The sequence below is a fragment of the Pukyongiella litopenaei genome, from assembly GCF_003008555.2.
Taxonomy (GTDB): Bacteria; Pseudomonadota; Alphaproteobacteria; order Rhodobacterales; family Rhodobacteraceae; genus Pukyongiella; species Pukyongiella litopenaei.
In genome coordinates this window covers 2,233,958-2,290,356 of the sequence record NZ_CP027665.1, presented here as the reverse complement: position 1 = coordinate 2,290,356, position 56,399 = coordinate 2,233,958, and the positions used below count along the sequence as shown (strand labels likewise).

Below are 56,399 nucleotides of genomic sequence, written 5' to 3'. Positions count from 1 at the left end.
GTGGTGAACAACAGCGTCTTGTCCGGTGAAAACGCCATGTGCCAGACCCGGCGGCCAACAAGGATGTAATCCTCAACCTCGTAGGTTTCGGCATTGACCACCGCCACATGGTTCGACGGCCCAAGTGCGACAAAGACGGTCTTGCCGTCCTCCGTGAACACGAATCCAACCGGCTGCACCCGATCGGGATGCACGCCCTGCACCTCGAATGCGATCTTGCCGATCTCGGTCTGGCCGGCAGTTTCGAACACCGTGATCGTGCCGCCGATTTCGGAACTGACCCACAGCTTACTGCCGTCATGGGTGAAGTCCGCATGGCGGGGGCGGCTGTCAACCAAGGTGTTGGCATAGATTTTCTGGGTTTTGGTGTCGATCCAATGCGCCATGTTGGTGGTTTCCGAGGTGGTGATGACGGTGGCGCCATCGGGTGAAACCGCCATGCCTTCGGGTTCGATCCCCACATTGATCTGGGCGATCACATGCCGGGTTTCGGTATCGACCACCGTGGTCACCGCGTCATCTTCATTGGCGATATAGAGATGCTTGTCATTCGGGTGCAGCACGAATTGTTCGGGGTCCTCGCCCGATGGCAGATCGTGCAGGATCTCGCCCGTTTCCGGGTCCATCACCTGTACCGTATCGCTGTCGGAGGCGCAGATGTAGAGCCGGCTGAAATCCTTGGAAAAGGTGATGCCGCGCGGGCGTTCCCCTGTCGGGATGGTACGCGTGACCTCCAGAGTTTCGACATCGATCACACTGATCGTGTCATCCTTTTCGTTGGTGATCCAGATTTCCCCGGCCTGCGCAACGGGGACGGCGAACAAGGTCAGAGCCGCGGTCAGGGCAGCGATCGGGTGTTTCATATCAGTCCTCAAACCGGGTGCAGGTGCTTTCCGGGGCATCGATCCCCAGCGTGTCCATTTCGTTATGCTGATGCAGAAACCCGTCCAACGGGGCCTGCGCGACCAGCGCGCGGGACGTCACCAGAGGGATCGGTTGGCGCAACTGGCCGTTCCAGGCGCGGAAACTCAGCGGGCGACCCTTGAACCCGGCCAGTTCGAACGCATCGGACAGCAGGAAGGCGCGCAGCGTTGCCGGATCGTCCGACCCGGTACGGGTGACCGCCTCGCCCAAAGCGCGCACTGCGGCCCAGGCGGCGTAATCGACGGATCGCATGTCCCGGCCCGCGGCATCAGAGAACCGGCCCTGCAACTGGGCTGCGCCCCATTGTTCGACCACCCGCGACCAGGCTACGGGCACGATACCGTCGGACCCGGCGACCGGGCGGGGAAGCCAGGTGTTATAAGGAATGTACCGGGCGTAGTCATCGCGCTCGTCCACCACCAACAGCACGTCATGATCGCCCAGATCCTGAGTGAACAGGGGCACTTCCTGAGCCGCGTTGCGGCGCATGTCGGCATCGAAGCTCCAGGTTTGTTCGACGCCGATTTCCATGCCGAACTTCACCGCCGCGCGCCGCAGCGCATCGGCAAAGGCAACATCGGCATCATGCGGGCCCGAGATCATCGCCAGCGCGGTCCAGCGCCGGTATTGCAGGAACTGCAACAGCGCATCAGCCCGCATCGCCGCCGAGGGGATCGTGTGAAACAGGTTGCCGCGGCAGTCGCCCTCACGCAACGAAGTGTCAGGTGCAGAGGCATTAAACAGGATTGCACCCTGCGCTTCGGGCAGATCGGCGATGGCCAGCAGATCCGCCGCAGGGGCATCGATGACAAGAAACCGTGTTTGCTCCAACATCCGCGCAGCAGCCGCCACCACATCCTCGCCCGGTGCCACGCGGACCGTGTCCAGTTCATAGCCGTGGCCGAGAAACTGCCCCGTGGTCCGGTTGTCGTCAATTCCGAGCGCAGCTCCCGCCGCTCCCAGATCATGCGGCACCGGATCGAGATTTGAAAGCACCGGCGGGCGTTCCATTTGCCGTTCAAGATAGCCGACGGGCAGCGACAACTCGGCCAGCGCGGGCCCCGAAAGCACCAGAAATCCAAGACAAATCATCCAGCGCATGGCCATGTCTCTCTCCTCTGTCACCGGAAGCTACACGATGGTTTCAGGTTTCGGACATTCGACTAAAGTATCGGTAGGCGGCGAAAGCGGACTCCGACCTGAATGCCGAGATTGAACCAAGGTCGAATAGGCCCCGCCGCGCTGCCGTTGTATTCAGGGACAGCACCTGAAACTGGAGGAGCAAAGGATGCTGAGAACATTTGCCACGACAGCCGGCCTGATTGTGGCAGCGGCTGTGGCCCATGCGCATGGCGATGTCGCGCCACAACCCGTCAATACCGATGCCTTGCCCGATGTCGGGGAAGAATGGCTGACCGAAAACCCCTATCGGGACATGGACGAAGCGGTCTGGAAAGCTGCCATCGAAATCGGCGACTCCGGCTATAACCAGAACTGCGCCCGCTGCCACGGTCTGGGCGTGGTGTCCGGCGGGCTCGCCCCGGACCTGCGCCAACTCGAAGCCGAGGAATATGGCGACGAATGGTATGTCGAACGATTCCGCCAGGGGATGACCCAGAACGGGATCACCAAGATGCCGGCCTTTGGCGAATTGCTGGGGCAGAAAGCCGCATGGGCAATCCGCACCTATATCGAAACTCGTCCTGATGACGGCGCGCTGGACGATCACGATGTGCGGTTGAAGGAAATCCGCGACCAGCTTGCCAACTGGCAAAGCGCCGCCCCCGGCAAGGACGATGTGCAGGCGGTGCTGGAAGAACTCAGCACGATCGCCACGCAGATCGAAACCGGTTCGGGCGCACCAGTCGCCGACAGTATCGCGTTGCGCGCGGCCGAGATGATCGCGGGCGAAACGCCAAAATTTGCCGCCGCTGCGGAAACACTTACGGTCGGGTTGTCAGCTGCACGCTAAGTCTTTTGGGGGGAATATGATTGCACGGTATCTGGTCGCGGGCGTTCTGGCTGCGGGCATTGCCTGGACTGGCCAGCCCGCGCTCGCCCGGTGCGAGGATCATGTTCCCCAGCCGAAACCGCAAAATACATCGCGCGACATCGTGGGTGCGAGTATCGATACGATCGTCGAACGCGGCTATATCGAATTTGCAGCGTTCGAAAATCTCCCACCCTGGTCTTACCAGGAAAACGGCAAACCGGCGGGCGTGGATATCGAGATCGGCCGCCTGATCGCCGATGACCTTGGGGTTGAGCCGCGGTTCAATCTCGTCGCCGCGGGCGAGAACCTGGACGCGGACCTGCGCAACTGGGTCTGGAAGGGGCCGGTGATCGGCGGGCGCGTTGCAAACGTGATGCTGCATGTGCCCTATGACAGCGATTTCGCCTGCAGGGTGGAACAAGTCGTGTTCACCGGCCAGTATCACGTCGAACGGGTTGGCATTGCCTACCACAAAGCACTTTACTCCGACGGCGCACCGGTTCCGGCCTACTTCCGCTTTGACCCGGTGGCGGTCGAGAACGACACGATTGCCGACTTCTACCTGACCAACCTGCTGGGGCCCGAGGCGCAGGACAAAATCCACCGCTACCGGACCATTGCCGACGCGATGGCAGCACTGGCCGCGGGCGAAACCGCCGCGGCGATGGGGCCGCTGGCGCAGTTGGAAGCCGGCCTGAATGACGATCTTGCGGTTCATGCCCCGCCGATGCCAGGCCTTGCAGTCGGCAATTGGACCTTGGGCGTGGCGGTTCATTTCGCCTATCGTCCGCTGGCCTATAGCGTCGAGGACGCGATCTATCGCGGGATCAGCGACGGCCGGATCGCCGACATTTTCGCCCGCCACGGGCTGAGCTTCTCCCCTCCGGCCATGCGCTAGATCTGCGCCACCGCCCCGCTGTCATCCACGCAAATCACCTGCTCCACATCCGGCAGCCGGCGCAGGATCTCCCGCGCCTCGGCCAGAGGGACAAGGCACAGCGCGGTGGACAGCCCGTCGGCCAGCGTCGCGTTCCGGGCCTGCACGCTGATCGTTGACGAATGAGCGCGGTCCGCGCCGCCCAAGGGATCGAGAATATGGGCTCGGCCATCGGGCAGGATCATCGCCGCCGGGCTTGACGTGGCGATGGCCGTGTCGCGCAATTCGCGGATGGCGACCAGCCCGTGCGTCGGATCTTCGATGCCGATGCGCCACGGGCCGCCCGTGGCGGAAAACTCGCCGATATTAACCAGCACTTTCACCAGCCCTTGGGCCCGCAGCAACGCGGCGACCCGGTCGGTGGCGTAACCTTGCGCGATGCCGTTCAGGGTCAGCGCCTGCCCCGGCCCCAGCCGGATACGATCCGCGCCGATGGCGACCCGGTTCCAGCCGATCTGCCGTCGTGCTGCCGCCACGTCTCCCGAGCGTGCCAGCGCGGCCCAAAGCGGCTGCACGGTGGGATCGAACCGCCCGCCGGTCGCGCGGTGCAGCCGGCCCACCGCGCCCAGCAACTCCACCATCTCCGGCGGCGGGCGGTCAAGATAACCGGCCCGGTTCAGCCGCGACAGGTCGGAACCGGGATCGTAAAGGCTAAACAGCTTTTCCATACGGCGCAACTCGGCAGTGACCATCGAAACCAGCCGGTCGAACCGTTCCGCATTGACATCCAACGTTATTCCGACCTCGGCCCCGAGAGCACGGCCCCGCCACCGGCGCGGCGCGGCGCGCGCACCCGACGCGGACCCGGACAGGGCAGCCGCCGCCGAAATGGCAAGGAACCGTCGGCGCGCGATCATTTCGCTGCCACCCCGTTGCGCGCCTGCCGCGCCGCCAAAACCAGCGGTACGCACTGCTTGATGTCCTGATGGATTGTCACGCAGTCAAGGCACTGGAAACATTCTGAATACTCTATCTTTCCGCGCTTACCGATCGCACCGTATTTGCAGCGCACCCGGCACAGCTGGCATGGGTCGCCGCATTCCGCGCGCCGCGCGATCCAGTCCCGCCCGCGCAACAGCCCACCAATAGCCATGAAGGCGCCAAGCGGGCAGACATAGCGGCAGAACCCCTTGAACAGGAACAGGCCAAGCCCGAGCCAGAATCCGGCATAAAGCACATAGTACCATTCCCGCAGGAAATATACGGTGACCGCGGTTTTGAACGGCTCGATCTCAGCCGCTGTGTCGACGTGGTCGGGAGCGACGAAGACGGTGACGACCAGCCCGGCGAGCAGGACGTATTTTATCGCTTTTAGCCGCCGGTCCCAGCGGGCCGGCGGGTCGATCCGGGGCAGACGCATCCGCGCGCCCAGGTGGTGCATGAACTCCTGCATCGCCCCAAACGGGCACAGCCAGCCGCAGAAGAACCCGCGCCCCCAAAGCACGAAGCCGATGATCGTCGCTACCCAGATCAGTAGCGAAAACGGATCGTAGATCAGATAGGCAAGGCTGCCGCCCTCGACCGCGCTGCGCAGTGTGGCCAGAACGGTGACGATGGATAGCTGCCCCTGTCCCCACCAGCCGACAAAGACGATGACAAATCCGAGGATCCCGAGCCGCAGCGGTGTGAACCGCTCCAGCACGGCCAACCGGTTCATCCCGACAAACAACACCGCACCCAGCACGGCCAGGAACACGACCAGCACGACAAGGTCGAACAGCCGGTTGCGGATCGCCTCCAGCCAGGGCGGCGTCGGCTCGGCGCTGCCGTCGCGCAGGAAGAATCGTTCGTCTGTCGCGTGCGTGACCTCGAACATGACACTGCCAATCTCTGGCTGGAACATGCCGTGTTCGCGCACCGCCTGCACCTGCAACGTCCATTCGCGCGCCGGGTCGAACCCAAGCCTCCGGTCGGTGCGCAGGATCATCGCCGTGCCGTCAGGCACACCGTCGGCCAATTCCACGATCAGGTCGGCATCGCGCAAGGCGACAGGCAGCCCGTCCTGTTCAAGATAGATACGGTCGGGCGCGGTGTTGCGCACGAATTCGTCGGACACCAGCCCGTGCCGGCCCGTATCGATCAACAGGAACGGTTCGACCTCGGGCGAAAGCTCCAGGAACCGCTGCAATTCCGCGAATGTACCGTTGGACAGCACCGCCCGAGCAATCGACGGCGGCCCGATATCCACGGCCCAAAGCCCGAGATAGGTCTCCTCCGGCTTTTCCCCGGCTTCAGGGTCGTCATCGGCCCAGATCGTTTCGGCAAACGCTGCATCGGCTTCTGCATTGGTGACTGTCCTGCGAGCCACCAGATGCTCGGCCAAAAGGTCGTCCCATGTCAGATCAATCACAAGTTCCGGGTCGGGCCGCGCCGCGGTGTCCGCTGCCAGGCCCCGCATCTTCTCGCGCGCCACCGCCAGTGTCGCGGCAAGGATCGATTCATGTGCGATCCGGACGCTGGCCGTCGCCTTGGTCACACCGTCGAGATAGACCAGCGACGATTCACCTCGGCCATCGCCATATGGGGTTCCGACGACAATGGATGACGAAATCGACAACCCCGCATATTGTTCGAAGAAGGCGTGGAACGGCGCTTCGCCAAGACCCGAGACAAAGATCGGCTCGTTATGTTCGATCAGCCGCACATCGATGAACCTCCCTTCGGAGTCGAGCATGACGAACAGGTTGATCGGTACGCCGGAAAATCCGGGCAAGGGGGCCAACTCCCCGGTTTCGAACACATAACCCGCCTCGGCCCCGCCGGAATTCAGTAGTGTCCATACGCCCCTGTCGTTCAGCGGGTCGCCCAGCGAATAGGGTGGCACGACGAGTTCGGACATTTGTGCACGGGCCAGCGGCTCCGTCCAGGCGGGAAACGCCTGAAGCAATACCAGCGCCAAGATGGCGACACACGTCCTGTACGCGCTCATGGCCGAAAGCTAGATGCCGCGAGCGAGAAGCGAAATACGACGTTGGTCGAATGCTCGGGCCTACGCGTGCTTCAGCAACTCGGCCAACGAATTCCTCCCAAGTTCGGCGGTGAGGCGGGCGAAATGCGGGGTGCTGTCAGACAGATTCGAACCAGTCTCCACAAGGACAGGATGACTGTCCCTTAAGCCGCGCAGAGGTGCCGGATCGGTGTCCGTGGCTGTTTCCCGGCGAGGTGGAGGGCCACGCGCATGACAGGCGCAATACTGACGCCGGCGGAAATCGAGGACCGCTTCGAGGAGGCCACGCTGACGCTGAAGCAGATGCCGAGCCCGCCGGGCAGCGGTCCCTTTGGGCACGGGTCGAACTGGCCGGCCTATGTGCAGGAGGCGAAGCAGGCCTACCCAACCCCGCGCAAGCCGGCCATATTGGCGGGTCGGGATACGGGCGCGGTCGTGAAACCGGCTGGGAAACATGAAACGGCACCCAAGCATCTCCGGCGACTAGATCCACGCGGCAATGGTATCCCGGGTGTTTTCAGAGAGTTCGAACTGAATCCGTCGCTGGGTTTTGCTCTGGATCGCGGAGACCCTTTCGCGAGCGAGATCGCGCAAGTTGTTTGCCAGCTCGAGCCGTGCGCGGATCGCCCAGACCTGTTTCGGCAACAGCGGTCGTTTCTGTCCGATGATCCGGCCATTGTTCCGGGTTCTGCGCTTCGGGGTGACGGCGGGTGGTTGGACTCTTGGCATAGTCTGCCCTCCAATCCACCCGCCAGGCCCAGACATCAGCACCGCGCTGACATCTGAATTTCAATGATGGTTTTAATGGCCGTTATCCGAAGGCATGACTATCGGGAGACGCCGCGATAGACGCCGATAGCCGCTTTCGAAAAAACCGGAAATGTGGCTCAACGAGAGAGTGGTTGCCCGCTTCTGACTGCTGGCATCTGTATTGAATCAGGTCGCAGTAGTCACATCCGGGGTTCAAGACCTTTGCAGAAACCACGGGTGGTCATTGAGTGCCACCGGTCATCCCTGCGTCAAGCTGCTTCATCAGGTCTTCCTGTACGCTCAAGATGTCCCACGAACCGGCGGTCTGGCTGGGCGGGTATTCCTTCATCGTTGCAAGGAACTGGTAGACGATCGACGAAATTGGCCCGATCACGAACGGATGATCGAGAACCCAGTTGTCGTACTCGGTCGCATTGTGCTGTGCCAGCTCGAAGGGATCGCGGCGCAGGTTGAACAGCAATGGCATCCGCAACCGGGTGAATGGCTCGCGCCACACCCCGAATCCCTGACCGCGATTCTCGGCAAAAACCACCTTCCATTGATCGTAACGAACGGCGACGATCTCGGATTCATCATTGGAATAGAAGAATTCCTGGCGCGGACTTTCGTCGTCAGATCCCCGCAGATAACCGTTCAGGTCGTATCCATCAATGTGGTTGTGATAGTGGCGGCCGTTCAGTTCGACGCCCTTCAGAAGCTGCCCCTTGATGTCCTCGGCACCGCCAATCGCGGCAAATGTCGGCAGCCAGTCCTCGTGGGCGACTATACCGTTGCGCAACTCGCCCCCGGGCCAGTTTCCAGGCCAGCGCACAAAGGCCGGGACGCGGTAGGCCCCTTCCCAGTTCGAGTTCTTTTCGCTGCGGAACGGGGTGATCGCCGCATCGGGCCAGGTGTTGAAATGCGGGCCGTTGTCGGTCGAGTACATGACGACCGTGTTTTCGGCGATGCCCAATTCGTCCAGCAGGTCCAGCAACTGGCCGACATGCATGTCATGTTCGACCATGCCGTCCTGATATTCGTCCCCGGTCGGCCCGGAAAGGCCGACATGTTCATCACGGATGTGGGTCTTGAAATGCATGCGTGTCGCGTTCCACCAGACGAAAAAGGGCTCATCGGCCTCATGTGAGCGTTTGATGAACTCACTGGCCGCGGCCACGGTTTCGTCGTCGATGGTTTCCATGCGCTTGCGCGTCAGGGGACCAGTATCCTCGATCATGCCGTCGGCCGTGGTATGCAGCACCCCACGCGGTCCGTATTGTTCGGCAAAGGTCTTGCCATTGGGCAGCAGCACATCGCCGGGATAATCGCGATGCTCGGGTTCTTCCTCGGCGTTCAGGTGGTAGAGGTTGCCGAAGAATTCATCAAACCCGTGGTTGGTGGGCAGGTGTTCGTCCCGGTCGCCCTGATGGTTCTTGCCAAACTGGCCGGTCGCGTAGCCCAGTGATTTCATTACGGTGGCCATGGTGACGTCGGTTTCCGGCCAGCCCAGAGCGTTCCCCGGTGCGCCAACCTTGGTCATCCCGCTGCGGATCGGCACCGCCCCCCCGATAAAGGCGGCCCGACCCGCGGTGCAGCTCTGCTGGCCGTAATAGTCGGTGAATGTCAGCCCCTCTTGCGCCAACCGGTCGATATTGAGCGTCCTGTAGCCCATCATCCCACGGTTCCAGTGGCTGATGTTCCACAGGCCGATATCGTCCCCCCAGATCACCAGGATGTTGGGTTTTTGCTCCTCTGACGCGGCACCGCTGCCAGCGGCAAGGGCGCATGAAACCGCAACAAAACGGATCAGTCGCACAAGGGGTTTTGCAATCATTATCAATCTCCAGTTTTCAGCATCGCCGCCAATGGCCCACGAGGCACAGGCGATAAAAATAAATCAGAACAGATACATAAGCTGCGCCCGGAACATCTTTCCGTCCGAACCATTGGCATTGCCCGAGATCACCTCTCCATAGGTCACTTTCAGAGATGTCGAGGGGCTGAACGTCACGTTGCCCGATACGCCGACAGCCAGCGACCGCTGCCTGTTGTTGTCGTCGATGCCATCGCTCTCGGTTTCTCCGCCATAGGTGTAGAGCGCATCGAGCGATCCCCAGAATGCCTTGCCGAAATTGCGGGTCACATGGGCCTCGATCGAAAGAACCGGCCTTTGCGACAAGGTCTGCGTCGCACCCGGTGCATCCGTGTTGTCGCCGTAGATCGCCACCTTGGGCATGATTTCAAAGGTGGTCAGCTGCGGATCCAGAAAGGAGTTTCCCAGATAATATGCAATCGGCAATGCCAGTTCCAATGCCCAACGGTTGCCACCCATGTTCAGGCTGCGTGCACTGTCGTAATGACCCGTGGGGGCCGTGACCCGGCCGATGAAATTGACGGCAAGACCAGGGTCGTAGCGCATGTAGGCCTCTCGGTCCAGGACGGGAGCGCCGTGGATGCCATATGCAAATCCAAGTTTGATGTCGCCTAATCCGGAATCCGATCCGGAAGATCCGCCCGCGCCCAGCCCCAGGGACCCCGAGACGTTGCCATAGGGTACGATCATCAGCCACGCCGCCTGATGGCCATTCAGACCAAGGGTCTGGCTGTATTGCGTCACCCCCAGGTTCAGGTCCAGGTCGGCACCGCGAAAAACGGTTCCGTCCGAAGGGGCCAGATTGCCGCGTGTGCCGATATAGAACTGGGACACCGACCGGGTGTCCTCGGGGACCAGCTGATATGCGCGGGGGCCGTCTCCCATCTGCGCCTGTACCGAGGGCGCCAAGACGATGAAGAGGACCGCGGTGACTGAGTGGCAAAGGAGTCTGACCAAACGCGTCAGCGATGATGACAAAGGTCGGCATTCCTTTGCTGCTTCGACGGTGCGTTTTCCGACGGGTGCAGCTGTTTGATACATGTCGATCCGTAACCTGCGCAATTCTTGCCTCCACTCGGCATCCGGGTTTTCCTACGGTGACACCGCTGCGAGGGTTGGCCGGCCCTATCGACCAAACTGCACTGCTTGGTGCGGAGCCCTGCCCGGTGTCAGAATTTGAACTCGAGCTTCGGCCTACACGAGGGACACAAGGTAAAATGGTTCAAATGGATCAATCTCCACGGAGTTTCTCCGAGATCATGGCTCCGCTTGATGACCTCGGGTGGCTGGCATCCTGTTCCGCCCCCTTGCAGCGTTGGGTTTCCGACAATGGCAGGTGGGTTGATGTATCAGCTGGCAAGGCGCTGTTTCGCGAGGGCGACCATACGGTGGGCATGTACGGGGTCGGATCGGGCGCAATCGATATCGAGTTTGCGCCCGACGGGATCGACGGATTGACCACCGTTCGGGTGCAACCCGGCGGATGGCTGGGTCAAAGCACCTTGTTGCCGACGATGACACGCCCGTTCAATCTGGTCGCGGCCGTCGACAGCAGGGTGTATTTTCTGTCGCGCAACACGCTTCGAAATTTTCTGGCCGGTCAACCCGAGTTCTGGCCGGAGTTCTACGCATTGGCATTGCGGCAAGTTCTCACCATGATGACCTACCTCGGAGAAGCTCAATGGCTCACTCCGGAGGCGCGCGTCGCACGACAATTGTTGCGATTGTCCGTCACCGAGAACGTCATCGAGATACGCCAAGGCGAACTCGTAATTCTGACGGGCATGTCGCGCAGCAATGTTCGGCGCGCGCTGAGAAACCTGGCAGAAGCGAAAGCCGTCAACACGCGGTACCGAAGCATCGAAATCGTTGATCGGGTGTTGCTGGAAAGGACGTCAAATCAGTTCGGGTAGGCTTTGAGCTACTCCCTAAAGTTTGGACAGTTTTGCATGTAGACTAAGCTACTCTCTGTTCCTGCTGATCGGGTTGGGTTTCGTCTTTTCTCAGTCAACAGACCACGGCTGGGGTTTGCCGCCAAGTGCGGAATGAGGGCGTTTTCGGGTGTAGAACTTGATCCATTTGCCGCCGCTGAACCGCCCCGGGTTTCCGAGAGGCTTTTTTGTTCAAGACCTACGCGGCTTTTTCAAGGGTGTTCATCTGTTCGTAGAATGTATCCTCCACTTCCTGTGGCGGCCGGTGCCCGATGGCGCTGTGTAGCCGCTCGTTGTTATACCGGCTGACCCATTGCAGGGTCTCCCATTCGACCTGGGCCATGGATTTCCAGGGGCCGAGGAAGTTGATCACCTCGGTCTTGAACAGGCCGATGACGCTCTCGGCCAGCGCGTTGTCATAGCTGTCGCCCACGCTGCCCACCGAAGTGTCGATACCGGCATCGGCCAGGCGCTCGGTGTAGCGGATGGACAGATACTGGCTGCCGCGATCGGAGTGATGGATCAACCCGCCGCCTGTTGGGCATCGCTGGCAGATGGCCTGGTTCAGGGCATCCAGCACGAAGCCTGTCGTCATCGAGGTCGAGACGCGCCAGCCCACGATCTTGCGGGCGAAGACATCGATGATGAAGGCCACATAGACCATCCCCGCCCATGTCGACACATAGGTGAAGTCCGACACCCAGAGCTGATCGGGCATGGCAGCCACGAACTGCCGGTTGACCTTGTCATCAGGGCAAGGCTGCGCTGGATCGGGGATGGTTGTCTTCTTCTGGCCCCGCACAACCCCTTGCAATCCATGAAGACGCATGAGCCTTTCCACGGTGCAACGCGCGATGTCGTGCTCATCGCGCCGAAGCTGGTGCCAGATCTTGCGGGCACCATAACGGCCCCGGCTCTTGCCGTGGACTGCCTTGATTTTCTCAATATCCACAGCATCCTGCCTGGTGCGGTCCGAGGCAAGCTGGGGATTGCGCGCGATGGCGGCATGGCGATGGAAGGTTGCTGGGGCAATCTGCAGGACACGGCAGATCGGCTCGACCCCAAAGACCCCGCGATGCTTCTCGATGAAGGCGATCATTTGCGGAACAGGCGGTCGAGCTCCGCCTGGGCAAAATAAGCCGACGCCTTCTTCAGGATCTCGTTGGCCGTGCGCAGTTCCTTCACCTCGCGCTCCAGCGCCTTGAGGCGGGCCTTCTGCTCGCTGGTCAGCCCGTCGCGCTCGCCTGCATCGCGTGCCGCCTGGATGCACCAGGCGCGCAGTGTGTCGTGCGAGCAGCCAAGCTTCGGGGCGATCGCCCGATACGCCGCGTTGTCACTGGTGTAATCGGGCCGCCGTTCGCGGAATAGCCGGACGCCGCGCTCGCGGAACTCAGCCGTATATGCCGGCGTGCGCTTCTTCTTCGATTCCATAAGGATCATCCTCTGAGAGTTCTACTCTCTCGGAAACCCGGGGCGGTTCAAGGCGGCTAAGGCCTTCCTAAACAAGGCTATCAAGCGCGTTCGGTTGCACCGACCGGTCACGATCTGCACTGACAAGGCGCACACATATCGACGCGTCATCCATGAGATCAATTATCGATATGATCCGCATTTTGACAGCATCCGGCACATCGACCAAAAGTGGCGGAACAATCTGATCGAAAGCGACCACGCAGCGCTGAAGCGGCTCCTTGGGTATCGTCAAAGCTTTCGTTCATTACGAACCGCAAAAGCGACCTTGAGCGGTCTGGAGACAATCCGAACCATCAAGCGCGGCCACATCCATCACATGCAACCAGGCGTCCAAGGCGAGATTGCATTCATCCGTCAGCTGTTCGAGGCCGCCGCATGATCAACTGTCCCGCCCTGACATCCACACCACCTCAGCTAACTAATGCAACAGTCCCCGCCTGACCGATTAGGCGGGGCGGGCCGTCAAGGCGGGAGGGCCGCGTCGTCACAGCGGGGTCGACACCAGTTGCCCCGCAAAACCCAGCGTTACCCAAAGCCTGTCATCATGCACGCAAAGATTGGTCGGATCGGAGCCGGACGGACAGTCGATCATCTCGATCAACGTGCCGTCCAGCGCCAGCACGGCAATCCGGTCGCCGACACTGCCGGCGGCATAAAAGCGGTCGCCGTGCAGCACCATGCCATCGGGGTTGAAACCGTCGTCCAGCTGCGCCCAGACCTGCGGCGCGTCCAATGCGGCGCCCGCGTTCCAGCGGAATTTCACGAAGCGATGCGCGCGCGTGATCGCTACGATCAGCGATCCATCGGGATGAAAGCAAAGACCGTTGGGAAAGCCGGTCATCGACCGCAGCCGCGTGACCGACCCGTCCGGCGCGGCAAGCAACAGCTGACCGCCGAGGTAATCGGCATCCTCGGCCTCCCAGTTCTGCGGATCGGTGAAGGCCAGCGCGCCTTCCGGCGTCACCACCAGATCGTTGGGGCGTGACGGTTTTCCACCGGGAAGGGCGCCGGTATGGGTGGTCAGCGCGCCCGCCATCGTCAGGCGCATCAAGCAGCCGTCGATCTGGGGCTTCGCATGTTTCAGCCGCCCGTGCCCCTCAGGTGCCAGCCCGCCGTTGTTGCAGATATAGAGCGCGCCATCGGGGCCAAGCCGCATCCCGTTCGGCGCCCCCGGCACGTTGTCGGCCAGAACGCGCAGCGCGCCATCGCCGTAGGCGCAGACCCTAGCATGCAGCAGATCGACAAAGGCGATGGACCCATCGGGCAGCGCCACGGGGCCTTCGGGAAATCCCAGCCCCTCGACATGGGTTTCGAAAACGCGGGCCATGACAGTTTCCTTTCAGGTCGGGTTTCAGATGGCAGGCAGGCCAAGCCGCGCGCGGCCGACGGCCAGACCGGCGGCGGCGGTATCGCGCGGCGCAAAGTGACAGGCAACGCGGCGGCCGCCGTTGAGGTCGCGCAATTCAGGGGGGCTGTTGCGGCAGATATCCTGCACCAGGGGGCAACGCGGATGAAAGCGGCAGCCCCTGGGGGCATCGGCGGGATTGGGCGGATCGCCGGACAGCCTGCTGTGCACCCCGGCGCGCTCGCGCCGGGCCTTCAGGGTCGGCGCCGCCGCAAGCAGCGCCTGTGCATAGGGGTGCAACGGTCCGGCCAGCAGATCGGCGGCCGGCGCCTGCTCCACCACCTGGCCGAGGTACATCACCACGATCCGGTCCGAGACATGGCCGATCACGTCGAGATCATGCGAGATGATCAGCAATCCGATGCCGCGCCTGCGCTGGATCTCCAGCATCAGGTTGACGATCTGCGCCTGGATCGAGGGATCGAGCGCCGATGTCGGCTCGTCCGCGACGATCAGGTCGGGTTCCACCGCCAGCGCGCGCGCGATCGCGATGCGCTGCAACTGCCCCCCGAGAACTGGCGCGGGCGGCGGGCGAGGTCGATCTGGCCCAGCCCCACATCCGCCAGCAGCGCACGCGTCCGCGCCGCCACCCCTTCGGACGGGGTGATGACATGGGCAGCGAACGGCTCTGCCATGATCCGGCCGATGGTCATGCGGGAATTGAGCGAAGCCAGCGGATCCTGAAACACCGCCTGCATCCGCCGCCGGATCGGGCGCAGCGCCGCCGTGCCCGCTGCGGACACATCCGCGCCATCAAAGGTGATCCGGCCCGCGGTCGGGTCGATCAGGCGCAGCGCCAGCCGGGCCAGCGTGGATTTGCCACAGCCGGATTCGCCGACAATCCCCACGGTCTCGCCAGCCGAAATCGCCAGGTCCACGCCATCGACCGCCCTGACGACGTGACCGTGCTTGCCAGCGCGGAAATGCTTGGCCACGCCAGAGAGGGTCAGCAGGCTCATGGCGCGGTCTCCGTCAGCGGGTGATGGCAGGCGACCTCGACCGCGCCCGCGGCGCGCAGCGGCGGCACCACCTTGCGACAGATATTGCTGGCGAAGGGACATCGGGGATGAAACCGGCAGCCCGGCGGCATGTCGTTCAGGGCGGGCGTGCCCCCCGGCACGACGGGCAATTCGCTGCGCGGTGCCGCCTCCGAGATCATCGCGGTCTGCAGCAGCACCGAGGTATAGGGATGCGCGGGCCGATCCATGAGCAGGTCGGCGGGCCCGATCTCGGCCACGCGGCCGGCATACATCACCATGATACGGTCGGCGATTTCCGCCACGACACCCATGTCATGGGTGATCAGCAGCGTCGTCAGGTCGAATTCGGTCCGCAGATCGCGCATCAGGTCCAGCACCTGCGCCTTGATCGTGACATCGAGCGCCGTCGTCGGCTCGTCCGCGATCAGCAGGCGCGGGCGGCAGGCCAGCGCCATCGCAAAGACCGCGCGCTGGCGCATCCCGCCGCTGATCTGATGCGGATAGGACCGGGCGACGCGCGTCGGGTCCGGGATGCGCACCCGTTCCAGCAGTTCGATCGCCCGGGCCATCGCGGCGGACCCGCCGGCAAGCCGGTGCACGCGCAGGCTCTCGGCGATCTGGGCGCCTACCCGGTGCATCGGGTTCAGCGCCCCCAGTGGATCCTGATAGACGATGCCGATATCGCGCCCGCGCAGCCTGCGCATATGCGCGTCGGACCGGCCGACCATCTGCTGCCCTTCAAAGGTGATGGACCCGGTCACCGCCGCCGCCTGTGGCGCCAGCCCGACGATGGACATGCCCGTCAGCGACTTGCCCGAGCCGCTTTCGCCGATGACGACAAAGGTTTCGCCCCGGGCCACGTCGAAGGACAACCCGTCCACCGCCACCAGTTCGCCGTGGTCGAAGGAGATCACCAAGTCGCGCAGTTGCAGCATCACGCCCCCCTGTGCGCATCGAGCGCGTCACCCAGCAGCGAAAAGACCGTGGCCGCCAGCATCACGATCCCACCGGGAAACACCAGATACCACCAGGCCGCGCCGAAATAGGGCCGTGAATCGCGGATCAGCAGCCCCCATTCCGGCGTCGGCGAAGTGGCCCCCAGCCCGAGAAAGGACAGCGCCGTCACCGCCACCAGCGCATAGCCGATATCGGTGGTGGCGCGCACGTTCACCGCGCTCATCACGAAGGGCACGATATGGCGCAGCATGATCGTCGGCGTGGACAGGCCAAGCGCGCGTGCCGCCTCCACATGCGGCTCATGCCGCAGGCGCAGCACCTCGCCGCGCACCAGCCGCGCGAAGCCCGGCCACCACATCAGCGCCAGCGCCAGCGTTACGCTGTCCAGCCCGCGCCCGATGGCCGTTGAGATCGCCAGCGCCAGAACCAGCGCGGGAAAGCCGAAGAACAGATCGACGATTCGCATCATCAGATTGTCCAGCCAGCGCGCGGCCATCCCCGAGATCACGCCGTAAACCGTGCCGAAGACCGCCGCGGAAATGACAATGGCAAAGGCAACGCCCAGCGAATAGCGGGTGCCGTGGATCACCCGCGAGAATATGTCGCGCCCCGCCTCGTCTGTGCCGAACGGATGGGCGGGCGAAGGCGGCTTCAGCCGGTTGGAGACGTCCAAGATGATCGGATCGTAGGGCGCGATCAGCCCCGGCACCAGCGCAAAGACCAACAGCACCAACGCCAGCACCAGCGCGACGCGCGCCAGCAGATCGGACCTGAAGATCGTCCTTGCCGCGGCCGTCATGCGGTGACCTTCTCTATGCGCGGGTCGATGATCGGATATAGCACATCTGCAAGCAGGTTCAGCACGACGAAACCGAAGGTGGAGACCAGCGCGAGCGCGATCACCGGCGAATAATCGAAGACCTGAAAGCTCTGGAACGCGTAAAGCCCGATCCCCGGCCAGGAAAAGATCACCTCGACCAGGATGATCCAAGACAGCAGGTATCCGAACTGGATAGTCGTCACCGTCAGGATCGGCGAGAGCGCATTGCGCAGCATATGCCCGAAAAGCACCTGCCCTGGCCCCAACCCCTTGCCGCGCGCGGTGCGCACATAGAGCCGGTCCTGTTCGGCGAGCAGCGCCGCGCGCGACATGCGCGTGCCCACCGCCAGCAGGTTCAGCACCACGGTCAGCACCGGCAAGGCCAGATATTGCAGACTGGAAAGAAAGGCGCTGCCATTGCCCGCCAGCAGGCTGTCGATCAGCAGAAAGCCGGTGACATCGGGCGGCGCGATCTCGCGGATCGGAAAGCGGTCGCCTAGGGGAAACCACTGAAGCTTGTAGTAGAACAGGAATTGCAGCGCCATCCCCAGCCAGAACACCGGGATTCCGGTGCCCAACATGGTCAGAAGCCGCACCGCGTTGTCGATCACCCCGCCGGGCCTGCGAACCGATGCCACCGCCAACGCCATGCTGAGCGTGAGATAGACCGCGAAGCTGACGATCATCAGTTCCAGCGTCGCGGGCAGGAATTGCGCCATGTCCTGCGAAACGGGCCGCTTGGTGCGGATCGACCGGCCCAGATCGCCCTGCACCAGCCCCTTGGCATAGGTCACGAACTGTTCGAACACCGGACGGTCAAGCCCCTGTTCGGAACGGATCTGCGCCACGGCCTCTTCGCTCGCGTTCTGCCCGGCCAGGAAGGCCGCCGGATCCGCAGGGACGACACGGCTCAGCACGAAGGTGATGATCGCCACCAGCACGAGAACCACGAGACCCCAGGCCAGGCGTTTGAAGATGAATCCGGTCATGCAACTCCCCCGGCGTCCGAAGCCGCGCCCGCCGGTGAAACCGGCAGGCGCGGCGCGGGATCGGTCATTTCGCCTCGTGCATTTCCCACAGGCGGATGTTCACATATTCCGCCGGGTCGATGCGGTAGCCGCCGATGCGGTCCGGCTCCACCACCACCGTGGTCGGGCGGGCGGCCCAGATGATGTAATGGCTGTCCACCACGATCTGCACCGCCTCCTTGAGGATCGCGTCACGTTTCGCCGGATCGGATTCCGACGGCATCGACGCGATCAGCTCTTCCAGCCTTTCGTCGTGGAACTTGCCGGCGTTGAAGAACCCGCCCTTGAGGTAATGCGCGGCGAAGAACTTGGTCGCGTCGTTTGGCGACAGGTTGGCATTGCCCAGGACAAAGCAGTTGGACTGGTCGTTCTTGATCGCGGTGATCGCCTCGACAAAGGGCGCCTCCTCGATCTCGACCGTCACGCCGATCTGGCGGCCCGCCGATTGCAGCACGGTCGCCGCGAAACGGAATTCGGCGACGGTGTTGGGGATGACGCATTTCATCGTCGCGCCTTCATGTCCCGAGGCCGCGAGATCGGCCTTGGCAACCTCCAGATCGGTGACGATTTCCGGCATGTTCGCCTCGGGCGAGCCGGGGAACCAGGCCGGCACCGGCCCGCGCGGCACGACGCCCAGCCCCTGATTGAAATCCAGCATCGCGGAATAGTCGAACGCCTTGACCAGCGCCGCGCGGAAATCCGCGTTGTCGGTGGGCGCCAGTTCGGTGTTCAGGTAGATCGCGGGCCAGGCCCAGAGGTTGTTGCCCTCGACCTTGTGAAAGCCGTCCTGCGCCACAATCCGCAGCGCATCGTCCAGGGCGATGAAGTTGGCCATGTCATAGGTGCCGCCTTCGACACCCTGGGCGCGGTTCTGGCTGTCGGCGACGGCGCGCACCAGCACCCTGTCAAAGGCGCCCTCGGGAAATTCGCCCCACCAGTCCGCGTTGCGCGCCAGTTCGACCTGCGTGCCCCGTGTCCAGGACACGAACTTGTAGGGGCCGGTGCCATTGGCGTTCTCGTTGAACCAGTCCTCGTCGTGATTGGCGATATCCTCGTCCGAGGCGACCTCGATCCGCGCAAGGTTTCCCGCCAGATAGACATCGGGGCTTTTGGTGGTGATGGTCAATGTCAGGGGATCGGTCGCCTCGACGCTTTCGATGCTGGAAATCAAGTAGGATTGCCCGCGCTTGAGTTCCAGGATCCGGTCCAGCGAGGCCTTGGCATCGGCGGAATCGAAGGGCGTGCCGTCGTGAAAGGTGACCCCTTCGCGCAGTTTCAGGGTCCAGGTCGTGCCGTCCTGTTGCCATTCCGTCGCCAGCGCGGGCAGGAGCTTCGACGTGTCGTCGAGGTCGAAATCCACCAGCCGGTCAAAGACGTTGCGGGTGATGGTGAATTCCCAGTTGGTGTTTGCCTTGGCCGGATCGATGGTGCTGGGTTCGCTGGTGTCGGCATAGACGAAGGTGGATTGCGCGGCGGCCGGGCCGGACAGCGCCACGCCAAGCGCCGCCGTGCAGATCAGTTGGGTCAGCAGCTTCATTTCATGTCTCCCTTTTGATGGGGCGCCAGTTGAATACGCGCAGGCCCCTTACAGCGCGGTAAAGCGTCGCAGCACATTGCGGGTGATCGCCATGGTGAAATCGTCGCGCCGGGTCAGCCCCATGATCCATTCACAGCTGCCTGCCGTCACGACCTCGCCCGCGCCACGCGGCATGGAGACGAGCATCCCCGAGCCGTGTTGGTAGCGCAGGCGGGCCTCGGCCTCGGGCTCCGGCGCCAGGTCCATCAGACCCTTCAGGTCACTGTCGCGGATGTAGTAATTTTGGCCCTGGACCTCGTGTTCATATTCATAGAGCGAGGCCGGCGTCATCGCGAGGATGCTGATGTTGTCCGGCACGCCCGGTTCATCGACCGCATAGGGCAGGCCCTGGTGAAAGGTGTAATTCAGCCCGTCGACTTCGTAGCCGAAGATGCCCGCCTCTTCGCCAAAGACATCGGCATAGCGCAGGCCGGTGCCGTCAAAGACCCAGTGATCGGGGCGATAGACGGTGAAGCCGCGGCTGCCGCGCGGCGAAAAGCCGCCCCAGCTGGCATAGACGCCATGCGCGCCATTGACCCCCACGGTCGAGGCACCGGGCCATGCCACGGCCTCGCTTTCCCAAGAGGCTGTCAGCAGATGCGCGCGGTCGGTGTCGCGCAGGGGATCCTCGGCCGGTGCCTTGAACTTCCAGCAATGCTGCTGCAACCCGTCCTCTTCCAGGCGGATCTGCCACAGGAAGTTGCCACCGAAACGGGCAAAACCGTTGCCCTTCTCGACAAAGGATTCGACGTTCTTGCGCATCTCCCACGACCAGTATTCATCATGCCCGCAGGTGACGAGACAGGTATAATCCGCCAGCAGTTCGGGGCGCTGGTGCAGGTCGGTCTGGGTGATGATGTCGAGCGTGAAACCCTCGGATTCTGCCCAGACCGCGAAATGCCGGTCGAACTGCGCCCAGCCGGCGGCGGCGTAATACTGGCCCCAGCCGCCGGAATAGCCGTATTCCTTGGACGGATAGCGCGGCGCGTCGTTCATGTCTGGCTTGGGCGCCTGGGTGATCCGCGCGGCCCCCGGCGGCAGCCAGACCATGCCGCGCGTCCAGGGGCGTTCCAGCGACAGGATGGGAGAGCCTTCATTGCCTTCCGGCCCCCAGGTGCCGAAATAATGGTTGGCACCGCCCCAGTCGTTGTAGGCGGTCCAGGTGCCAGTCGCCAGCATCAGCAGAAGCTTGCCCTGCCGGGTCGCGGCCGTCGGGCGCACCACGAAGAAATGATGCTGTACGAAGCGGCTGCCGTCGGGGCGGATACAGCTGGACACCACACGGTAGAACCCCGAGCGCAGATCGTCGGGCAGCGTCCAGCGGTGCAGCACCGGCCAACCGCAGCCAGTCATGTAGGCCTTTTCCGGCATCGGCGTGAAACGGCCCGGCAGGTCATGCGCCTCGTGCACCATCTCGGGGGCATGGCCGTCACGATAGATTTGCAAGCTAAAGCTGTCGGCGTTGCACGAGCCGTGAAAGGAAACCTCCTGCCCGGGATCGAAGGACATGCCGCGGGTGTAGATATAGACCTCCGGCAGGGCCGGATCCTCGCGCGGGGCCTCGTATCGGAAATCCGCCAGGAAATGATCGTCCGCGTGATAGGCGCGCACGCTGCGCGGGCGGATCGCATGCGGCCCCATTTCGGGGAAACGGAAGGGTTTGTCGGCCATGATCCCTACCCCTTGCGTGCCATCAGTTCCTTGGCCACTTCCGCGACACCCGCCACGTCAAGCCGGTAATGGGCATAGAGCGCGGCGGGCGGGCCGACCTCGACATATCTGTCCGGCACCCCATGCTTGCGAAAGGCGATGCGCGGCAGGTCGAGCAGCACTTCGGCCACGGCAGAACCCAGGCCGCCGGTCACGTTGTGCTCCTCCACCGTCAGGATCGCGCCAGTCTCGGCGGCGGCCTTCACCTCGGCCGCGTCGATCGTGTCGATGCTGAACATGTCCACCACCCGCACCGAGACGCCCTCTTTGGCCAGCTTTTCGGCGGCATCGAGCGATGCGCGCACCTGCGAGCCGCAGGCGATGATGGTCAGGTCCGTGCCCTCGCGCAGACGGATCGCGCGGCCGAATTCGATCTCGGGCACGTCGTCATAGACAACCGGATCGCGGCCCCGGCCAAGGCGGATATACATTGCCTTGGGATGTTCGACCGAGGCGCGCAGGATCGCGCGCAGGTGGTTGGCGTCGGTGGCGCAGACCACGGTGAGTTCGGCCATGCAGCGCAGCATCGCCAGGTCTTCCAGCGCGTGATGCGAAGTGCCGTAGAACCCCATCGACATGCCCGAATGGCTGCCCAGCACCCGCACCTTCATGTTCGGATAGGCGCAATCGGTGCGGATCTGTTCCGCGGCCAGGATGGCCGAGAAACTGGCAAAGGTGGCGACATAGGGGATCATCCCGCAGGACGCCATCCCCGCCGCCGCCGTGATCATATTCCGCTCCGCGATGGAGAAATTGACAAAGCGGTCGGGGTGCCGGTCGTGGAAATCATTGGTGCGGTTGGCCGAGGCCAGATCGGCGGTGCCGACGACAATGCGCGGATCGCTGTCGGCGATATCTGCCAGTTCCTCGCCCAGCACGAAGGCGGGCATCCCGGCCTTGGGGGTGCCGCGCACCGAGCGGCTGTTGCGCAGTAAGGTCTTGCCGGTGGTGGTGCCTCGGAAAATCTCGCTCTCGTCCTGCATATCGGTGGTCATTCCACGGCCTCCGGCTCATAGGGTTTCAATCCGGCGTCAAGCTCCGCCATCACGTCGTCGTAATCCTCGCCCACGAGGTTTCCGACATGCCAGTCGAGCGACATTTCCATCCGGGCGACGCCACGCCCCTTGACGGTATCGGCGATGATCACCTGTGGCTTGCCCCGGTCGGCCCGTTCCAGCGCGTCAAATGCATCGCGGATGGCCTGCAGGTCGTGCCCGTCGATGCGCTGGACTTCCCAGCCGAAGGCGGCAAAGCGCTCTTCAAGCGGCTCGATGCTCATCACCTCTTCGGTGTGGCCGTCGATGGACAGGCCGTTGCGGTCGACGATGGCGACAAGGTTGCGCAGCCCGAAATGGCCGGCCGAATTGACCGCCTCCCAGATCTGGCCCTCGCTCAATTCGCCGTCGCCCAGCATCACGTAGGTGCGGAAATCCAGCCCCTGCATCCGCCCCGCCAGCGCCATTCCGACGCCGACCGACAGCCCGTGTCCCAGGGAGCCGGAAGAGAAATCCAGCCCGCGCACCTTCTTCATGTCCGGGTGGTCACCGAATTTGGAACCAAGGCGCGTGTAGGTGTCCAGTTCGGAAGGGTCGAAATAGCCCAGATCCGCCATCACCGGGTAAAGCCCGATGGCAGCATGGCCCTTGGACATCACGAAACGGTCACGCGCGGGCCAGTCCGGATTGCCCGGCTCGATCCGCATCTGGTCATAGTAGAGCGTGGCGAGGAGCTCGGCACAGGAGAAGGTCGAGGAATAGTGCCCTGCCCCGGCGATCCGCGACAGGCGCACGGTCTCTTTGCGGATGAATTTCGCTCTGTCCTCCAGTGCCGGCAGGCCCATGTTGCTTGCAGGTCTGTTCATTTTCCCTGTGCTCCTTCCAGGATGCCCGAGGCTTCGACAGCCTGAATATGTTTGCGCAATTTCCTTCCCCCCTCCATCAGGTCCATGCGGATCGCCTCACGCAGGGCAAAGGCACTGCGCGCGCGCAACGCCTCCAGCACGTTCTCGTGCTGGTGACGCCCTCCATAGGTGGGTTTGGCCTCGGGATAGAGTTCGGAAAGGATCGGCCCGATGCGGATCCACAGCCCTTCCAGCACCTCGATAAGCGTGGGCATCCCGGACTTGTAGTAAAGACCGAAATGGAAATCGAAGTTGGCCTGAAGGGCTGTCTGCCAGTCGCCCGAGGCTTCCGATTCCACCAGAAGCTGGTGCAGGGCCTCCAGCTTTGCAACGTCCTCATCGGTGATGAAGGGCAGCGCACGCTCGGAGGCCATGGGTTCGAGTTGCAGGCGGATATCGCGGATGTCCTCGTATTCGGCCGAGCCGATGCGCCGCACGCGGATGTAGAACCGGGGCTTAATCTCGATCGCGCCCTGGTGGGCAAGCTGGAACAGCGCCTCGCGCACGGGCGTTTCGGATGTTCCCATCTCACGCGAGAGATCGCGCACCTTCAGGCGTTGATGGGGGCGCAGCTCGGCCCGCATCAGCGCATCGCGCAGCCGACTGTAGACAACCGTCGAAAGGCTTTCGCCCTCCTCCCCGACCCGTCCAACCGGTGTCACAACATCAGGCATTGGCAGCACCCTCCGCGGCCAGGGCCGCAAAGGCACCCTCCGTCGCCACCAGCGCCGCGTCGATCACCGCTTCGGTATGGGCGCAGCTGAGGAACATGTTGTGCCGGTGATGCATGTAGACGCCGCGGCGCAGCGCCTCGATGCAGAACCGCTCTCCGAGCGTGGCCTGCGCGTCGTCGCCCGCGAACTGCACCAGCGGCATCGCGGGCGGGCCGGACTGGATCAGTGCAAAGCCGTGCCGCGCAGCCTGTTCGGCCAGACCATCGCGCAGCCGCCGGCCCGCGCGCGCCATCACGGCCGGGCCGTCGATCCGGCGCAATTCGCGCAAGGTGGCGGCGGCGGCGGCCATTGGCGCGCCGGAATACCAGAAGGAACCGGTGACAAAGACGTTCCGCGCCGCTTCGCGGAAGCGTTCGTTGCCGGTGATCATGGCCAGCGGATGCCCGTTGGCGATCGCCTTGGACCAGGCCGACAGGTCCGGCTGCACGCCGACCAGGTTCCAGCTGCCGCCCAGGTCCAGCCGGAAACCCGCCCGCACATCATCGATGATCAGCGCCGCCCCCGCGGCATCACAGGCCGCGCGCGCGGCCTGGGCGAAGGCCGGGGTCGGCATTTCCATCGCGACGCCCAGATCGTGCCGGAAGGCCGAGACGACAATGGCGGCCAGATCCGCGCCCGCCTGGGCGATAGCGGTCTCAAGGCTGTCGGTGTCATTCCAGTCGAAATGCAGGATATGCGCGCGGTCCTCCGCGGTCACCCCCACCAGCGAGGGCGAGCACCAGGGCACCGCCCCGTGATAGGCGCCGTGCGCGACCAGCACCTTTCGCCGCCCGGTCCCGGCCCGCGCGATGGTGACACAGCCGGTCATCGCGTCCGATCCGTTCTTCTGGAACAGCGCCCATTGCGCGTGATCGATCATCTCGACCACCAGTTCCGCCAGATCGACCACGTGTTCCGTCGGCCCGTCCAGGCACAGCCCCAGGGCCGCCTGGGCCTGCGCCGCCGCCTCGACGACCGGATGCTGATGCCCCAGGATGATCGGCCCCCAGGCACACATGAAATCGATGTATTCGTTGCCATCCACATCGCGTACCGTTGCGCCTTGCCCGCTGTCGAAGAACTGCGGAAACCCGGCTGGAACGGCCGCCGCGCGCTGATGCCCCCACATGCCTCCCGGGATCACCCGTTGCGCCCGCTGGCGCAGTTTCTGGTCACGGGAAATGTTGCTTTGTGTCTCTGCCACGGCCATGGGGGTCCTTGCAGTATATGCTCTTGCGGATCCTCTGATATATCATATCACCGGATAAATCCCGATCCGTCAAGTGGCATCGCGCGAAAATCCGGATGTTATCGCTAAACCAGCCGCGCGGGCACCGTTCTGCCACGACAAACCGGCCTCATTCGATTTCCTGTTGAGATTTTTGATATATCATGGAATAGCTGAAGGCGAACCACGCAAGGCAAACCGGCTGAGACAGAGGACCGCTCTTGAACTTATCGACAGAAATTGCCGACAAAACCGGCGCTGACCAGCGGGGTGCGGCGGTTTCAATCAAATTGCTGACCATGAAATTCGGCTCGGTCACGGCCGTGAATTCGGTTTCGCTGGATATCGCCCAGGGTGAATTCCTTGCCCTTCTCGGCCCCTCGGGCTCCGGCAAATCCACCGTATTGATGGGCGTTGCGGGTTTCGAGTTCCCGACCTCGGGGCAGATTCTCATCGGCGGCAGAGATTTCACCCGTGTCCCGCCGCACCGGCGCAATATCGGCATGGTCTTTCAGCATTACACGCTGTTTCCCCATCTGTCGGTGCTGGACAATGTCGCCTTCCCACTCAAGATGCGCGGCTTCGCGAAACGGCAGCGTCACGAACGCGCCCGCGCCGCCCTGGCCACCGTGCGGCTGGAAGGTTTCGCAGAGCGGATGCCGACGCAGCTTTCGGGCGGCCAGCAACAGCGCGTCGCACTGGCGCGGGCCATCGTTTATGAACCGCAGGTCCTGCTGATGGACGAGCCGCTGTCGGCGCTCGACAAGAACCTGCGCGAGGAAATGCAGCTGGAAATCAAGCGCCTGCACGAGACCCTGGGCATGACAATCATTTTCGTCACCCATGACCAGAGCGAGGCGCTGACCATGGCAGACCGCGTGGCGATCCTGCGCAACGGCGAAATCCAGCAGATCGCGCCCGCGCGCGAATTGTACGAGCGGCCCGCGAACCTGTTTTCGGCCGGTTTCATCGGCGAGATGAACCTGATCCCCGCGACATTGGCCGGCAATACCGTCGCACTGCCGGGAGGCATCCGGCGAAAGCTGCCAGTCGCCGCGATTGCCCAGGGCACCGCGGACGGGCCGGTGACCCTCGCGATCCGGCCGGAGCGGTTCAGCCTGGTGGAAGTCGACAGTGACGCCGGCCTTCAGGCAACGCTGGAAGAGGTCGTCTATGCCGGCGCGGGAACGCTTCTCATCACGCGCCTTGCCGACGGCACCGAGATCCGGGCGCGTGTCGCCTCGGCCAGCCTGCCCGCCCCTTCCAAGGGCGACCGGGTCCATCTCGGCTTTGCCGATGACGCCCTGCTGATCTACCCGGCAAGCCAGACATGAGCGCGATGAACTTCTTCCAGCCGCAGGGGCGAAGCATGTCGAAGGGCGGCGTGCTGATGCTGATGGCGCCGTTCTTCGTGCTGCTCGTCATCGCCTTTCTCTATCCGATCCTCAGCCTGCTGTCGATTTCCCTGCTCGAACCCGAGCCGACGCTGCGCCATTACGAAGATGTCGTGACCAATCCCGTCTATGCGCGCGTCCTGTTCCGCACCCTGCGCATCGCGCTGCTGGTCAGCGTGCTGTCGCTGTTGCTCGCCTTCCCGGTTGCCTGGGTCATGGCCCGGTCGCGCGGTCCGAAACTGGCCTTCATCACGGCCTGCATCCTGCTGCCCTTCTGGTCCTCGGTGCTGGTGCGCACGGCGGCCTGGGCGGTCATCCTGCAACGCACCGGGCTGGTCAACGAGGCGCTGCAATTCCTCGGGATCACGTCGGAACCTGTCCGGCTGCTCTATACTCAGGGCGCGGTGGTGGTGGCGATGGTGCATGTGCTGATGCCCTTCATGGTGCTGCCGATCTATGGCGCGCTGCGCAACATCCCGGTGGATTACATGCGCGCGGCGGGCATCCTGGGCGCCGGCCCGCTGCGCAGCTTCCGCGAGGTGATCCTGCCGCTGGCGATGCCCGGTGTGTTGACCGGCTTCATCCTCGTATTCCTCACGGCGCTGGGGTATTTCATCACGCCCGCGCTGCTCGGCTCGCCGCAGGAGATGATGATCGCGACGCTGATCTCGCAGCAGATCCGCGAAGTGCTCGACTAGCCCTTCGCCGCCGCCCTGGTCGGTGTGCTGACGCTTTTCGTGACGCTGATCGCGCTTCTGTTCGGCAAGCTGATGAAGTTCGACCGCCTGATGGGGGCACAGACATGACCCCGCACCGCCTGCTGATCAATGCCTATGTCTATGGCGTGCTGATCTTTATCCTCGCGCCGATCCTCGTGATCCTGTCGATGGCTTTCAGCACGACCGAATATCTGACCTTCCCACCCCGCGGCTTTACCCTGCGCTGGTTCGGGGAGTTCTTCGGCAATTCCCGCTGGATGGATGCCGCCGGTTTCAGCCTGACCATCGCGGTTGTCACCGCGGTCGTGACGGCGGTGATCGCGACGATGGCCACCTATGCGATGGTGCGCGGCGCCGGCCGGCTGGGGGCGCTCTTTCAGGTGACGCTGATCGGGCCAATCGTGGTGCCGCATATCGCGCTGGCGGTCGCGCTCTATCTGTTCTTCCAGAAGGTGGGCCTGTCCAACACAGTGACCGGCTATGTCATGGCGCATTGCGTCATCGCGATGCCCTTTGCAGTCTTCACCATCGCCGCGGCGCTCAGCAGCATCGACCGGGCGCTGGAGGATGCCGCGATGTCCTGCGGCGCGACAAGGTTCACCGCCTTTCGTCTGGTCACCCTGCCGCTGATCATGCCCAACGTCCTGTCGGGCGGGCTCTTCGCCTTCATCTTGTCGTTCGACGAACCCGTCATCGCCTTCTTTCTGGCCGGGATCCGCGACAAGACGCTGCCGCGCATGATGTTCGACGACATCGAACAGAACCTGACTCCGATCATCCCGGCCATTGCCGTCCTGCTGACGCTGCTGTCGATTGCCGTGCTGATCGGCGCGGGGCTGCTGCGGCGATGGGCGGCGCGCCGGGCAAGGCCGGCCGCCGACTGACCCGAATCACCAACGACTTGCCATTAACCACAACAGGGAGAGAAAACAGATGACAATTCACCAAAGCAGAACCTTTCGCAGCCTTGCGGCCGGCGTTGCGCTGACGCTGGGCGCAGGCGGCGCGGTGCAAGCGGACGAGGTGGTCTACGCCACCACCGGCGGCCAGATGCGCGTACAGCTGGAAGAGCATTTCTACACCCCCTTCGCCGAACAGACCGAACACGAGATCATCCCCTTCGACATCGAGGTTCCCGACCAATGGGCCCGAGCCGAGGCCATGACGCGCAGCGGCAATGTCGAATTTGACATCGTCACCGCCACCGGCCCCGATCTGGTGGACAAGGCGGATATCCTGATGGAAATCCCCTGCGACGAGATGAAGAACGTGCAGGAATACGGCCTGCCCGGCTCTTGCGAGCGATACGGCATCCCGCGCACGACCGGCGGGATGCTGATCGCCTATGACAGCAACCTGTTCCCCGAAGATCCGCCCGCCACATGGGCCGATTTCTGGAACGTCGAGAAATACCCCGGGCCGCGCGGCCTGCCCGACACCGGCGACCGCGACTGGTGGGTGCCCGCGGTGGCCCTGCTGGCCGATGGCGTGGCACCCGAGGATCTGTTCCCCTTCGATCTTGACCGCGCCTATGCCAAGCTGGACGAGATCCGCCCGCATGTCGCGGTATGGTGGAAGACCGGCAGCCAGGTCCAGCAGATCATGCGCGACAAGGAAGTCGTGATGACGATGGCCTATTCGGGGCGCGCCCTGACGGTGGTGAAGGAAGGCGACAGCTTTCGCATGGCATGGGACGGCGCGCTGCGCGACACCGGCTATTTCGCGGTGATGAAGGACGCGCCCAGACCCGAGGCCGCGCTGGCGTTCATCGACTTCTTCTATGGCGCCGCCGATGGTCACCCCGCCTTCATCAGCGCGGTGAACTACGCGACCTCCTCGACCGCCGGCCTGGCCAAACTGCCCGAGGATGAACAGAAGCTCTATGCCACCTATCCCGCCAACTACGCAAAGCTGGTGAAGCCGGATTTCAAGTGGATCGGCGAAAATCGCGACGTGCTGCGCGAACGCTGGATGGCCTGGATCACCGATGGCCGCTTCCGCCCGGAGCGACTGCGCACCCTGCGCACCCGCCTGTCGGCTGCCTACAAAGGCATCCACGCCCTTCTGATGGCCGAAGGCGCGAGAGATCTTCGCTCCGGCCAGCACTTCAAGGACACTGTGTTCTTCGACGAATACGTCGATATCCACCACATCTTCCCGCAGGACTGGTGCAAGAAGCAGAAGATCGAACCGAAGGTCTTTGACACCGTCGTCAACAAGACGCCGCTCAGCTACAAGACCAACCGCATTCTTGGCGGCGTAGCACCATCGATCTACCTGGAACGACTGGAAACAGGCGGAAAGGACAACCCGCCGATCTCCCGCGAAGCGCTTGACGATTATCTGGCGTCCCACGGGCTGGATCCCTCCTTGCTGAGGGCGGATGACTTCGAGGGATTCATGGCGGATCGGGAGACGCGGCTCCTTGCCATGATTTCAAAGGCGACCGGGCATTCGATCGTCAGGGCAGATTCCGTGCCGGAGGAAGGCGAGGACGTTCTCCAGGACGACGAAGGCTTTGACGTGCCGAGCCCGGACGCCGAGGAGGCCGCCTGAATGAAAGCGTTTGAGTTCGACCATCAATTGATCCGTGCTTACGAGCACTTTTCGCGTTCATTCAGCGCAATTCGGGCGCCCGACCTGAAATCCGAGATCGATGCCCAGTACGACGCCGGAAAATTCTGGCCGGATGCCCGCGAATGCACGCCGCGCGTTTCAATCTGCTCGAACGCGGCGAACAAGCCGGTGATGTAGGTCTCGGCCTGCGCTTCGCCCCACGTTTCACGGGTGTATCGGTAAATCTCGTCGAGCCGGACGGACGCCGCCTCCTGAACCCGGATCGCCATGCGCTCAGGTCCGGTTCCGGGCGATCACCTCGGCGGCGGTCAGCGGCATGTAGCTGTCCTCGGGCGCGGCGAAGGCACGGTTGAGTTCGGCCTTCAGCCGATCGAAGGCTTCGCGCTCGACTCGCTCCTTGTCGCGGCGGATCAGATCACGGATGTACTCGCTGACGTTCTCGTAGGCGCCGTCCTCGCCGACATTGGTCGCGACGAACTCGCTGAGCGCGCCGCTGACGCGCACGGTCATGGTGGTGGTCCGAGACATGGCGATCTCCCTAGATCCTGTGTGTTCAAGATAACCAATAACGAACACAAAACAAGGGCCCGCTCGCTGCGCCGCCTATCCGTCGCCGTCTTCCAGAACCAGACGATCCGCCATTGTCAGCAGCAAGACCAGCACAGCATCCGAATGTCGCGCGAGCGACACGAGGTGCTCGCCGCTCGGCCCACGCTCGCCCGCGAACCAGTATTTCACCGTCCGCTCGCTGGCCCCCGTCCATCTCATGGCGGACTTGATCGCCCGGTGGGTCGATCCGAGCTCCGCATGCAATGCCATGGCGACGGCGGCGCGGTAGTCGGCCGGAACGTCCTCTGGGTGCACAAATGTGCCCATCTTCGGCACAACTGTGCCCATCTTCACCCGCAACTTCATATTTTTCTCCGCTAAATGTCTGGAGAGACATGAAAAGCGGCAGTCGGAACTTGGGCATGGGCGAGAAGTAGGAAGCCATCCGCCTCGGGCAGCGCGCGTGGAATTTTCGGGAGGCGGGCGTGGCTCAGACAAGAACACCGATATCCGGAGAGCCGGCCGAGGCGACCGAGCGCATACTGGCGGCGCAATACGTCAGGATGTCCACCGAGCATCAGCAATACTCGACCCAGAACCAGTCAAAGACCATCCGCGAATACGCCGAACGGCGCGGCATCGAGATCATCAAGACCTACTCGGATGATGCGAAAAGCGGTCTGATCATTGGCGGCCGAAGGGCGTTGCAGCAGATGATCTCCGACGTCGAGTCAGGTTCGGCCGAGTACCGCGTGATCCTGGTTTACGACGTCACCCGCTGGGGGCGATTTCAGGACGCTGACGAGTCGGCCTACTACGAGTATCGCTGTCGCAGGGCTGGAATGCAGGTCGCCTATTGCGCCGAGCAGTTCGAGAACGACGGATCGCCGACTTCCACCATCGTGAAAAGCGTCAAGCGGGCCATGGCTGGCGAGTACAGTCGGGAGCTCTCCGTCAAGGTCTTTGCGGGGCAATGCCGTCTGATCGAGCTCGGCTACCGACAAGGCGGCCCGGCCGGTTTCGGGTTGCGCAGAGCGCTGCTGAACGAGCGTGGCGAGGTGAAAGCCGAACTCAAGCGCGGTGAACACAAGAGCCTTCAGACCGACCGAGTGATCCTGGTCCCCGGCCCCGAAGAGGAACAGCGGGTCGTCCGGCGCATGTATGAGATGTTTGTCAGTGAAGGGCGCGCAGAGAGCGAGATCGCGGAGATCCTGAACGCCGAAGGACATCGCACCGATCTCGACCGGCCCTGGACCCGGGCGACGGTCCATCAGGTTCTGACCAACGAAAAATACATCGGGAACAACGTCTTCAACAAGGTGTCGTTCAAGCTGAAGCAGCGTCGTGTCGTGAACCCGCGGGATATGTGGATCCGCGCCGAGGGCGCCTATGAGGCCATTGTCGACAAGGCGCTGTTCCTGCGCGCCCGGGAGATCGTGGATGCGCGCAGCCGCCATTTCTCGGACGAGGAGTTGCTGGATGCCCTGCGGGCGATCCTGAAACGACAGGGCCAGCTGTCCGGGCTGATCATAGACGAACAGAACGATCTGCCCTCGTCCAGCGCCTATCGAAGCCGGTTTGGCAGCCTGCTACGCGCGTATCGCCTCATCGGCTATGAGCCAGAGCGGGACTACCGCTACATCGAGATCAACAAGGCGCTGCGCGCGGCCCACCCCCAGGTCGTTGAAGAAATCATCGAGGGCGTTGCCGCCCAGGGTGGTAGCGTGCTGCAGGACCCCGACACGCAGCTGCTGCGCGTGAATGACGAATTCTCGGTGTCGGTCGTTCTGGCCCGCTGCCAGGCGACGGCAGCTGGCTCCTTGCGCTGGCACATCCGGCTCGACACCGGCCTCGTTCCGGCCATCACGATTGCCGTGCGGATGAACGAAACCAACGACGCGCCGCGCGATTTCTACCTGCTCCCTAGCATCGACATGACAGACGCGCGGCTGAAGATGGCCGAGCAGAACGGCCTGTGGCTCGATGCCTATCGGACTGAAACACTTCACGATTTCTACGTTCTCGCCGGGCGGGCGAAGGTGACGGAGGTGGCATGATGGCCAAAAGCGCGGAAGAAACTCAGCAGACGGGTGTCACCTTGGTCCCGACCGACCGTATTCGGGTTCTCAATCCGCGGGTCCGAAATCCCAGGACGTTTGCGGACATGGTTGAAAACATTGCCAAGATTGGTCTGAAACGTCCGATCACCGTCACCCGCCGCACTGACACAGATCCGCAGGAATATGATCTCGTTTGCGGCCAAGGGCGGCTCGAAGCCTTCATTCAGCTGAAGCAGAAAGCCATCCCGGCCATTGTCATCGACGCCGATGAGTCCGACTGCCTTGTGATGAGCCTCGTCGAGAATTGCGCTCGCCGTCAGCATCGCCCGATCGATCTGATGCGGGAGATCGGCACGCTCCGCGAACGTGGCTACTCTGACCGACAGATTGGCGACAAGATCGGTGTCTCGCCGGACTATGTCGGCATGATCGCAGGCCTCCTGGAGCGCGGCGAAGAGCGGCTGGTCACGGCCGTCGAGACGGGCCTGCTTCCGCTCAACCTCGCCATCGACATATCGAAAACCGATGCCGAGGGCGCACAGCGTGCGCTGATGGACGCCTACACGCAAAAGAAACTGCGCGGGAAGAAGCTCGCGGCGGCCCGGCGCCTGATCGAACAGCGTGAGGCACGCGGGAAAAAGATGCACCCGAAAGCGTACGGACGCGACAGCCGAAACCGGCGACCTCTGACGAGCGAAGCGTTGGTGCGCGCCTACCAAAAGGAAGCGGACCGCCAGAAGCTTCTGATCAAGAAAGCGGAACTGACGCAGGGGCGGCTGCTGTTCATCTGCCAGGCATTCCGGACCCTCCTCGAGGACGATCATTTCGTGACGCTGCTGCGCGCGGAAGGTCTGGAAACCATGCCCAGCTACCTGCAGGACTCCCTCGCCGAGGGGGCAGCGCCATGACCAAGAAGGTTCAGCTCGGCTTCGAGAATGATTGCGTCACGATCCCGGTCGCGGACATCCTGCCGGTCAGGGTGCTGAGCAAGTCCATCAAGTCCAGCCGGAAATACACCCAGATCACAGCGTCGATCCGCGAGATCGGGTTGGTCGAGCCGCTGGTGGTCGCGCGAAACGGGGATACCAGCGGCAGCTGGCTGCTGCTCGACGGACATGTCCGGATCGAAGTCCTGAAGGATCTGGGTCAGGAACAGGTCGAATGCCTCGTGTCGACCGACGACGAGGCATTCACCTACAACAAGCGCATCAGCCGTATCGCGCCCATTCAGGAGCACCGGATGATCCTGAAAGCGATCGAGCGCGGTGTCTCGGAGGAGAAGATCGCGGCGGCGCTGGATCTCAACCCGCGCAGCATCCAGCGCAAGGTCAAGCTGCTCGACGGCATTTGCCCAGAAGCCGTGGCGATCCTGAAGGACAAGGCGTGTACCGCGGCCGTGTTCACCACGCTGCGTAAGATGATCCCCTTGCGCCAGATCGAAGCCGCCGAGCTCATGGTGAACGCCAACAACTACTCCGTGGCCTACATCTCGGCGATCCTCGCCGGAACACCGCAGGCGCAGCTGGTCGAGGCGAACAAGCCCAAACGCATCAACGGCGTCACACCGCAGGCGGTCGCCCGGATGGAAAAGGAGCTTGCCCGACTTCAGGAAGGGATCACACAGATCCAGGACACCTACGGCCAAGACCACCTCCAGCTGACCGTGCTCCGTGGCTACGTCGGCAAGCTCCTCGGGAACGCGCGCATGGTGCGGTATCTGATGCAGACGCGCCCTGAGTTCCTGTCCGAGTTTCAGACCATTGCCGAGATGAAGTCGGTGGTGCCGGCCGAGGCGGAGTAACCAGCCGGTCACTTCAATGGGGACCCGGACCCGATAAGCGCGGGGACCGCGGGAGACGCCGGACTGTGGGCCGGATCGAGCGCGGCGGTGGGGATGGCGGCGAACCCGCTCGGAGCCCACCAGGCCGGCTTGAGTTTTCGCCGGCCGCGCGGCCGCGCTCGTGGCTGCGTTTCATCGGGGCGTGCCGGAGGTCGGGCAACTTCGGCACGCCCACCCGCCACATTCTGCGCGGAATTGCGTCCGATGCGATTGCTTTCTCTCGCTCTCGCCGGGTGCGTTAACCGCTCTGCGCTGGCCGCGACGCCTTTGCGCAGAGCGCCTCAAAACACTGACTTGCCTCTCTTTTTCTTTCACGCCTTCGTCCTCCTGCAACCTCTGTGAGTTGCGAAGAAGGAGACGATTATGAAACCAACCAACTTGAATCAGAAGGAACTGGCGGAACGCTGGACCATTTCGCACCGCACCCTGGAGCGGTGGCGGTGGGCCGGCGAAGGTCCTGCGTACATGAAGATCGGAGGGCGCGTCGTCTAACGCATCGCCGATATCGAGGCCTTCGAACGCGACGTACTGAACGCCACTTCCGATCAGGGCGCTCCGGCCTACTGACACCGGCCTTGTCCTCCCAACCCTCGGTGTCGCTACAAAGCTCTGATTTGCGACGCTTTTCGATTGCGCCACAGACCCGGCTCGGCTAGCCTCGGCTAAAGCCCAGAAAGTGGGCGCGCATAGTTAAGATGCGCACTGCCCGAGCCGGGGAGCGGAATGGAAAACGACAGGTCGGAACTTCGCTGGGGCGTCGAGCAACGCCTTGAGTTCATAGAGTTCCGCCTGTTCTGGGAGGGACATGTGAACCGCAGCGATCTGATGGACCAGTTCGGGGTATCGGTGAACCAGGCGTCCACCGACCTGAACCGCTACATCAGCTTCGCACCGGACAACATGGTCTACGACAAGAGCGCGCGGACCTATGTCCGCGGCTCGGACTTCAAGGCGCAGTTCCTCGAGCCCGATGCGAGCCGCTACCTCGCGCAGCTACGCTCACTCTCTGACGGGATCCTCGACCGGGAGGACTCCTGGATAGCCAATCTCCCGCCCTACGCGTCCGCCCCGACGCCAGTACGTGGCGTCAACCCGGCGACGCTCCGCTCGGTCGTTGGCGCCATACGCCGGTCCGAGGCGATCGAGGTGAAGTACCAGTCACTGTCCAACCCGGAGCCGCGCTGGCGGTGGATCGCGCCCCACGCCATCGCGTTCGACGGCTTCCGCTGGCACACGCGAGCGTTCTGTCTTTCGGACGAGTGCTTCAAAGACTTCCTGTTGTCCCGGATGCTCAAGATCCGAGGTGCACAGGAGAGCGACGCCTCGGCCGCCGACGACAGCGACTGGCATTCCGAGGTCACGTTGGAGGTCGCTCCCCACCCCGATCTTTCTGACACGCAGGCGAAGGTCATCGAGCTCGACTACGGCATGCGAGGCGGCAAAGCCAAGATCAAGGTCCGACGCGCGCTTCTCTACTACGCGCTCAAGCGGCTTGGCCTCGACACAGATCCTGCGGCGAGGGCGCCTCAGGATCAGCAGATCGTCCTAACCAATCGCGAAGAGATAATCTCTAGTGCACGCGAAGACCGTGGTCAGGAGGCTACGGCATGACCAGGCTGGAAGACATCAGAAATGGGGCCTCAGTTGCAGGACTCGTTCCGAACCAAACGGTCGAAGCGATCTCGGTGGAATGGATTGGAGATCAAGCGATCAATGTCGTGTACCGAGCATCGAACGGCTCTGTCGCGGAAACGACGCTCTACCGCGACGACGAGCACCGGCTCGGGATTGAAAGCCGTGGACGGAAATGGTCGTTCGACGCTGATGGTGCTCTGCTCCGCTTGGTGACAGAGGCAAATCGCATCAAGCTGGCTCATTTCTTCGACCCCTACCTGGCGATTCACACCAGCCTTGTGGATCCATTGCCGCACCAAATTTCGGCGGTGTACGGCGAAATGATCCCGCGTCAGCCTCTCAGGTTTCTGCTTGCGGACGATCCCGGCGCGGGAAAAACGATCATGGCCGGCCTTTTGATCAAGGAGTTGATCGCCCGCAGTGATCTGGAGCGCTGCCTGGTGGTGGCGCCGGGCAGTCTTGTTGAGCAATGGCAAGATGAACTTGGCGAGAAATTCGGACTGGAGTTCGACATCCTGACCCGGGACATGATCGAGAGCTCGAGATCAGGGAACCCGTTCAACGACAACAACCGCCTTATCGCACGCCTCGACGTGCTGTCGCGTAACGATGAACTGCAGGAGAAGCTGACAGCGTCTACCGAGTGGGATCTGATAATCGCCGACGAGGCCCACCGCATGTCGGCGACCTATTTCGGCAACGAGGTCAAGTATACCAAGCGCTACCAGCTCGGTCAGCAGTTGAGCCGAGCTTGCCGGCACTTCCTGCTGATGTCGGCAACGCCGCACAACGGCAAAGAAAAAGACTTCCAACTGTTCATGGCCCTGCTGGACGGCGACCGCTTCGAGGGTCGCTTCCGTGACGGCGTGCATGTCGCTGACGTCGAGGACATGATGCGGCGCCTTACGAAGGAGGAGCTTCTCCGCTTCGACGGCCGGCCGCTATTTCCCGAGCGGCGCGCCTATACCGTTAAGTACGAACTCTCTCCTCAAGAGGCCGAACTTTACACGGCTGTCACCGAATATGTTCGGAACGAAATGAACCGCGTGCAGCGCTTCGCTGAGGACGATGGCAAGAAACGGAACAATGTGGGCTTTGCGCTGCAGATCTTGCAGCGCCGTCTCGCATCCAGCCCGGCAGCCATCTACCAGTCCCTGAAGCGGCGTCGCGAGCGGCTGGAGAATGAGCTCTCTGAGGCGAAGCTGGCCACAAGAAGCAACCCATCGTCCTTGAGCAAAACGTCTATCAGCGACGAGATGCTCAGAAACCTCGATGAGTACGGCCAGGACGAAATCGATGATCTTGAGGAACTGATCTCCACCGGGGCCACCACGGCAGAAACCGTGGAGCAACTGGAACTGGAAGTTCAGACCCTCCAAGGACTTGAGAGCATGGCACTCGAAGTCCTTCGCTCAGGCAAGGACACGAAATGGCAGCAACTCGATCGGATTCTCGATGACGATTTGATGCTCGATCCGGACGGCTATCGACGCAAGCTGATCATCTTCACGGAGCCCAAAGACACCCTCGAATACCTACGTGAAAAGGTCGTTGCACGGCTCGGAAGGCCCGATGCGGTGGACGTCATTCACGGTGGCGTATCCCGTGAAGAGAGGCGGAAGGTCGTAGAGCGGTTCATGCAGGATCGCGATCTCCTGGTGTTGATCGCAAACGATGCGGCCGGCGAAGGCGTGAACCTTCAGCGCGGCCATCTCATGGTAAACTATGATCTGCCGTGGAATCCCAACAAGATCGAACAGCGGTTTGGACGCATCCACCGGATCGGGCAGACGGAAGTCTGCCATCTGTGGAATCTCGTGGCGAAAGACACCCGCGAGGGCGAAGTTTATGCTCGGCTTCTGGAAAAGCTGGAGGCCGCCCGCGAAGCTCTCGGCGGCCGTGTGTATGACGTGCTCGGGGAGCTCTTCGAAGAGCGGGCGCTAAAGGACCTTCTCTTCGAGGCAATTCAGTATGGCGAGCAGGACGAGGTTAAGGCGCGCCTCTTTCAGACAGTGGATGGCGCTGTCGACCAAAGCCACCTCCTCCACCTGTTACAGAAACGGCAACTTACCAGCGACACCATGCCGGAGGCGCGGGTTCAGGAGTTGCGGCTCGAGATGGAGCGAGCCGAAGCTCAGCGCCTGCAGCCCCATCACATCCAGAGCTTCTTCGTCGAGGCATTCAAGCGGCTCGGAGGACAGATCAAGCGCCGGGAAGAAGGACGGTGGGAAATCACCCATGTTCCGCTCAGCGTGCGGGAGCGTGACCGCCAAATCGGCTCAGGTGCGCCGCTTCAGAAGAAGTACGAGCGCATCTGCTTCGAAAAGGGCAAGATCAACCAGCAGCCTGTCGCGGCCTTCGTCTACCCCGGGCACCCGGTGCTCGAGGCTGTCATTAGCCTCGTGCGCGAGCAGAACGACCACCTGATGAAACAGGGGGCCGTCCTGGTCGATGACACCGACGATGGCACCGACGTCTCTGCGCTCTTCCTTCTCGAACACAGCGTGCAGGACGGGCGTCCGACCAGCTCGGGTAATGCCAACGTCATCTCGCAGAAGCTGCAGTTCGCGGCGATCGACGAGGCGGGCCGCGTGACCAACGCCGGGATCGCGCCCCACCTTAATCTGCGGCCCGCCACACAGGAAGAGATTGGAGGCGTCGAGGACGTCCTGAACGCCGACTGGCTGCGGGGCGATCTCGAGAAGAAGGTCGTTCAATTTGCCACGGTCGAGCTCGCACAAGGCCATGTCGCTGACGTCCGCGGGCGTCGGCTTCCGGAGATCGACAAGGTCGAGCAGGAGGTGAAGGCCCGCCTCAAGAAAGAGATCAACTACTGGGACTCACGCGCCTTCGAGCTCAAGGAGCAGGAGAAGGCCGGCAAGAAGACCCGGCTCAACTGGCAGAATGCCCAACGCCGTGCGGAGGATCTGGCCGAGCGCCTCAAGCGTCGCCTAGAGCTGATCGACCAGGAGCGGTTCATCTCGGCTCAGCCACCGCGCGTGCGCGGCGGGATGGTCGTGGTGCCCCGCGGCCTCCTGCGCGAGCGGATGCCGGCCGAGATGGCAAATGCGGGATCGGGCTTCTCGGAGGATCCGGTCGCCCGCCGCGAGATCGAGCTGAAGGCGATGGAGGCGGTCATGGCCGTCGAGCGCGAGCTCGGGAACCGACCGGAGGACGTGTCTGCTCAGAAGGTCGGCTACGACATCGCGTCCTACGATCCGAACGTCGACCACATGCGCTTCATCGAGGTGAAGGGCCGGATCGACGGTGCGGACACGGTGATGATCACGCGGCAGGAGGTCATCACCTCGCTCCACGAGCCCGAGAAGTTCATCCTCGCCATCGTCCAGATCGGCGACGGCTACGTGCACGCGCCCCGCTACCTCCGCGGTGCGCTGGACACGCGTGAACCGCCCTTCGACCAGAACGCCATTCAATTCAACATCAACCGGCTGCTCGAGCGCGCCACCGCGCCAGCATAGTCTAGTCAGGGAAGTTTTCGGTTGCTGAGGAAGTTACATACCGTTCGCGAAGTCGCATCAGAACTTGGGCAGGCAGCCAGCCGAGTTGAAGATGCTTATCGAGAAGGCGATGCGCCGTATGAAGTCGACATTACAGGTCGGCTATTGGGAGCTGTGGTTGAGCGTCTGGACGGGCGTTCAATCAAAGGCCTAAAGTGGCGCGCCAAACAGTTCAAGACTGGCCGGGATAGCGCAGCCGAGGAGAAACGGGTTGGCGCCGATTTCATGGGCGTATTGGATATTGATCTTGATGAATACTCAGTGACAAAGGGTTTCTTGGTTCAAGCTAAGCGCGCAGAACCTCGAAAACCAATCGATGACTGGAAACGCCTTGAAGATCAGCTGGAGAAGATGCTGGCGATAAGCCCGGCGTCTTTCCTTTTCGTATACTCAAGGGAGCGCGGCATACGGGCGTTCCCCGCGGTATCAGTACTGGGTCTGAAGTCGCGCGACGTATTTGACCTATACGACAGAAGCTTCGAGAGATTCTTTGAGGAGCACCTGGAATGCTTCATCGGGGATCGGGAGTTATCCGTGCCGACAATGCAAGCAGCTCTCTCTGGTGATGCGCCCTCAGAGCGCGTTCTTTATGTTGGTGCCACCGACAAGCGCGAAACACGATTGGATCAATGGTGACACAGACCTACAAGAAGAAACTCATCGAAGTTGCCATCCCGCTCGAGGCGATCAACGCGGCGTCGGCGCGGGAGAAGTCGATCCGGCATGGGCATCCCTCGACGCTGCATCTGTGGTGGGCGCGGCGGCCGTTGGCGGCGTGTCGGGCGGTGCTGTTCGCGCAGCTGGTGGACGACCCGTCGAGCCATCCGGACAAGTTCCCGACCGAGGAGGCCGTGGAGGCCGAGCGCAAGCGGCTGTTCCAGATCATCGAGGACCTGGTGAAGTGGGAGAACTCGACCAACGAGGAGGTGCTGGAGCGCGCGCGGGCCGAGATCCGCGCCAGCTGCGGCGGCGAGCTGCCCCCGGTCTATGACCCGTTCTCGGGCGGCGGGTCGATCCCGCTGGAGGCGCAGCGGCTGGGCCTGCCCGCCTATGGGTCCGACCTGAACCCCGTGGCGGTGATGATCGGCAAGGCGATGATCGAGATCCCGCCGAAGTTCAAGGACATGGAGCCGATCCATCCGGGGCTGAAAGAACGCAATCACTACCGCAACGCCGAAGGATTGGCGGAGGACGTGAAATACTATGGCGAATGGATGCGTGAGAAGGCGTGGGAGCGCATCGGGCATCTCTACCCACAGGTCGACCTGCCGAGCGCGTATGGGGGCGGCAAGGCGACCGCCATCGCTTGGTTCTGGTCCAGAACGGTACCCAGCCCTGACCCGGCGTTTTCAGATGTGCAGGTTCCGATAGCTTCCAGCTTTTTGCTATCCGCAAAGAAAGGGAAAGAGGTCTGGGTAGAGCCGGCCGTCGACAAAATCTCCAACAGTATTGAGTTCCATATTCGCGATAAAGGAAGCAAGGAAGAGATTGAACGTGCCAAGACTGGGACAAAAGCAGGCCGGGCAGTATTTCGATGTATTTTTTCAGGCACACCTATTAGCGGTGAATACATAGACCAATGCGCCTCTCAAGGGAAGATGGGCGCCATGCCAATGGCTATTGCTGCCGATGCGAAAGGAGGTAGACGCTACATTGCACCAAGCCAAATCGCTCAAACCGATGCCATGTCCAAGGCAATCCATGAAGCAGAAACCCTTGACTTATCCCCAATTGAAGTACCGTGCAGAGGAACCTTTGCAAGTGGAGTTCCCCCGGTTTGGTAGACGGTTATGGGCTTAGAGATTCCAGCCCTTCAGCAGCGGTCCTTTCATAGTTGATCGGTGACTTATACCCCAAAGCCGAATGTCGGCGAGAGGGGTTGTACCAGCCTTCGATGAACTCGAAGCAGGCAACGCGGGCCTCGGCCTTGGTGCGGAACTTCCTGCGTTCGAGCAACTCACATTCGAGGGTGGCGAAGAAGCTCTCGCACATGGCGTTGTCGTAACAATCGCCCACCGATCCCATCGACGGCCTGACACCCATTTCCTTGCAGCGCAGCCCAAAGGCGACCGACGTGTATTGCGACCCCTGATCCGAATGATGGATCACACTCGATGGCTTTCGCTGCGTGACGGCCATGTTCATCGCATCCAGTACCAGTTGCGTTCTCTGCCGTGTGCCCATGGCCCAGCCGACAACACGGCGGCTGAAGGCATCCAGTACGACAGCCAGATACAGAAAGCCCGCCCAGGTCGGCACAAAGGTGATGTCGGCCACCCAAAGCACGTTCGGCGCATCAGCATAGAAGTTGCGATCCACCAGATCGGCGGCAGGGCGCACCCTTGGATTACGTTCGGTGGTCACCACGAACTTGCGTCGGCTGACGCCTCTCAAGCCCTTGGCTAGCATCAGCCGCTCGACACGCTTGCGACCAACGAAGATGCCTTCATCGGCCAGCTCGGCGTGAATGCGGGGCGCCCCATAGGTCTCTTTCGATGCCTTGTGGATCGTCGCGATCCGCTTGCTCAACGCCTCATCGGCAACCTGGCGAACACTCGGCGGGCGGCTGTGATAGGCATAGAACCCGCTGCGGGACACCCCCAGCGTGCGTGACATCATCTGGATCGGGTACTCGGCCTGATTTGCGGTCATGAACTCGAAGACCTGCGCGATGTCACGTCGTTTTGTGCAAACCAGGCCGCGGCCTTTGAGAGGATATCGCGCTCCTGGCGCAACTGCTTCACCTCACGCCGAAGCTGGCGCAGCTCGTCACGTTCTGCACTGGTCAGGCTGCTCGGATCATCACCATCATCGGCAGTTGCCTGCCTGACCCACTCGTGGATCGTGGCAGCGCAGGGTTCATACTCCCGCGCCAAACTTTCAACACTGCGCCCGGTGCGCACAAGCGCAACCATCTGCTCCCTGAATTCCGCAGGGTACGGGTTCCTCGTTCTCGGCATGACAAACACTCTCCTTCATCAGTGAAAAGGTGTCCATCAAACCGGGGGAACTCCAGTCCGAAGCATCGCACATAAGCTGGGCCTTCGGTTTCGACTTCACCGGAGGGACCTGCCAGGGACGCCGGACCTTGTATTTCCAAAGTATAAGCTAGTCCTTTTCGTTCATGGATGCTTTTGGCACCGACACAAAGGATGAAAAAAAGCAACTATGCCGAAATCACGAACCGACTATTGGGCGAAAAAGTTCTCTCAAAACACTGAACGTGATCGAAGAAACCAGGCTGAGCTTGAGGCAAACGGCTGGCGCATTGAAACAATATGGGAGTGTCAGACGAAGGATTCCCAAACCATATCCGACATCCTTCGTGGAATAACTAATATACCAAGGGGAGTTCGCACATGACGGAGAAGCGAGAGGCAGAAACAAAGCCATCGAAATCCTTCTTCGTATCTATGCTTACGCGAGATATCGATCTCCGAGATGCAATACTCGATCTTCTCGACAATTGCATCGACGGTGCAGTTCGTAGCGGGGAAGCAAAGGGTGATCCGGAGCGCCCTTATGATGGGTACTGGGCGAAACTCACTCTGTCGGCTGATTGGTTTTCCTTAGAGGACAACTGCGGAGGCATCCCTATTGGCACAGCAAGACATCGCGCGTTTCGGCTAGGACGCCCACCGGGAAAAGACCATACAGATGCAGATGGCAAGACCGTAGGAGTTTACGGAATTGGCATGAAGCGCGCTATTTTTAAGCTCGGTCGCAACGCAAAGATTAACTCGAACGGCGAAGACCCCTTTCAGGTAGTAATCGACGACCAATGGCTGAGCTCTGACGATTGGCAGCCACTTGAGCTAGCTGAATACGCGCCCGATAGCGATTCGCCTTCAGGTACAACTGTTTCCGTTGGCGAGCTCTATGAAACCGTAAAACGAGACCTGAGCTCAAAGGATTGGATCGAGAAATTCAAAAGGTACATCGCAAATCACTACGCACTTATAATTTCGAAGGGTTTTGAGGTTAGTGTCATCGCCGACGGCATTTCTTCAGAACCCATTCGGTCCGCTGAGTTCGCGCTTGCAGTTACAGGCAACCTCGGCGGGGGCGGGGTTCAGCCGTTTATCTATCGCGGCGAGGTTGATGGAGTATCAGTTCATATTGTAGCGGGCTTGCTTCGAAAGCCCTTGAATGCGAAAGAAATTGAAGAGGCAGAAAACGAACACGCGGAGAGATCCCTCGCGGGCTGGACAATTGCCTGCAATGATCGTGTCGTTGTCTCGCGTGATCGTACGTTCTTGACAGGTTGGGGAACGGGCGGCGTAGCCCAATATCATGGTCAATACTCGGTCATTGCAGGAATAGCGCTACTTTATGCCGACGACGTAGAGAAGTTGCCCCTCACGACGACCAAGCGGGGGCTAGATGGTTCATCGGCTGTTTACGCCCGCACACTCGACATCATGCGAGATGCTACAAAAAAGCTGACTGCTTTCACCAACGCATACAAGACGGATGAAGATCGACGTGAAATTCTGGAAGATGCACCAAAACGGACATTGGCCGAGCTGCGTTCCTTCGACGGTCTAACCAGCGTCCAAAGGGGTACTCTAAAGGGTTTTCAAGTCCTTACGCCTGACCTTCCAAGGCCGGTCAAAAAGAAGCGCAATCCACGCGTGACCTTTGAAGCCTCCCGGGGAGAGATTGGCGCATTGAAAGACTTCTTCGAGGACGACGGCCTTACTGACAACGAAGTCGGTCGCTCAGCTTTTGAATTCGCCTTGGAAACCGCAGGGTACAAGGGCCCATGAGCGCCGGCGCGTCCATTCCTTACCACCTCCGCACAGCCAAGATGGCCGATCGGAGCTTTTTTGTAGAGCTCCTTCGGCGCTTGGAGCGCGTGCGAAGACTCGATGATTACGTCTATGCCTCCATGGGGGGCTACCCCATGGCCGATCATCACCGTGTGCATCGGGTTCTGGGAATAAAGCGCCTTTTCTGTTTTGACGAAGACCCGAAGACGGTAGCACGTCAGAAGTTCAACAAGCCGATTCCAGATTGTAAGTGCGCCGAACTGACTACAGAGGAGTTCGTATCTGATCCAGCATACGCTTATCGAAGGGCGGGGATCTTGGACTGGGAAGGGCAGATTGTCTGGTTGGATTATACGAGGCCCGGTGAGCTTGGTCAGAATGTGGAGGAGTTCGTACGGCTGCTCGCCGCATGCGACCACGGGGATATAATTCGGATTACGTTGAATGCCAACGAACGAGCTATTAAAGGAGGGTCTGATAAATTATCGAAAGCGGAAAAGCTCGCTCGTCGCTTCGCTTGGCTTGAGGGCGAGGTTGGACAATACATTCCCGAGGACGCCAAGCCGGTAGATTTAACTGAGATTGGATTCCCAGCACTTCTGGCGCGGATCATTCGTGCGGCTGCTGCTGACGCTCTCGGCAACGAAACTGTCCGACCGCTTTCGTTGGTAAGGTATGCTGATGGTCAGCAGATGTTCGCGGCATCGATGATTGTTGACAAAGGCGATCCGGAAAGGCCGATCGAACTGGGAAAGCTTCGTGCCTGGTCGCTTCTTTCTTCTACATGGTCTGAAATTCATCCGATCAAGATTGCCGCTCTGACGTCGCGAGAACGCGATTTGGTAGCACGACTCGTGCCGTCTCTACGTCCGGAAAAGCTGGCCAGCGATTTACCTTTTGATCCTTTCGACGGCACGATGAGCCGCGCCCAAATTGCGGAGCACTTCTCGAAGTATCAAGACTTGTTGAGATTCTATCCGGATGTGCTCGTTGTCGACTGAGTCTGTAAATCCAGGCCATGAGCAAGCTTCTAGCTTCGATCAACTTCCTTCTACTACGACAACCTGTTGTTTTCACTTGAATTCCCTCGCCGCGCACGGCGAACACGGAGCAAACCGCCTCCGGAGGTTCGCTCCCTATGCCCGACGACATCACCTTCTCACCGCCTGCCGAGACGCTCACCACGGATGAGCGGCTGACGGAACTGGCCACGATCCTCGCCGGCGCCATCGCGCGCACCAACCCACGGGAAAAGAACGAAAATTCTCCGCTCGACGGAGACAGTTCGCTGGACATCCTCGCCCTCAGACGCCGTCGTCGGAGACAGGTTCGAAACCGAGTTGGAGACGACGCATGAGGAAAAACACAAGGAAATCAGGCGTGAACGCCGCGCCCGCATGCCAGGCGGCAGGCATCGACGTCCTGGCCGAGTTGACCGCGCTGAGAGCGATGACGGTGCCCGAGTTGCAGGAGAAGTGGCAGGCCATTTTCGGGGAGCGCGCGCCGAACGCCAGCCGCGGCAACCTCGAGCTCCGGCTCGGCTACCGTATCCAGGAACTGGCCCATGGCGGGCTGCGCCGCGAGACGCGCCGAACGCTCGATGCGCTCGCCGACGAGGTCACGAGCGGCAAGCTGGGCGGCATGGTCGCGGATCCGCGCAAGCCAGCGCCCGGCACGAAGCTGGTCCGAGAGTGGGGTGGCGAGGAACACATGGTCACGGTGCTGGCGGACGGCTTCGAATGGCAGGGCCGGCGCTTCAAGTCCCTGTCGGTTGCTGTTCGCGCGATCACCGGCGCGCACTGGAATGGCTGGCGCTTCTTCGGGCTCGACCAGACCGGAGGCGCCCGATGACCAGAAAGACTCAGACCGAACCGGCGCTCCGCCTGCGCTGCGCCATCTACACCCGCAAGTCGAGCGAAGAAGGGCTCGACATGGAGTTCAACAGCCTCGACGCGCAGCGCGAGGCCTGCGAGGCCTACATCGTCAGTCAGCGCGCCGAGGGCTGGGCGTGCCTACGCGAGCGCTACGACGACGGCGGGGTCTCGGGCGGCACGCTGGACCGGCCCGCGCTCAAGCAGCTGATCGCCGATGTCGAGGACGGGCTGATCGACGTGGTCGTGGTCTACAAGATCGACCGGCTCAGCCGCGCGCTGATGGACTTCTCGAAGCTGGTCGAGATCTTCGACCGCCATGGCGTGACCTTCGTGTCCGTCACCCAGTCCTTCAACACGACGACATCCATGGGCCGGCTGACGCTTAACATCCTGCTCAGCTTCGCCCAGTTCGAGCGCGAGGTGATCGGCGAGCGCATCCGCGACAAGGTCGCGGCCTCCAAGAAGAAGGGGATGTGGATGGGCGGCTACGTGCCACTCGGCTACGAGGTGGTCGACCGCAAGCTGATCGTGAACGAGGCGGAGGCGGCTCAGGTCCGGACCATGTTCGAGCTCTTCGCGCGGTCCGATTCCACCGCGGCCGTGATCCGAGAGCTGAATGCCCGTGACATCCGCTCCAAGCGGGGCCGGCCCATCGACCGCGGGGCGCTCTACAAGCTGCTGCACAACCGCATCTACCGCGGCGAGATCACCCACAAAGACGAGACCTATCCCGGCATGCACGAACCCATCGTCGATGCGGATTTGTGGGACAGCGCCCATGCCGTTCTGGCCGGAAACCGGAACCAGCGGGCCGGACGCACCCGAAGCACCGAACCGGCGCTGCTGCGCGGGCTGATCTTCACCCAGTCCGGCGCCGCGATGACGCCGCACCACACGAAGAAGGGCAACAGGCGGTACTGCTACTACGTCTCGATGGACGTGATCCAGAAGCGGCCGACGGCCGAGTTGCGCGGGCCCCAGCGGCTGCCTGCGGCCATGGTCGAGGAAGCGGTCATCGGCGAGATCCGGCGGCTCCTGCGCACACCGGAGATCATCGCGCGGACGGCACGCGCGCTGAAGAAGGAGCGGGTCGACCTCGACGAGGGCACCGTGACCGCGGCGCTCACGCAGTTCGACGATCTTTGGAAGGCGCTGATCCCGGCCGAGCAGGCCCGCGTCGTCCAGCTGCTCGTGGCACGCGTGACGGTGGGCGAGGACGGGCTCGACATCGATCTGCGCCATGAAGGTCTCGGCGCGCTGGCGAGCCTGATGACGCCCGAGCGGGAGGACGCCGCCTGATGCCCGAAAACGACACGATCCGCGTCCACATCCCGCTCACGGTCCGCAAACGCGGCGGTCGGCCGCGTATCCTGCCGCCGAAGGACATCGAGAGGTCGGCCCCGCCGGCGGGTCAGGATCCCCGCGTGCTGCGCGCCATCGGCCGGGCATGGGCGTGGCGGAAGCGGATGGAGCGCGGCGAGGTCACCACCATCGCCGATCTCGCCGCCGAGGAGGGACTTTCGGACCGCTATGTCAGCCGGCTCCTTCGCCTTGCATGGCTGGCGCCGCACGTCCTCGAGCGGCTGGTCGTGCGCCGTGAGCCCTGCGCAATCAGCCTCTATGACCTGTGCTTTGTCGCTTCCCTGCCTTGGGAGGAGCAGCCGGGGCGGGTGTTCGACTGACGGTCAGTGAAAGCTGGCCTGAAACGACGTCGGCGTCAGCGAGACATGCGCATCGAGCGGTGGGTATAGCTCGAACGCCCTCGGCTCGCGCGAGAAATTCCACATCCGGAACAGGCACCACTCCGCACGCCGTTCGTCGGCAACGGCCAGTTCGTTGCGCGTGATGTGGAAGGGCGTTCGCTCCCAGCCGTTCGTCGTTTTCACCTCGATCAGGCGTGGCCGGCCGTCCGGCGCATAGCTGGCGATGTCATAGCCCGCACCATCGCCGTCCTCCTCCGAGACCCAGCGGACCTTGCTCGCCAGGTCATCGCGCCCCGCGGCTTTTAGCGTGGCGTGCTCATGGGCCAGGACACGTTCTTCGCCAGTGCGGCCGAGAGCGCGATTGCGCTCATCCCGGCCCGCCACGTCGAACTTCCTGGCGATGTGCAACATCTGGTCCAGCTCCTGCGGCGGAGGCTGGTTTGACAGCGTGGGCGGAGGACCAATCCAGATCTGCGCCGCCTCGCGCATGCCGGTCGCAGGGCGCGTTCCTGGCAACCGGCCCAGCCAGTCCGGATGCAGGTCCAGCCACCGCGCCACCGCGTCGACCAGCGTCATCTGGAAATTGAAGGCGGGCTTGTAGCCGGGGATCCAGTCCTCGCCGAGGCCCTTGAGAACCGCGCTGATGTTCTGGTGCTTGAACTCGACCGATCCCTCAGACCGTTCGTTCAGAAGCGGCAGGAGCGCCCGGCGATGCTCGGCTTTGCTGTAGCGGCGCCCGGCGATGTCGTCGGCCAGCATCGCGAAGTAATCCGCGACGATCAGGTCGTTTTCTTCATCTGTCCAGGGGTCACTCGCCATGCCGCCAGGCTAGAGGCGCGATGTGCGTTTGTCATCAATGGCTTCGCCGAGCCCGTTCCCGATTGATCCGCCACCGCTACGCGCCGTTCTGCCAGCGCACCCATCGGCTACGCCTCCTGCATGTTCGGTCTCCGTTCCGCTCGATAGCGATGGAAACAGGGCGCGCAGTTTTGGCGGGGTTGCGAGTCAGGCCATTGGAAAAGCGAGAGAATTTTCAACCGAACCGAAATCGGCGCGGTTCGCCCGACCAGAGACGACGGGCCATTTAGAGACGGAAATCACCGTGCCCTTGCGTCTCAGCGGTTCGCATCCATCCGGCAAACCCCTTTGAAAACAGGAGAATTTCTGCCTCTGGCAGACGGCCTGAACGGGTTCGCAATGGTGATGGTGGCGGAGAGACAGGGATTCGAACCCTGGAGACGGTTTCCCGCCTACACACTTTCCAGGCGTGCGCCTTCGACCACTCGGCCACCTCTCCGTGGGCGGGATATGTGCCGGAATGGCGGCACTATTGCAAGCCGAATTTCAGGCCGTCGGGGTGTCTTCGGACGCAGGCGGTGTCTCGTCTGTCGATGCCGGTTCGGCGGCGCTGCCCAAGGCCTCGGGGTTGCGCAGCCAGACGTCGCGCTGTGCGAACGGGATCTCGATGCCGGCTTCGACAAAGCGGCGGGCGATCTCGTGGTTCATGTCGGATTTCACCGACAGGACCCAGTTCACGTCCCGCAGGATCGCGCGGATCTCGAAATCCAGCGCATCCGCGCCGAACCCCTGGAACACCACCGACGGGGCCGGGTTCGCCAGCACCATCGGATGGGCGTTGGCGATCTGCTGCAGGATCTTCTCGACCTTCCGGGTGTCGGTCCCGTAGGCCACGCCCACCGGCACAATCACGCGGCCGATCGTCTTGCCATGGGTATAGTTGGTCACCGTCCCGCTGATCAGGTCGGAGTTCGGAACGATCACATCGGAACGGTCAAATGTCTCGATCCGGGTCGAGCGCACCGAGATATCGCGCACATATCCCATCTTGCCGCCGACTTCGATCCAGTCGCCCTTGGAGATCGGGCGCTCGATCAGCAGGATGATGCCCGAGACGAAGTTGGACACAATGGTCTGCAGGCCAAAGCCGATCCCGACCGTCAGCGCACTGGCCACCAGCGCCAGCGACGACAGGTCGATCCCGGCACCGGCAACGGCGATCAGCGCGGCCAGGAAGATACCGACATAGCCGATGCCGGACACGATCGCGTTCTGCGTTCCCGGATCGATCCGCGTCTTGGGCAGCAGGTTCACCCGCAACGTCCCCTGGACCAGGCGCGTCATCCCGTAGCCGATGGCGAAAATCACCAGAACGGTGAGGAAATCGACGGGCGAAATCCGCGTTTCACCGATCTGGAAGCCTTCGAGAAAGCGGGTCCAGAGCTCGGTCAGGTCGGATATCCGCGCGCCCCAGATCAGCGCCAGCACCGGCAGGGACAACAAGGCGAGGACGAACCCTATCAGCACCGTGAACAGGGAATCCTGCGTCGCCTCGCCCTGCCCGGTCACCCAGGCATAAATATCGCCGGCGAACCGTTGCAGCACCAGCACCAGCGACATCAGCGACAATGTCGATATCGCCGGGAACACAAGGGCTTCGGCCGCATTCACATAGCCAAGCGCGGCGACAAGCGGCGACGCGACGGCCAGCAGCACGAGCGCCCTGCGCACCAGGTTGACCAGGCCGGACGCCCCGGCGCCATGGTCGGCCTCGGTTTCGGAACCGTCGGACGGTGCCGGCCGAAGCGTCACGCGCTGCAGGCGCAACAGGATCGCCGATGCGAGCAGAACCAGCGGAAAGACCAGAACGCTGTGTATCTCGGCGGGGATACCCTGGCTCTGCTCGAACATGCGCAGCGCGCTGTGCAGGATCAGGGTCACCGCCAGCATGACCACCAGCAGACGGGCCTCGCGCCGCCTGTTTTCGGGAACAGGCAGGAAATCGAAACGGCTGTGGCTGCCGAACATCTGATCGGCCAGCCAGATGAAATAGAGCAGCTGCGCGCTCCAGATCGGTATCGTCAGGATGAGAGACAGGCCCTTTGTGCCGAAGAGGCCCGTCAAAGCCGCCGCCCCGCAGATCGCGGATACGCCGGCAAGCGGCACGATCATCCGCGTCAGCGACACCACGAATGACCACACCCCGCGCCCGGAGCCGCCATGCGTCCGCAGGTAATTGCCGAACCGGACCGCCCATATGCGCCCGCGCGCGACCAGCAGCAGCCCGACCAGCAACAGTCCCGCAATCCACAGGAAATGCTGTTTCAGATCATCCAGCCCGCCCTCCGAGGCCCGGATGGCCCGGGTTTCGTCCATGATGCCGGACCCGGCCTTGCCCAGTTCGGCAAACGCCTCGGGCCAGAGTGTGGGGTTCAGGGGCGATGCGCTCCGCGCGGTGACCTGCCTGGCCCGCCGCTGGCGCACCAGACGGTCGATTTCGCTCACCAGCCCGTTCGCGCGGTTATAGGCCTCTTCCGCGATGATGCCGGGCACCTTGAGACTGTCCAGCTGCTGCGTCAGCTCGGCGCGCAGGCTCGACACCTCGGTGGGTTCTTCGCCGCTTTCCGGAACCGGCCCCAGCGCTGCGAGCTGGGAATCCAGCGTGGCGATGCGGTCGTTGTTCTGGCTGCGGGCCTTCACGAAGTTTTCGCGGTATTCGACGATCTCGCCGCGCAGCTCGTCCAGCGCCTTGTCCGAGGCCCGCCCCGCGTCGATGACCTCTTCGGACCGGGTCGCCAGCGCCAGCCATTCCTCGTAGAATTCCTTGTCCGCCCGGACATCCTGCGCCGACACGACGCCGGCCAGCAGGACGAACAGCGCGACGCCGACCAGGCGTATCACCACGCGCCACATCGGCTCAGACCTCTTCGAACACACCCGGGATCGAGGCCGGGGCGCGTGTCATCCAGTCGGGCACGGGCAGGTCCTTTTCGCGCAGGAAATCCGGATTGAACAGCTTTGACTGATAGCGTGTGCCATAGTCGCACAGGACCGTGACGATGCGGTGGCCCGGCCCCAGGTCACGGGCCAGCCGGACCGCGCCGGCGACGTTGATCGCCGTCGATCCGCCCAGCACCAGCCCTTCGTCATGCAGCAGGTCAAAGATATAGGGCAGCGCCTCGGCGTCGGGGATCTGATAGGAGAAATCGGGTGTGAACCCCTTGAGATTCTCGGTGATCCGCACCTGGCCGATGCCCTCGGCGATGCTGCCGCCCTCCATCGCCAGTTCCCCGGTAGTGTAATAGGAATAAAGCCCCGCCCCCATCGGGTCGGCCAGCGCGATCTTGACCCCCTTGGGCTGCAGCGCCTCGGCCACGCCCGCCAGCGTTCCGCCCGAACCGACTGCCGACACGAAACCGTCCACCTTGCCGCCGGTCTGTTCCCAGATTTCCGGCCCGGTGGTTTCCACATGTGCCTGCCGGTTGGCCACGTTGTCGAACTGGTTGGCCCAGATCGCGCCATTGGGTTCGCTCTCGTTCAGCTTTGCCGCCAGCCGTTCCGAATAGCGCACGAAGTTGTTGGGGTTGCGATAGGGCGCGGCGGGCACCTGCACCAGTTCGGCCCCGGCGAGCCGCAGCATGTCCTTCTTTTCCTCGGACTGGGTTTCGGGGATCACGATCACCGTCTTGAACCCCATCGACGCGCCGACCAGCGCCAGCCCGATCCCGGTGTTGCCGGCGGTGCCCTCGACGATGGTGCCGCCGGGTTTCAGCGCGCCTTTCGCAACCGCGTCGCGGATGATGTAGAGCGCGGCGCGGTCCTTGACCGACTGGCCGGGGTTCATGAACTCGGCCTTGCCGTAGATGTCGCAGCCGGTTTCCTCGGACACCCGGCGCAGCCGGATCAGCGGAGTGTTTCCGATCGCTTCGGAAAGATCGCGTGCAATATGCATGATGCCCTCGTTGTCCCGTTCAGCCCAGATGTAGCGAAGCGCCCGCCGCTCAACAAGCGTGGCGGTCTATCGGGCCTCGGCGCGAAGACGCTCATGATGCCGCGCCAGCCACAGGGTGATCGTGGTCAGCGGCATGTCGCGCAGTTCCTGCGCGTCGAGCATCTCGAACAGCCGGGCCAGCGGCATCACATCCGAGCGGATATCCTCGCCCTCCTCGGCCAGCCCGCCCTGCCGACCCGAGCCGAGACCGGACAGGTCGGTCAGGCCGACGAACAGGTGCAGGTATTCACCCAGGCTGCCGGTGCTGGGCCAGAGCTGGGCCACCGGCTCCAGCGCGGCGATCTCCAGCCCGGCCTCTTCACGCGCCTCGCGGATCGCGGTGGTCTCGGGTGTTTCACCCGGATCGATCAGCCCGGCCACCGCTTCGCGCACCCAGGGCGCACGATCGCCCGCGAGGTAGAGCGGCGTGCGGAACTGTTCGATCACCAGGACCTCGTCGCGCACCGGATCATAGGGCAGCACCACGGCGGCCTGCCCCACCATCAGCGCCTCGCGGTTCATGACCGGCCCCATCGACCCGTCATGCTGGCGCACCTGCAGGTCGACCTCTTCGACCGAAAAGAACCCGAAATGAACGCGGCGGCGGTCATGGACCACGATGTCGCGGTCCAGGTCCCGCGTGGGATCGGCGGGCCGCGCCTGTGCGTCCAGCCAGCTTCCCGCGCGCGCCCGCATCGGCGGAAACCGCTGGGCCAGCTCGGCGGGCGTGACCCTGCCGAACCACCCCATCGCCTCGTTCGCGGCGCGCAGGGTCAGGGTTGCCCAGTCGCGTTCCCAATCCGGCAGCGACCACGGCCCGTCCGCGCGCCAGCGGCCCGGTTGCGGGAAGAACACCCGCGCCGGGGCGGGCCCGTCGGCGGTCTCCACGGTTTCCCGACGCAGATCATAGTCGAACCCGCCTTCGTAGAACTCCAGCCGTTCGATCCCCTCGGCATCCGGTGCGCGCAGCAACAGCCCCTGCGCCCGGGCGCCGGGGCGCGGCACGATCACCGGAAAGGCCTGCCCGGCGACCCAATGCACCGCGTGATCCGGCAGTTCGGCCGGGGTCAGGTCCAGCGTATCGGCGGGTCGGCCCAGCACCAGTTCCAGCAGGGGGACATGGCAGAGCGTGCCGTAGAAAAACAGGTTGGTCATATGGGCCGCTTTCACTGGCTGGATCGGATCAACGCCATGCCCTGCGGGCATATTCGGTGGCCAGCCCGGCCGCAACCCCGCCGGCGCCGAGAAACAGGATCACCCCCGGCGCCATCACCGCCATCGCATGATCGGCGGCGATCCTGAAAATGTCGGTCAGCGCATCGAACGGGCCGCCATAGCGATGCCGCATCGCCAGCCGCAGCATGTCGTAACAGCCCTGGACGAACAGCGCCCAGAACACCAGCGCCGCCACGCCCGTCAGCCCGTTGCCGACACCCGGCAACAGCCCCCTGCCCGCGCGTTTTCCCATGATCACCCAGCCACAGATCATCCCCAGCGCCACGTTCACCTCGCGGAACCAACTGAAATCGGTGCTATCGGGCATCAGCGGCGCCACCAGCCCCGAGGCGACAAAGGCCACCACCCCGAGACAGAGCGCGGCAACGAGGCGGGCGGCATCAGGCATCAGGGATCGGGCATCAGGGGTCAGGCAGGCCGCTGCACCGTGATCTGGGTCACGTCGATATTGGACTTGTCGAACGCCGCGGCGCAGGAGGTCAGGTAGAAATTCCACATCCTGCGGAACCGGTCATCGAACCCCATCGGCGCGATCTGATCCCATTTATCGTTGAAGGTCTGGTGCCAGCGGCGCAGCGTCAGGTCGTAGGACGATCCGAACTCGATTGACCGCGCCACCTTCAGCCCGGCGCGCTCGACCTGTTCGCGCAGGATCGTCGGTGTCGGCAGCATGCCGCCCGGAAAGATGTATTTCTGGATGAAATCGACGCCGCGCTTGTAGACCTCCCACCGCTTGTCGGCGATGGTGATGATCTGCAGCGTCGCGTTCCGCCCGGGTTTGAGACAGCCGCGCACGGTGTCGAAGTAGACCGGCCAGTATTTCTCGCCCACCGCCTCGAACATCTCGATGCTTGCGATGCCGTCATAGCTGCCGCGTTCGTCGCGGTAATCCTGCAGCTTGAATTCGACCCGGTCCGACAGGCCCGCACGCGCGATCCGGTCGCGGGCGAACTTGAACTGTTCCTCGCTGATGGTCAGCCCGGTGACGCTCAGCCCGCGTTCGCGCGCGGCATATTCGGCAAAGCCGCCCCAGCCACAGCCGATTTCCAGGACATGATCGCCCGGCTGCGCGCCCATCTGGTCGACCAGCGAGGCGTATTTGGCGGTCTGCGCCGTCTCCAGGCTTTCCTGCCCGGTCCGGAACAGGGCGCTGGAATAGGTCATCGTATCGTCCAGCCACACGCGGTAGAAATCGTTGCCGAGGTCGTAATGGTGCGAGATGTTCCGGCGCGCCTGTTTCCTGGTGTTGCTCTGCAGCCAGAACCGCATCCGTTCATAGGCCCGCAGCAGCGCAAGCCCGGGGAAGCCGTCATAGACGGTGTCGTTGTCGCCCATGTGGATCAGGTCCATGAACGCCTGCAGGTCCGGAGTGCTCCACCATCCATCCAGATAGGCATCGCTGAACCCCAGGTCGCCTTCGCGGATCAGCCGCGAAAACACGTCCCCGTGGTGGACATGCAGCTCGGCCACCGGCCCCGGTTCGACCCCTTCGACACGGAACACGCGCCCGTCGTCGAAATGGAACTCCAGCCGCCCGTGCCGCATACCCTGCAGCATCTCCATCACGCGCACGAAGTAGCGTGGCAGGTCGTCTTGCCCCTCGGTACTGGTCAGGATCATCCGCTTCTCCCCGTTGCGGTCGGCGACAGGCTAGGACGAGTTGGCCGTTCAGGCAAGCGGCGGCGCGTCTGGCCGGCGGAAAGCGTGTCGCTACAACACCTTGTCCAGCGCCGCCAGCAGCCGTTCGATTTCGCCGGCGCTGGTGTAATGGGTGAAGCTCAGCCGCAGGACGCCGTTCTCCGGTTCGATGCCCATCGCCCCGAGCGGACGGCCCGCATAGAAATCCCCGCCCCCCGCCATGATGCCGTGATCGGCCAGCGCCGCCGCCACGCCTTCGCCGGGCCGGTTCAGCGCCACCGCCACCGTGGGTGCGCGCATCGCGGCATCGGACGGGCCGATCAGGCGCAGGTCGTTGCGGTCCTTCAGCGCGTCCAGCAGCGGTTGCAGCAGCGCCACCTCATGGGCGCGCATCAGGTCATGCACGAACCCGGCCCGCTCCGCCGCGTCCCCGGCCGGGCCGTCGTGATGGTCGCACAGGAGATCGACATAATCCGCGATACCGGCACAGGCCGCCACCTGCGCATGATCCGGCCCGGCGGGCGTGAACCGCTTGTAGAGGACATCGCCGTTGAAATGATGCGCCTGGTTGGGCAGCAGCGCGCCCAGCGGCCGGCGGATAGCCATCACCCCCTGATGCGGCCCATAGGTCTTGTAGGCCGAGAACAGGTAGATGTCGGGCCCCAGCCGCCCCACATTGGCAAAGCCATGCGGCGCATAGGATACACCGTCGACGCAGACAAAGGCACCGGCGGCATGGGCCATGGCGGTGATCTCGCTCACCGGGTTGATTTCACCCACCACGTTCGAGCAATGGGGGAAACAGACCAGCCGCACGGTTTCGTCCAGCAGCGGCTCGAGATCGGCGGGGTCCAGGTGCCCCGTCACCGGGTCGATCTGCCATTCCCGGATCTCGATGCCGTCGGCGGCCAGCCGCCGCCACGGGCCGGAATTGGCCTCGTGATCCT

Annotated in this window: 52 protein-coding genes, 1 tRNA gene, 2 pseudogenes and 1 other annotated feature (2 of these 56 running past the window's edge); of the genes and pseudogenes, 24 read left to right on the top strand and 31 right to left on the bottom strand. The window is 62.7% G+C overall.

Annotated elements, in window-relative coordinates; all coding sequences use genetic code 11:
• Together C6Y53_RS11410 and C6Y53_RS11405 are read right to left on the bottom strand one after the other, a co-directional pair.
• On the bottom strand, positions 1-863 hold the 5' portion of the coding sequence (locus C6Y53_RS11410; RefSeq protein WP_106472544.1) for a YVTN family beta-propeller repeat protein. It extends 106 nt beyond the left edge of the window; 863 of the gene's 969 nt are visible here — the first part of the coding sequence; the start codon lies at positions 861-863; the stop codon falls past the left edge of the window.
• Between the two features lies 1 nt (position 864).
• Positions 865-2,031, bottom strand: a complete 1,167-nt coding sequence (locus C6Y53_RS11405) for an ABC transporter substrate-binding protein (protein ID WP_342212763.1) — start codon at positions 2,029-2,031, stop codon at positions 865-867.
• 181 nt (positions 2,032-2,212) lie between these two features.
• On the opposite strand from C6Y53_RS11405, the gene pedF reads away from it, so the two are divergent.
• Together pedF and C6Y53_RS11395 are read left to right on the top strand one after the other, a co-directional pair.
• Positions 2,213-2,896: a cytochrome c-550 PedF gene (gene pedF, locus C6Y53_RS11400; RefSeq protein WP_106472543.1), complete on the top strand. Its 684-nt coding sequence runs from the start codon at positions 2,213-2,215 to the stop codon at positions 2,894-2,896.
• 16 nt (positions 2,897-2,912) lie between these two features.
• Positions 2,913-3,815 (top strand): substrate-binding periplasmic protein, encoded by a 903-nt coding sequence (locus C6Y53_RS11395; protein ID WP_106472542.1) that lies wholly within the window; start codon positions 2,913-2,915, stop codon positions 3,813-3,815.
• Here C6Y53_RS11395 and C6Y53_RS11390 read toward each other — a convergent pair.
• Positions 3,812-4,585 (bottom strand): FAD:protein FMN transferase, encoded by a 774-nt coding sequence (locus tag C6Y53_RS11390; protein ID WP_244614814.1) that lies wholly within the window; start codon positions 4,583-4,585, stop codon positions 3,812-3,814. The genes C6Y53_RS11395 and C6Y53_RS11390 overlap by 4 nt on opposite strands.
• A 122-nt stretch (positions 4,586-4,707) precedes the next feature.
• Positions 4,708-6,783: a 4Fe-4S binding protein gene (locus C6Y53_RS11385; protein ID WP_106472540.1), complete on the bottom strand. Its 2,076-nt coding sequence runs from the start codon at positions 6,781-6,783 to the stop codon at positions 4,708-4,710.
• 249 nt (positions 6,784-7,032) lie between these two features.
• On the opposite strand from C6Y53_RS11385, the gene C6Y53_RS21455 reads away from it, so the two are divergent.
• Entirely contained in the window at positions 7,033-7,587 is a 555-nt protein-coding gene (locus C6Y53_RS21455; protein ID WP_211299362.1) for a hypothetical protein, read from the top strand.
• Positions 7,588-7,792: 205 nt separating this feature from the next.
• Here C6Y53_RS21455 and C6Y53_RS11375 read toward each other — a convergent pair whose 3' ends face one another.
• A complete protein-coding gene (locus C6Y53_RS11375) occupies positions 7,793-9,385 on the bottom strand; it encodes an arylsulfatase (protein WP_106472539.1) in 1,593 nt (530 codons plus the stop codon).
• A 63-nt stretch (positions 9,386-9,448) separates the two neighbouring features.
• On the bottom strand, positions 9,449-10,465 hold the full coding sequence (locus tag C6Y53_RS11370) for a transporter (RefSeq protein WP_106472538.1): 1,017 nt from the start codon (positions 10,463-10,465) through the stop codon (positions 9,449-9,451).
• Between the two features lie 176 nt (positions 10,466-10,641).
• Here C6Y53_RS11370 and C6Y53_RS11365 point away from each other — a divergent pair, with 176 nt between their 5' ends.
• A complete protein-coding gene (locus C6Y53_RS11365; protein ID WP_211299361.1) occupies positions 10,642-11,337 on the top strand; it encodes a Crp/Fnr family transcriptional regulator in 696 nt (231 codons plus the stop codon).
• A 217-nt stretch (positions 11,338-11,554) separates the two neighbouring features.
• Here C6Y53_RS11365 and C6Y53_RS11360 read toward each other — a convergent pair.
• Positions 11,555-12,786 (bottom strand): IS3 family transposase gene (locus C6Y53_RS11360; protein WP_106472537.1). Its coding sequence is split into 2 segments (ribosomal slippage): positions 11,555-12,489 and positions 12,489-12,786, totalling 1,233 coding nucleotides; the frame shifts between segments, so codons are not numbered across the junction.
• Positions 12,380-12,496 (bottom strand) — a sequence feature (AL1L pseudoknot). It overlaps the preceding gene by 117 nt.
• Positions 12,787-12,835: 49 nt before the next feature.
• On the opposite strand from C6Y53_RS11360, the pseudogene C6Y53_RS11355 reads away from it, so the two are divergent.
• Positions 12,836-13,207: pseudogene (locus C6Y53_RS11355) on the top strand (DDE-type integrase/transposase/recombinase); the annotation flags it as partial.
• Positions 13,208-13,312: 105 nt separating this feature from the next.
• Here C6Y53_RS11355 and C6Y53_RS11350 read toward each other — a convergent pair.
• The 12 genes and pseudogenes from C6Y53_RS11350 to C6Y53_RS11300 all read right to left on the bottom strand — a co-directional run bounded on the left by C6Y53_RS11350 (position 13,313) and on the right by C6Y53_RS11300 (position 25,121).
• Positions 13,313-14,155: an SMP-30/gluconolactonase/LRE family protein gene (locus C6Y53_RS11350; RefSeq protein WP_106472536.1), complete on the bottom strand. Its 843-nt coding sequence runs from the start codon at positions 14,153-14,155 to the stop codon at positions 13,313-13,315.
• A 24-nt stretch (positions 14,156-14,179) separates the two neighbouring features.
• On the bottom strand, positions 14,180-14,530 hold the full coding sequence (locus C6Y53_RS21405) for an oligopeptide/dipeptide ABC transporter ATP-binding protein (RefSeq protein WP_342212781.1): 351 nt from the start codon (positions 14,528-14,530) through the stop codon (positions 14,180-14,182).
• Between the two features lie 192 nt (positions 14,531-14,722).
• Positions 14,723-15,192, bottom strand: a pseudogene (locus C6Y53_RS21265) (ATP-binding cassette domain-containing protein); the annotation flags it as partial.
• The gene (locus C6Y53_RS11340; RefSeq protein ID WP_106472535.1) at positions 15,189-16,148 is read right to left on the bottom strand and encodes an ABC transporter ATP-binding protein; all 960 of its coding nucleotides are present in this window, start codon (positions 16,146-16,148) and stop codon (positions 15,189-15,191) included. The pseudogene C6Y53_RS21265 and the gene C6Y53_RS11340, both read right to left, overlap by 4 nt.
• On the bottom strand, positions 16,148-16,969 hold the full coding sequence (locus C6Y53_RS11335) for an ABC transporter permease (RefSeq protein ID WP_106472534.1): 822 nt from the start codon (positions 16,967-16,969) through the stop codon (positions 16,148-16,150). Before C6Y53_RS11335 ends, C6Y53_RS11340 begins: the two co-directional genes overlap by 1 nt.
• Positions 16,966-17,979 (bottom strand): ABC transporter permease, encoded by a 1,014-nt coding sequence (locus C6Y53_RS11330; RefSeq protein ID WP_106472533.1) that lies wholly within the window; start codon positions 17,977-17,979, stop codon positions 16,966-16,968. Before C6Y53_RS11330 ends, C6Y53_RS11335 begins: the two co-directional genes overlap by 4 nt.
• 64 nt (positions 17,980-18,043) lie before the next feature.
• Positions 18,044-19,555, bottom strand: a complete 1,512-nt coding sequence (locus C6Y53_RS11325) for an ABC transporter substrate-binding protein (protein WP_106472532.1) — start codon at positions 19,553-19,555, stop codon at positions 18,044-18,046.
• A gap of 48 nt (positions 19,556-19,603) precedes the next feature.
• Positions 19,604-21,265: a N,N-dimethylformamidase beta subunit family domain-containing protein gene (locus C6Y53_RS11320; protein ID WP_106472531.1), complete on the bottom strand. Its 1,662-nt coding sequence runs from the start codon at positions 21,263-21,265 to the stop codon at positions 19,604-19,606.
• A 5-nt stretch (positions 21,266-21,270) separates the two neighbouring features.
• Positions 21,271-22,299 carry a transketolase family protein gene (locus C6Y53_RS11315; RefSeq protein ID WP_106472530.1) on the bottom strand — a complete coding sequence of 343 codons (1,029 nt, stop codon included), beginning with the start codon at positions 22,297-22,299 and terminating at the stop codon, positions 21,271-21,273.
• Positions 22,296-23,165 (bottom strand): transketolase, encoded by an 870-nt coding sequence (locus tag C6Y53_RS11310; RefSeq protein ID WP_211299360.1) that lies wholly within the window; start codon positions 23,163-23,165, stop codon positions 22,296-22,298. Before C6Y53_RS11310 ends, C6Y53_RS11315 begins: the two co-directional genes overlap by 4 nt.
• On the bottom strand, positions 23,162-23,878 hold the full coding sequence (locus tag C6Y53_RS11305; RefSeq protein WP_106472528.1) for a GntR family transcriptional regulator: 717 nt from the start codon (positions 23,876-23,878) through the stop codon (positions 23,162-23,164). Before C6Y53_RS11305 ends, C6Y53_RS11310 begins: the two co-directional genes overlap by 4 nt.
• The gene (locus C6Y53_RS11300; protein ID WP_211299359.1) at positions 23,871-25,121 is read right to left on the bottom strand and encodes an aminotransferase class III-fold pyridoxal phosphate-dependent enzyme; all 1,251 of its coding nucleotides are present in this window, start codon (positions 25,119-25,121) and stop codon (positions 23,871-23,873) included. Before C6Y53_RS11300 ends, C6Y53_RS11305 begins: the two co-directional genes overlap by 8 nt.
• Positions 25,122-25,444: 323 nt before the next feature.
• Between C6Y53_RS11300 and C6Y53_RS11295 the strand changes: the two genes are divergently transcribed.
• From C6Y53_RS11295 to C6Y53_RS11280, 4 genes are all read left to right on the top strand, one after another.
• On the top strand, positions 25,445-26,479 hold the full coding sequence (locus C6Y53_RS11295) for an ABC transporter ATP-binding protein (protein WP_106472526.1): 1,035 nt from the start codon (positions 25,445-25,447) through the stop codon (positions 26,477-26,479).
• Positions 26,476-27,237 carry an ABC transporter permease gene (locus tag C6Y53_RS11290; protein WP_211299358.1) on the top strand — a complete coding sequence of 254 codons (762 nt, stop codon included), beginning with the start codon at positions 26,476-26,478 and terminating at the stop codon, positions 27,235-27,237. Before C6Y53_RS11295 ends, C6Y53_RS11290 begins: the two co-directional genes overlap by 4 nt.
• Positions 27,238-27,341: 104 nt before the next feature.
• Positions 27,342-28,142, top strand: coding sequence for an ABC transporter permease (locus C6Y53_RS11285; protein WP_106472525.1), 801 nt, complete (start codon positions 27,342-27,344; stop codon positions 28,140-28,142).
• Between the two features lie 49 nt (positions 28,143-28,191).
• Entirely contained in the window at positions 28,192-29,814 is a 1,623-nt protein-coding gene (locus C6Y53_RS11280) for an extracellular solute-binding protein (protein WP_106472524.1), read from the top strand.
• Positions 29,815-29,852: 38 nt separating this feature from the next.
• Here the strand turns inward: C6Y53_RS11280 and C6Y53_RS21260 are convergent, their stop codons facing one another.
• The 3 genes from C6Y53_RS21260 to C6Y53_RS11265 all read right to left on the bottom strand — a co-directional run bounded on the left by C6Y53_RS21260 (position 29,853) and on the right by C6Y53_RS11265 (position 30,750).
• Positions 29,853-30,104 carry a type II toxin-antitoxin system RelE/ParE family toxin gene (locus tag C6Y53_RS21260; protein WP_244614810.1) on the bottom strand — a complete coding sequence of 84 codons (252 nt, stop codon included), beginning with the start codon at positions 30,102-30,104 and terminating at the stop codon, positions 29,853-29,855.
• 4 nt (positions 30,105-30,108) lie between these two features.
• Positions 30,109-30,363: a ribbon-helix-helix domain-containing protein gene (locus tag C6Y53_RS11270; RefSeq protein ID WP_106472523.1), complete on the bottom strand. Its 255-nt coding sequence runs from the start codon at positions 30,361-30,363 to the stop codon at positions 30,109-30,111.
• Positions 30,364-30,438: 75 nt separating this feature from the next.
• Positions 30,439-30,750, bottom strand: a complete 312-nt coding sequence (locus tag C6Y53_RS11265; RefSeq protein ID WP_106472522.1) for a hypothetical protein — start codon at positions 30,748-30,750, stop codon at positions 30,439-30,441.
• A 197-nt stretch (positions 30,751-30,947) separates the two neighbouring features.
• Here C6Y53_RS11265 and C6Y53_RS11260 point away from each other — a divergent pair, with 197 nt between their 5' ends.
• The 8 genes from C6Y53_RS11260 (at position 30,948) to C6Y53_RS11230 (ending at position 41,224) form a co-directional block, all read left to right on the top strand.
• Entirely contained in the window at positions 30,948-32,441 is a 1,494-nt protein-coding gene (locus tag C6Y53_RS11260; protein WP_211299524.1) for a recombinase family protein, read from the top strand.
• Positions 32,438-33,352, top strand: coding sequence for a plasmid partitioning protein RepB C-terminal domain-containing protein (locus C6Y53_RS11255; RefSeq protein ID WP_425300265.1), 915 nt, complete (start codon positions 32,438-32,440; stop codon positions 33,350-33,352). The genes C6Y53_RS11260 and C6Y53_RS11255 overlap by 4 nt, the downstream gene beginning before the upstream one ends.
• Positions 33,349-34,245, top strand: a complete 897-nt coding sequence (locus tag C6Y53_RS11250; RefSeq protein WP_106472521.1) for a plasmid partitioning protein RepB C-terminal domain-containing protein — start codon at positions 33,349-33,351, stop codon at positions 34,243-34,245. Before C6Y53_RS11255 ends, C6Y53_RS11250 begins: the two co-directional genes overlap by 4 nt.
• 402 nt (positions 34,246-34,647) lie before the next feature.
• Positions 34,648-34,776, top strand: coding sequence for a helix-turn-helix transcriptional regulator (locus C6Y53_RS21365; protein ID WP_280178360.1), 129 nt, complete (start codon positions 34,648-34,650; stop codon positions 34,774-34,776).
• A gap of 231 nt (positions 34,777-35,007) precedes the next feature.
• Complete coding sequence (locus C6Y53_RS11245; protein ID WP_106472520.1) at positions 35,008-35,895, top strand: BrxR family helix-turn-helix transcriptional regulator; 888 nt, start codon at positions 35,008-35,010, stop codon at positions 35,893-35,895.
• A complete protein-coding gene (locus C6Y53_RS11240) occupies positions 35,892-39,401 on the top strand; it encodes a helicase-related protein (RefSeq protein WP_106472519.1) in 3,510 nt (1,169 codons plus the stop codon). The genes C6Y53_RS11245 and C6Y53_RS11240 overlap by 4 nt, the downstream gene beginning before the upstream one ends.
• Positions 39,402-39,422: 21 nt before the next feature.
• Positions 39,423-40,076: a hypothetical protein gene (locus C6Y53_RS11235; RefSeq protein ID WP_149615516.1), complete on the top strand. Its 654-nt coding sequence runs from the start codon at positions 39,423-39,425 to the stop codon at positions 40,074-40,076.
• Entirely contained in the window at positions 40,070-41,224 is a 1,155-nt protein-coding gene (locus C6Y53_RS11230; protein WP_244614809.1) for a DUF1156 domain-containing protein, read from the top strand. The genes C6Y53_RS11235 and C6Y53_RS11230 overlap by 7 nt, the downstream gene beginning before the upstream one ends.
• Positions 41,225-41,228: 4 nt before the next feature.
• Here C6Y53_RS11230 and C6Y53_RS11225 read toward each other — a convergent pair.
• A protein-coding gene (locus C6Y53_RS11225; protein ID WP_425300264.1) for an IS3 family transposase occupies positions 41,229-42,400 on the bottom strand; the annotation gives its coding sequence in 2 pieces (ribosomal slippage) (positions 41,229-42,142 and positions 42,142-42,400; 1,173 coding nt in all).
• Positions 42,401-42,464: 64 nt separating this feature from the next.
• Between C6Y53_RS11225 and C6Y53_RS21255 the strand changes: the two genes are divergently transcribed.
• From C6Y53_RS21255 to C6Y53_RS11190, 7 genes are all read left to right on the top strand, one after another.
• Positions 42,465-42,596, top strand: coding sequence for a hypothetical protein (locus C6Y53_RS21255; RefSeq protein ID WP_342212780.1), 132 nt, complete (start codon positions 42,465-42,467; stop codon positions 42,594-42,596).
• Positions 42,597-42,799: 203 nt separating this feature from the next.
• Positions 42,800-44,209, top strand: coding sequence for an ATP-binding protein (locus tag C6Y53_RS11215; protein WP_106472517.1), 1,410 nt, complete (start codon positions 42,800-42,802; stop codon positions 44,207-44,209).
• Positions 44,206-45,213, top strand: a complete 1,008-nt coding sequence (locus C6Y53_RS11210) for an O-methyltransferase (RefSeq protein WP_106472516.1) — start codon at positions 44,206-44,208, stop codon at positions 45,211-45,213. The genes C6Y53_RS11215 and C6Y53_RS11210 overlap by 4 nt, the downstream gene beginning before the upstream one ends.
• Positions 45,214-45,350: 137 nt before the next feature.
• Entirely contained in the window at positions 45,351-45,569 is a 219-nt protein-coding gene (locus C6Y53_RS11205; protein WP_149615515.1) for a hypothetical protein, read from the top strand.
• Positions 45,566-46,063, top strand: a complete 498-nt coding sequence (locus C6Y53_RS11200; protein ID WP_106472515.1) for a DUF2924 domain-containing protein — start codon at positions 45,566-45,568, stop codon at positions 46,061-46,063. The genes C6Y53_RS11205 and C6Y53_RS11200 overlap by 4 nt, the downstream gene beginning before the upstream one ends.
• Positions 46,060-47,385, top strand: a complete 1,326-nt coding sequence (locus C6Y53_RS11195) for a recombinase family protein (RefSeq protein WP_106472514.1) — start codon at positions 46,060-46,062, stop codon at positions 47,383-47,385. Before C6Y53_RS11200 ends, C6Y53_RS11195 begins: the two co-directional genes overlap by 4 nt.
• Entirely contained in the window at positions 47,385-47,768 is a 384-nt protein-coding gene (locus C6Y53_RS11190; protein ID WP_106472513.1) for a hypothetical protein, read from the top strand. Before C6Y53_RS11195 ends, C6Y53_RS11190 begins: the two co-directional genes overlap by 1 nt.
• Positions 47,769-47,771: 3 nt before the next feature.
• Here the strand turns inward: C6Y53_RS11190 and C6Y53_RS11185 are convergent, their stop codons facing one another.
• The 8 genes from C6Y53_RS11185 to C6Y53_RS11150 all read right to left on the bottom strand — a co-directional run.
• On the bottom strand, positions 47,772-48,608 hold the full coding sequence (locus C6Y53_RS11185) for a protein NO VEIN domain-containing protein (protein ID WP_106472512.1): 837 nt from the start codon (positions 48,606-48,608) through the stop codon (positions 47,772-47,774).
• Positions 48,609-48,996: 388 nt separating this feature from the next.
• Positions 48,997-49,086, bottom strand: a tRNA-Ser gene (locus C6Y53_RS11180).
• Positions 49,087-49,133: 47 nt separating this feature from the next.
• Positions 49,134-51,500 carry a DUF3772 domain-containing protein gene (locus C6Y53_RS11175; RefSeq protein ID WP_106472511.1) on the bottom strand — a complete coding sequence of 789 codons (2,367 nt, stop codon included), beginning with the start codon at positions 51,498-51,500 and terminating at the stop codon, positions 49,134-49,136.
• 4 nt (positions 51,501-51,504) lie between these two features.
• Positions 51,505-52,539, bottom strand: coding sequence for a cysteine synthase A (locus tag C6Y53_RS11170; RefSeq protein WP_106472510.1), 1,035 nt, complete (start codon positions 52,537-52,539; stop codon positions 51,505-51,507).
• Positions 52,540-52,605: 66 nt separating this feature from the next.
• Positions 52,606-53,733, bottom strand: a complete 1,128-nt coding sequence (locus C6Y53_RS11165) for an NUDIX domain-containing protein (protein ID WP_106472509.1) — start codon at positions 53,731-53,733, stop codon at positions 52,606-52,608.
• A 28-nt stretch (positions 53,734-53,761) separates the two neighbouring features.
• Positions 53,762-54,202 carry a TrgA family protein gene (locus tag C6Y53_RS11160; RefSeq protein ID WP_106472508.1) on the bottom strand — a complete coding sequence of 147 codons (441 nt, stop codon included), beginning with the start codon at positions 54,200-54,202 and terminating at the stop codon, positions 53,762-53,764.
• Between the two features lie 20 nt (positions 54,203-54,222).
• Positions 54,223-55,434, bottom strand: coding sequence for an SAM-dependent methyltransferase (locus C6Y53_RS11155; RefSeq protein ID WP_106472507.1), 1,212 nt, complete (start codon positions 55,432-55,434; stop codon positions 54,223-54,225).
• 90 nt (positions 55,435-55,524) lie between these two features.
• Positions 55,525-56,399, bottom strand: partial view of an aminotransferase class V-fold PLP-dependent enzyme gene (locus tag C6Y53_RS11150; RefSeq protein WP_106472506.1) — the 3' portion only. Its footprint extends 358 nt past the window's final position; 875 of the gene's 1,233 nt are visible here — the last part of the coding sequence; its start codon lies off the right edge, out of view; its stop codon occupies positions 55,525-55,527.

Bases quoted from the DNA above. Each gene is read 5' to 3' on its own strand.
- C6Y53_RS11405 (WP_342212763.1), bottom strand. From the start codon at position 2,031: ATGGCCATGCGCTGGATGATTTGTCTTGGATTTCTGGTGCTTTCGGGG.
- pedF (WP_106472543.1), top strand. From the start codon at position 2,213: ATGCTGAGAACATTTGCCACGACAGCCGGCCTGATTGTGGCAGCGGCT.
- C6Y53_RS11395 (WP_106472542.1), top strand. From the start codon at position 2,913: ATGATTGCACGGTATCTGGTCGCGGGCGTTCTGGCTGCGGGCATTGCC.
- C6Y53_RS11385 (WP_106472540.1), bottom strand. From the start codon at position 6,783: ATGAGCGCGTACAGGACGTGTGTCGCCATCTTGGCGCTGGTATTGCTT.
- C6Y53_RS21455 (WP_211299362.1), top strand. From the start codon at position 7,033: ATGACAGGCGCAATACTGACGCCGGCGGAAATCGAGGACCGCTTCGAG.
- C6Y53_RS11375 (WP_106472539.1), bottom strand. From the start codon at position 9,385: ATGATTGCAAAACCCCTTGTGCGACTGATCCGTTTTGTTGCGGTTTCA.
- C6Y53_RS11370 (WP_106472538.1), bottom strand. From the start codon at position 10,465: ATGTATCAAACAGCTGCACCCGTCGGAAAACGCACCGTCGAAGCAGCA.
- C6Y53_RS11365 (WP_211299361.1), top strand. From the start codon at position 10,642: ATGGTTCAAATGGATCAATCTCCACGGAGTTTCTCCGAGATCATGGCT.
- C6Y53_RS11350 (WP_106472536.1), bottom strand. From the start codon at position 14,155: ATGGCCCGCGTTTTCGAAACCCATGTCGAGGGGCTGGGATTTCCCGAA.
- C6Y53_RS21405 (WP_342212781.1), bottom strand. From the start codon at position 14,530: ATGTACCTCGGCCAGGTGGTGGAGCAGGCGCCGGCCGCCGATCTGCTG.
- C6Y53_RS11340 (WP_106472535.1), bottom strand. From the start codon at position 16,148: ATGCTGCAACTGCGCGACTTGGTGATCTCCTTCGACCACGGCGAACTG.
- C6Y53_RS11335 (WP_106472534.1), bottom strand. From the start codon at position 16,969: ATGACGGCCGCGGCAAGGACGATCTTCAGGTCCGATCTGCTGGCGCGC.
- C6Y53_RS11330 (WP_106472533.1), bottom strand. From the start codon at position 17,979: ATGACCGGATTCATCTTCAAACGCCTGGCCTGGGGTCTCGTGGTTCTC.
- C6Y53_RS11325 (WP_106472532.1), bottom strand. From the start codon at position 19,555: ATGAAGCTGCTGACCCAACTGATCTGCACGGCGGCGCTTGGCGTGGCG.
- C6Y53_RS11320 (WP_106472531.1), bottom strand. From the start codon at position 21,265: ATGGCCGACAAACCCTTCCGTTTCCCCGAAATGGGGCCGCATGCGATC.
- C6Y53_RS11315 (WP_106472530.1), bottom strand. From the start codon at position 22,299: ATGACCACCGATATGCAGGACGAGAGCGAGATTTTCCGAGGCACCACC.
- C6Y53_RS11310 (WP_211299360.1), bottom strand. From the start codon at position 23,165: ATGAACAGACCTGCAAGCAACATGGGCCTGCCGGCACTGGAGGACAGA.
- C6Y53_RS11305 (WP_106472528.1), bottom strand. From the start codon at position 23,878: ATGCCTGATGTTGTGACACCGGTTGGACGGGTCGGGGAGGAGGGCGAA.
- C6Y53_RS11295 (WP_106472526.1), top strand. From the start codon at position 25,445: ATGAAATTCGGCTCGGTCACGGCCGTGAATTCGGTTTCGCTGGATATC.
- C6Y53_RS11290 (WP_211299358.1), top strand. From the start codon at position 26,476: ATGAGCGCGATGAACTTCTTCCAGCCGCAGGGGCGAAGCATGTCGAAG.
- C6Y53_RS11285 (WP_106472525.1), top strand. From the start codon at position 27,342: ATGACCCCGCACCGCCTGCTGATCAATGCCTATGTCTATGGCGTGCTG.
- C6Y53_RS11280 (WP_106472524.1), top strand. From the start codon at position 28,192: ATGACAATTCACCAAAGCAGAACCTTTCGCAGCCTTGCGGCCGGCGTT.
- C6Y53_RS21260 (WP_244614810.1), bottom strand. From the start codon at position 30,104: ATGGCGATCCGGGTTCAGGAGGCGGCGTCCGTCCGGCTCGACGAGATT.
- C6Y53_RS11270 (WP_106472523.1), bottom strand. From the start codon at position 30,363: ATGTCTCGGACCACCACCATGACCGTGCGCGTCAGCGGCGCGCTCAGC.
- C6Y53_RS11265 (WP_106472522.1), bottom strand. From the start codon at position 30,750: ATGAAGTTGCGGGTGAAGATGGGCACAGTTGTGCCGAAGATGGGCACA.
- C6Y53_RS11260 (WP_211299524.1), top strand. From the start codon at position 30,948: ATGTCCACCGAGCATCAGCAATACTCGACCCAGAACCAGTCAAAGACC.
- C6Y53_RS11255 (WP_425300265.1), top strand. From the start codon at position 32,438: ATGATGGCCAAAAGCGCGGAAGAAACTCAGCAGACGGGTGTCACCTTG.
- C6Y53_RS11250 (WP_106472521.1), top strand. From the start codon at position 33,349: ATGACCAAGAAGGTTCAGCTCGGCTTCGAGAATGATTGCGTCACGATC.
- C6Y53_RS21365 (WP_280178360.1), top strand. From the start codon at position 34,648: ATGAAACCAACCAACTTGAATCAGAAGGAACTGGCGGAACGCTGGACC.
- C6Y53_RS11245 (WP_106472520.1), top strand. From the start codon at position 35,008: ATGGAAAACGACAGGTCGGAACTTCGCTGGGGCGTCGAGCAACGCCTT.
- C6Y53_RS11240 (WP_106472519.1), top strand. From the start codon at position 35,892: ATGACCAGGCTGGAAGACATCAGAAATGGGGCCTCAGTTGCAGGACTC.
- C6Y53_RS11230 (WP_244614809.1), top strand. From the start codon at position 40,070: ATGGTGACACAGACCTACAAGAAGAAACTCATCGAAGTTGCCATCCCG.
- C6Y53_RS11215 (WP_106472517.1), top strand. From the start codon at position 42,800: ATGACGGAGAAGCGAGAGGCAGAAACAAAGCCATCGAAATCCTTCTTC.
- C6Y53_RS11210 (WP_106472516.1), top strand. From the start codon at position 44,206: ATGAGCGCCGGCGCGTCCATTCCTTACCACCTCCGCACAGCCAAGATG.
- C6Y53_RS11205 (WP_149615515.1), top strand. From the start codon at position 45,351: ATGCCCGACGACATCACCTTCTCACCGCCTGCCGAGACGCTCACCACG.
- C6Y53_RS11200 (WP_106472515.1), top strand. From the start codon at position 45,566: ATGAGGAAAAACACAAGGAAATCAGGCGTGAACGCCGCGCCCGCATGC.
- C6Y53_RS11195 (WP_106472514.1), top strand. From the start codon at position 46,060: ATGACCAGAAAGACTCAGACCGAACCGGCGCTCCGCCTGCGCTGCGCC.
- C6Y53_RS11190 (WP_106472513.1), top strand. From the start codon at position 47,385: ATGCCCGAAAACGACACGATCCGCGTCCACATCCCGCTCACGGTCCGC.
- C6Y53_RS11185 (WP_106472512.1), bottom strand. From the start codon at position 48,608: ATGGCGAGTGACCCCTGGACAGATGAAGAAAACGACCTGATCGTCGCG.
- C6Y53_RS11175 (WP_106472511.1), bottom strand. From the start codon at position 51,500: ATGTGGCGCGTGGTGATACGCCTGGTCGGCGTCGCGCTGTTCGTCCTG.
- C6Y53_RS11170 (WP_106472510.1), bottom strand. From the start codon at position 52,539: ATGCATATTGCACGCGATCTTTCCGAAGCGATCGGAAACACTCCGCTG.
- C6Y53_RS11165 (WP_106472509.1), bottom strand. From the start codon at position 53,733: ATGACCAACCTGTTTTTCTACGGCACGCTCTGCCATGTCCCCCTGCTG.
- C6Y53_RS11160 (WP_106472508.1), bottom strand. From the start codon at position 54,202: ATGCCTGATGCCGCCCGCCTCGTTGCCGCGCTCTGTCTCGGGGTGGTG.
- C6Y53_RS11155 (WP_106472507.1), bottom strand. From the start codon at position 55,434: ATGATCCTGACCAGTACCGAGGGGCAAGACGACCTGCCACGCTACTTC.